49 protein-coding genes, 2 tRNA genes and 2 rRNA genes (1 of these 53 running past the window's edge) are annotated in these 57,671 nt (G+C 71.1%); 41 read left to right on the forward strand and 12 right to left on the reverse strand.

From position 1 onward, the window contains the following. The 8 genes from P3T35_RS03255 to P3T35_RS03290 form a co-directional block, all read left to right on the forward strand. A 23S ribosomal RNA gene (locus P3T35_RS03255) occupies positions 1 to 93 on the forward strand; the annotation flags it as partial. An 81-nt stretch (positions 94 to 174) separates the two neighbouring features. Then, positions 175 to 291, forward strand: a 5S ribosomal RNA gene (rrf, locus tag P3T35_RS03260). A gap of 238 nt (positions 292 to 529) precedes the next feature. After that, a complete protein-coding gene (locus P3T35_RS03265) occupies positions 530 to 1,195 on the forward strand; it encodes an ABC transporter ATP-binding protein (protein WP_101385006.1) in 666 nt (221 codons plus the stop codon). Positions 1,196 to 1,363: 168 nt separating this feature from the next. Further along, entirely contained in the window at positions 1,364 to 1,942 is a 579-nt protein-coding gene (locus P3T35_RS03270) for a hypothetical protein (RefSeq protein WP_101380333.1), read from the forward strand. 235 nt (positions 1,943 to 2,177) lie between these two features. Further along, positions 2,178 to 4,829, forward strand: a complete 2,652-nt coding sequence (locus tag P3T35_RS03275) for a sensor histidine kinase KdpD (protein WP_101380332.1) — start codon at positions 2,178 to 2,180, stop codon at positions 4,827 to 4,829. After that, entirely contained in the window at positions 4,826 to 5,506 is a 681-nt protein-coding gene (locus P3T35_RS03280) for a response regulator (protein ID WP_101380331.1), read from the forward strand. Before P3T35_RS03275 ends, P3T35_RS03280 begins: the two co-directional genes overlap by 4 nt. A 78-nt stretch (positions 5,507 to 5,584) precedes the next feature. Continuing rightward, the gene (locus tag P3T35_RS03285) at positions 5,585 to 5,992 is read left to right on the forward strand and encodes an OB-fold nucleic acid binding domain-containing protein (RefSeq protein ID WP_101380330.1); all 408 of its coding nucleotides are present in this window, start codon (positions 5,585 to 5,587) and stop codon (positions 5,990 to 5,992) included. Beyond that, complete coding sequence (locus tag P3T35_RS03290) at positions 5,989 to 6,717, forward strand: DUF3159 domain-containing protein (protein ID WP_280704133.1); 729 nt, start codon at positions 5,989 to 5,991, stop codon at positions 6,715 to 6,717. The genes P3T35_RS03285 and P3T35_RS03290 overlap by 4 nt, the downstream gene beginning before the upstream one ends. Positions 6,718 to 6,776: 59 nt before the next feature. Here the strand turns inward: P3T35_RS03290 and P3T35_RS03295 are convergent, their stop codons facing one another. Beyond that, complete coding sequence (locus P3T35_RS03295) at positions 6,777 to 7,442, reverse strand: TrkA family potassium uptake protein (RefSeq protein WP_101380329.1); 666 nt, start codon at positions 7,440 to 7,442, stop codon at positions 6,777 to 6,779. After that, positions 7,442 to 8,107, reverse strand: coding sequence for a TrkA family potassium uptake protein (locus tag P3T35_RS03300; RefSeq protein WP_101380328.1), 666 nt, complete (start codon positions 8,105 to 8,107; stop codon positions 7,442 to 7,444). Before P3T35_RS03300 ends, P3T35_RS03295 begins: the two co-directional genes overlap by 1 nt. Before the next feature lie 241 nt (positions 8,108 to 8,348). Between P3T35_RS03300 and P3T35_RS03305 the strand changes: the two genes are divergently transcribed. The 7 genes from P3T35_RS03305 to P3T35_RS03335 all read left to right on the forward strand — a co-directional run bounded on the left by P3T35_RS03305 (position 8,349) and on the right by P3T35_RS03335 (position 15,749). Beyond that, complete coding sequence (locus P3T35_RS03305) at positions 8,349 to 10,418, forward strand: APC family permease (RefSeq protein ID WP_101380327.1); 2,070 nt, start codon at positions 8,349 to 8,351, stop codon at positions 10,416 to 10,418. Positions 10,419 to 10,750: 332 nt separating this feature from the next. After that, positions 10,751 to 12,085: a TRAM domain-containing protein gene (locus P3T35_RS03310; protein ID WP_101385004.1), complete on the forward strand. Its 1,335-nt coding sequence runs from the start codon at positions 10,751 to 10,753 to the stop codon at positions 12,083 to 12,085. Between the two features lie 124 nt (positions 12,086 to 12,209). After that, positions 12,210 to 12,455, forward strand: coding sequence for a toxin-antitoxin system HicB family antitoxin (locus P3T35_RS03315; protein ID WP_101385003.1), 246 nt, complete (start codon positions 12,210 to 12,212; stop codon positions 12,453 to 12,455). Continuing rightward, positions 12,452 to 12,883, forward strand: coding sequence for a fic family toxin-antitoxin system, toxin component (locus tag P3T35_RS03320; protein WP_101380326.1), 432 nt, complete (start codon positions 12,452 to 12,454; stop codon positions 12,881 to 12,883). Before P3T35_RS03315 ends, P3T35_RS03320 begins: the two co-directional genes overlap by 4 nt. A gap of 27 nt (positions 12,884 to 12,910) precedes the next feature. After that, positions 12,911 to 13,780: a putative RNA methyltransferase gene (locus tag P3T35_RS03325; protein ID WP_101380325.1), complete on the forward strand. Its 870-nt coding sequence runs from the start codon at positions 12,911 to 12,913 to the stop codon at positions 13,778 to 13,780. A gap of 89 nt (positions 13,781 to 13,869) precedes the next feature. Then, the gene (locus P3T35_RS03330) at positions 13,870 to 15,189 is read left to right on the forward strand and encodes a biotin transporter BioY (RefSeq protein ID WP_101380324.1); all 1,320 of its coding nucleotides are present in this window, start codon (positions 13,870 to 13,872) and stop codon (positions 15,187 to 15,189) included. A 236-nt stretch (positions 15,190 to 15,425) separates the two neighbouring features. Then, positions 15,426 to 15,749 (forward strand): nucleotide pyrophosphohydrolase, encoded by a 324-nt coding sequence (locus tag P3T35_RS03335; RefSeq protein ID WP_101385002.1) that lies wholly within the window; start codon positions 15,426 to 15,428, stop codon positions 15,747 to 15,749. Between the two features lie 898 nt (positions 15,750 to 16,647). On the opposite strand, the gene P3T35_RS03340 is transcribed toward P3T35_RS03335, so the two are convergent. Both P3T35_RS03340 and dapD read right to left on the reverse strand, forming a co-directional pair. Further along, a complete protein-coding gene (locus tag P3T35_RS03340; RefSeq protein ID WP_101380323.1) occupies positions 16,648 to 16,860 on the reverse strand; it encodes a hypothetical protein in 213 nt (70 codons plus the stop codon). A gap of 232 nt (positions 16,861 to 17,092) precedes the next feature. Further along, entirely contained in the window at positions 17,093 to 18,115 is a 1,023-nt protein-coding gene (gene dapD / locus P3T35_RS03345) for a 2,3,4,5-tetrahydropyridine-2,6-dicarboxylate N-succinyltransferase (RefSeq protein WP_101385001.1), read from the reverse strand. A gap of 123 nt (positions 18,116 to 18,238) precedes the next feature. Between dapD and P3T35_RS03350 the strand changes: the two genes are divergently transcribed. From P3T35_RS03350 to argF, 3 genes are all read left to right on the forward strand, one after another. Next, positions 18,239 to 19,909, forward strand: a complete 1,671-nt coding sequence (locus tag P3T35_RS03350) for a 3' terminal RNA ribose 2'-O-methyltransferase Hen1 (RefSeq protein WP_101380322.1) — start codon at positions 18,239 to 18,241, stop codon at positions 19,907 to 19,909. Continuing rightward, positions 19,906 to 22,584 carry a polynucleotide kinase-phosphatase gene (locus P3T35_RS03355; protein WP_101380321.1) on the forward strand — a complete coding sequence of 893 codons (2,679 nt, stop codon included), beginning with the start codon at positions 19,906 to 19,908 and terminating at the stop codon, positions 22,582 to 22,584. The genes P3T35_RS03350 and P3T35_RS03355 overlap by 4 nt, the downstream gene beginning before the upstream one ends. Before the next feature lie 201 nt (positions 22,585 to 22,785). Beyond that, positions 22,786 to 23,787 carry an ornithine carbamoyltransferase gene (gene argF, locus P3T35_RS03360; RefSeq protein ID WP_101380320.1) on the forward strand — a complete coding sequence of 334 codons (1,002 nt, stop codon included), beginning with the start codon at positions 22,786 to 22,788 and terminating at the stop codon, positions 23,785 to 23,787. Positions 23,788 to 23,888: 101 nt separating this feature from the next. On the opposite strand, the gene P3T35_RS03365 is transcribed toward argF, so the two are convergent. Next, positions 23,889 to 24,341, reverse strand: a complete 453-nt coding sequence (locus P3T35_RS03365; protein ID WP_101380319.1) for a hypothetical protein — start codon at positions 24,339 to 24,341, stop codon at positions 23,889 to 23,891. A gap of 168 nt (positions 24,342 to 24,509) precedes the next feature. Further along, positions 24,510 to 24,725, reverse strand: coding sequence for a sigma factor-like helix-turn-helix DNA-binding protein (locus P3T35_RS03370; protein WP_280704143.1), 216 nt, complete (start codon positions 24,723 to 24,725; stop codon positions 24,510 to 24,512). A gap of 252 nt (positions 24,726 to 24,977) precedes the next feature. On the opposite strand from P3T35_RS03370, the gene acnA reads away from it, so the two are divergent. The 5 genes from acnA (at position 24,978) to P3T35_RS03395 (ending at position 32,181) form a co-directional block, all read left to right on the forward strand. Continuing rightward, a complete protein-coding gene (gene acnA, locus P3T35_RS03375; RefSeq protein WP_101380318.1) occupies positions 24,978 to 27,623 on the forward strand; it encodes an aconitate hydratase AcnA in 2,646 nt (881 codons plus the stop codon). Positions 27,624 to 27,696: 73 nt separating this feature from the next. After that, positions 27,697 to 28,392 (forward strand): maleylpyruvate isomerase family mycothiol-dependent enzyme, encoded by a 696-nt coding sequence (locus P3T35_RS03380; protein WP_101380317.1) that lies wholly within the window; start codon positions 27,697 to 27,699, stop codon positions 28,390 to 28,392. Positions 28,393 to 28,762: 370 nt separating this feature from the next. Then, entirely contained in the window at positions 28,763 to 30,160 is a 1,398-nt protein-coding gene (gene ngcE, locus P3T35_RS03385) for an N-acetylglucosamine/diacetylchitobiose ABC transporter substrate-binding protein (protein WP_101380316.1), read from the forward strand. A 126-nt stretch (positions 30,161 to 30,286) separates the two neighbouring features. Continuing rightward, positions 30,287 to 31,219: a sugar ABC transporter permease gene (locus P3T35_RS03390; RefSeq protein WP_101380315.1), complete on the forward strand. Its 933-nt coding sequence runs from the start codon at positions 30,287 to 30,289 to the stop codon at positions 31,217 to 31,219. 14 nt (positions 31,220 to 31,233) lie between these two features. Further along, positions 31,234 to 32,181, forward strand: a complete 948-nt coding sequence (locus tag P3T35_RS03395; RefSeq protein ID WP_101380314.1) for a carbohydrate ABC transporter permease — start codon at positions 31,234 to 31,236, stop codon at positions 32,179 to 32,181. 69 nt (positions 32,182 to 32,250) lie between these two features. On the opposite strand, the gene pepN is transcribed toward P3T35_RS03395, so the two are convergent. Both pepN and P3T35_RS03405 read right to left on the reverse strand, forming a co-directional pair. Continuing rightward, positions 32,251 to 34,821, reverse strand: coding sequence for an aminopeptidase N (gene pepN, locus P3T35_RS03400; protein ID WP_101380313.1), 2,571 nt, complete (start codon positions 34,819 to 34,821; stop codon positions 32,251 to 32,253). A gap of 79 nt (positions 34,822 to 34,900) precedes the next feature. After that, a complete protein-coding gene (locus tag P3T35_RS03405; protein WP_101380312.1) occupies positions 34,901 to 36,292 on the reverse strand; it encodes an amino acid permease in 1,392 nt (463 codons plus the stop codon). Positions 36,293 to 36,544: 252 nt separating this feature from the next. On the opposite strand from P3T35_RS03405, the gene P3T35_RS03410 reads away from it, so the two are divergent. Both P3T35_RS03410 and P3T35_RS03415 read left to right on the forward strand, forming a co-directional pair. After that, positions 36,545 to 37,147: a biotin transporter BioY gene (locus P3T35_RS03410; protein WP_101380311.1), complete on the forward strand. Its 603-nt coding sequence runs from the start codon at positions 36,545 to 36,547 to the stop codon at positions 37,145 to 37,147. 60 nt (positions 37,148 to 37,207) lie between these two features. After that, complete coding sequence (locus tag P3T35_RS03415) at positions 37,208 to 37,696, forward strand: ribose-5-phosphate isomerase (protein ID WP_101385000.1); 489 nt, start codon at positions 37,208 to 37,210, stop codon at positions 37,694 to 37,696. 48 nt (positions 37,697 to 37,744) lie between these two features. On the opposite strand, the gene P3T35_RS03420 is transcribed toward P3T35_RS03415, so the two are convergent. Next, positions 37,745 to 39,019, reverse strand: coding sequence for a GNAT family N-acetyltransferase (locus P3T35_RS03420; RefSeq protein WP_101380310.1), 1,275 nt, complete (start codon positions 39,017 to 39,019; stop codon positions 37,745 to 37,747). Positions 39,020 to 39,254: 235 nt separating this feature from the next. Here P3T35_RS03420 and P3T35_RS03425 point away from each other — a divergent pair, with 235 nt between their 5' ends. Beyond that, positions 39,255 to 40,478: a PP2C family protein-serine/threonine phosphatase gene (locus P3T35_RS03425; RefSeq protein WP_101380309.1), complete on the forward strand. Its 1,224-nt coding sequence runs from the start codon at positions 39,255 to 39,257 to the stop codon at positions 40,476 to 40,478. A gap of 388 nt (positions 40,479 to 40,866) precedes the next feature. After that, positions 40,867 to 41,064: a hypothetical protein gene (locus tag P3T35_RS03430; RefSeq protein WP_101380308.1), complete on the forward strand. Its 198-nt coding sequence runs from the start codon at positions 40,867 to 40,869 to the stop codon at positions 41,062 to 41,064. Positions 41,065 to 41,081: 17 nt separating this feature from the next. On the opposite strand, the gene P3T35_RS03435 is transcribed toward P3T35_RS03430, so the two are convergent. Further along, the gene (locus tag P3T35_RS03435; protein ID WP_101380307.1) at positions 41,082 to 41,891 is read right to left on the reverse strand and encodes a DUF6348 family protein; all 810 of its coding nucleotides are present in this window, start codon (positions 41,889 to 41,891) and stop codon (positions 41,082 to 41,084) included. A 148-nt stretch (positions 41,892 to 42,039) separates the two neighbouring features. Then, a tRNA-Gly gene (locus P3T35_RS03440) sits at positions 42,040 to 42,110 on the reverse strand. A gap of 99 nt (positions 42,111 to 42,209) precedes the next feature. On the opposite strand from P3T35_RS03440, the gene P3T35_RS03445 reads away from it, so the two are divergent. The 5 genes from P3T35_RS03445 to clpX all read left to right on the forward strand — a co-directional run bounded on the left by P3T35_RS03445 (position 42,210) and on the right by clpX (position 47,003). After that, positions 42,210 to 42,286: transfer RNA gene (locus P3T35_RS03445), tRNA-Pro, on the forward strand. A gap of 237 nt (positions 42,287 to 42,523) precedes the next feature. Continuing rightward, the gene (gene tig, locus P3T35_RS03450) at positions 42,524 to 43,924 is read left to right on the forward strand and encodes a trigger factor (protein WP_101380306.1); all 1,401 of its coding nucleotides are present in this window, start codon (positions 42,524 to 42,526) and stop codon (positions 43,922 to 43,924) included. A gap of 193 nt (positions 43,925 to 44,117) precedes the next feature. After that, positions 44,118 to 44,735, forward strand: coding sequence for an ATP-dependent Clp protease proteolytic subunit (locus P3T35_RS03455; RefSeq protein WP_280704447.1), 618 nt, complete (start codon positions 44,118 to 44,120; stop codon positions 44,733 to 44,735). 56 nt (positions 44,736 to 44,791) lie between these two features. Continuing rightward, positions 44,792 to 45,448 carry an ATP-dependent Clp protease proteolytic subunit gene (locus P3T35_RS03460; protein ID WP_101380305.1) on the forward strand — a complete coding sequence of 219 codons (657 nt, stop codon included), beginning with the start codon at positions 44,792 to 44,794 and terminating at the stop codon, positions 45,446 to 45,448. A 268-nt stretch (positions 45,449 to 45,716) separates the two neighbouring features. Beyond that, positions 45,717 to 47,003 (forward strand): ATP-dependent Clp protease ATP-binding subunit ClpX, encoded by a 1,287-nt coding sequence (gene clpX / locus P3T35_RS03465; protein ID WP_101380304.1) that lies wholly within the window; start codon positions 45,717 to 45,719, stop codon positions 47,001 to 47,003. Positions 47,004 to 47,070: 67 nt separating this feature from the next. On the opposite strand, the gene P3T35_RS03470 is transcribed toward clpX, so the two are convergent. Beyond that, positions 47,071 to 47,910 carry a hypothetical protein gene (locus P3T35_RS03470; protein WP_101380303.1) on the reverse strand — a complete coding sequence of 280 codons (840 nt, stop codon included), beginning with the start codon at positions 47,908 to 47,910 and terminating at the stop codon, positions 47,071 to 47,073. A gap of 153 nt (positions 47,911 to 48,063) precedes the next feature. On the opposite strand from P3T35_RS03470, the gene P3T35_RS03475 reads away from it, so the two are divergent. The 9 genes from P3T35_RS03475 to mrdA all read left to right on the forward strand — a co-directional run. Continuing rightward, a complete protein-coding gene (locus tag P3T35_RS03475) occupies positions 48,064 to 50,745 on the forward strand; it encodes a valine--tRNA ligase (protein WP_101380302.1) in 2,682 nt (893 codons plus the stop codon). Positions 50,746 to 51,006: 261 nt separating this feature from the next. Further along, positions 51,007 to 51,513, forward strand: coding sequence for a hypothetical protein (locus P3T35_RS03480; protein ID WP_143676797.1), 507 nt, complete (start codon positions 51,007 to 51,009; stop codon positions 51,511 to 51,513). 146 nt (positions 51,514 to 51,659) lie between these two features. Further along, positions 51,660 to 53,027, forward strand: a complete 1,368-nt coding sequence (locus P3T35_RS03485) for a folylpolyglutamate synthase/dihydrofolate synthase family protein (RefSeq protein ID WP_280704451.1) — start codon at positions 51,660 to 51,662, stop codon at positions 53,025 to 53,027. 1 nt (position 53,028) lies between these two features. Next, complete coding sequence (locus tag P3T35_RS03490; protein WP_101380299.1) at positions 53,029 to 53,385, forward strand: DUF4233 domain-containing protein; 357 nt, start codon at positions 53,029 to 53,031, stop codon at positions 53,383 to 53,385. A 94-nt stretch (positions 53,386 to 53,479) separates the two neighbouring features. After that, positions 53,480 to 53,893 (forward strand): nucleoside-diphosphate kinase, encoded by a 414-nt coding sequence (gene ndk, locus P3T35_RS03495; protein WP_101380298.1) that lies wholly within the window; start codon positions 53,480 to 53,482, stop codon positions 53,891 to 53,893. A gap of 355 nt (positions 53,894 to 54,248) precedes the next feature. Next, a complete protein-coding gene (locus P3T35_RS03500) occupies positions 54,249 to 55,274 on the forward strand; it encodes a rod shape-determining protein (RefSeq protein ID WP_101384998.1) in 1,026 nt (341 codons plus the stop codon). A 47-nt stretch (positions 55,275 to 55,321) separates the two neighbouring features. Beyond that, positions 55,322 to 56,299, forward strand: a complete 978-nt coding sequence (mreC, locus tag P3T35_RS03505) for a rod shape-determining protein MreC (protein WP_101380297.1) — start codon at positions 55,322 to 55,324, stop codon at positions 56,297 to 56,299. Between the two features lie 3 nt (positions 56,300 to 56,302). Further along, positions 56,303 to 56,923, forward strand: coding sequence for a rod shape-determining protein MreD (mreD, locus tag P3T35_RS03510; protein ID WP_101380296.1), 621 nt, complete (start codon positions 56,303 to 56,305; stop codon positions 56,921 to 56,923). A gap of 37 nt (positions 56,924 to 56,960) precedes the next feature. Further along, positions 56,961 to 57,671, forward strand: the 5' end (the start) of a protein-coding gene (gene mrdA / locus P3T35_RS03515) for a penicillin-binding protein 2 (RefSeq protein ID WP_101380295.1). 1,524 nt of this gene lie beyond the right edge of the window; only the first 711 of its 2,235 coding nucleotides appear in the window; it begins with the start codon at positions 56,961 to 56,963; its stop codon lies off the right edge, out of view.

Here is a 57,671-nt window from a genome sequence, read left to right on the forward strand (position 1 = left end):
GGCTCCCAGTAGACGACTGGGTTGATAGGCCGGATGTGGAAGCCCTGTGAGGGGTGGAGCTGACCGGTACTAATAGGCCGAGGGCTTGTCCTCAGTTGCTCGCGTCCACTGTGTTGTTCTGAAACAACGACCCCATCGCATGAGGCGGTGGTGCGGTCGACAGTTTCATAGTGTTTCGGTGGTCATAGCGTGAGGGAAACGCCCGGTTACATTCCGAACCCGGAAGCTAAGCCTTACAGCGCCGATGGTACTGCAGGGGGGACCCTGTGGGAGAGTAGGACGCCGCCGAACAATTCTTCAGAAGAAGCCCCCACCGGGGCTGTGTTTAATCAAACACAGCGGTGGGGGCTTCTTTGCGTTGTGCTTTCGTGTCTTCCACGACCCTGTCCTCCACCGACACACCGGGGTTACCGTACTGGTCACACATGACGCGCCGGCCGCCACGTGGGCCTGGTGGGGCGTCAGGAGGGGGGACTGAGGAGTGACCCAGCAGGAGGGTGCGGCCGCTGCCGCCACCACGCTCGCACCGATGGTCGAGGTCCAGGACGTCTGGCGAAGCTTCGGCGCCGGTGCCACCGCCGTGCACGCGCTGCGCGGCGTCTCGTTCACCGCCCGGCGCGGCGAACTGACCGCGCTGCGCGGCCGATCGGGTTCCGGCAAGACCACATTGCTCAACCTGGTCGGCGGTCTGGACGCGCCGACCTCGGGCCGGATCATGCTGGACGGCACCGATCTGGCCGGCCTGGACGAGGCCGGCCGACTGACGATGCGCCGCGACCGGATCGGTTTCGTCTTCCAGTCCTTCGGCCTGATCCCGATCCTCAGCGCGGCGGAGAACGTCGGGGTGCCGATGCGGCTGCGCAAGGTGCCGGCCGCCCAGCGCGAGGAACGGGTGCAGACGCTGCTGGCCCTGGTGGGCCTGGCCGACCACGCCGAGCAGCGCCCCACCGAGCTGTCCGGCGGCCAGCAGCAGCGGGTGGCGATCGCCCGGGCGCTGGCCAACGAGCCGGCGCTGATCATCGCGGACGAGCCCACCGGTCAGCTGGACTCGGAGACCGGCCGCTCGGTGATGCAGTTGCTGCGCGCGGTGGTGCGCAGCGAGGGTGTGACGGTGCTGGTCGCCACCCACGACCCGCAGCTGATGGAACTCTCCGACCGGGTGGTCGAGCTGCGGGACGGTCAGATCGTGGACTGACGGTCCGTCGCAGGCTGACGATCGATCACGGTTAGGCCACTGTTCGGTGAAGCCCTGTCGGTCTGGCCGGTACTGGCTTTCGGCTGACGCTCCGCCACCGATAGGGTCGCGGCTTCGGCCGCGTTCGACGGCCGGCCCAGTTGACCGCACCTCGTTCGGGGGAATCGCTTGTCCACTCCGCCGCCACCCCAGGGGCAGTACCCGCCGCCGCAGGGCGGTGGGTACGGCCCGCCGCAGGGCGCCTACGGCGCTCCGCAGCCGCAGCCGGGCTACGGCAACCCGGCTCAGCAGGGCTATGCCCAGCCGCAGCCCGGTTATGCGCAGCCGCAGCAGCAGCCGTACGGCCAGCCCGCCCAGGGCTACGCCCAGCCGGGCTACGGGTACAACGTCCAGCCCACCCCGCCGCGCAAGGGCCGCAAGGTGCTGGTCGGCGTCTTCGTGGTGATCGTCCTCGCGGTGATCGCCGGGCTCGCCGCCTACGGCATGAAGACCGACCCGAAGTACGCCGCCGTCGGTGACTGCGTGCACAACAAGAACGGGAACGTGTCGGCCGGCGCGACCGACGACCACCCGGACGTCGTGACGATCGCCTGCACCGACCCCAGCGCCGACGCGAAGATCGTCGGCAAGGAGCCCGGCGCCTCCGACCCGGAGACCACCTGCAAGAAGTACCCGGACTCGGACGGCTACTACACGCAGAAGCAGGGCTCCGACGACTTCACGCTCTGCCTGAAGTTCCTGAAGTAGGCGCACCCGCGGGAGCGTCCACCGCTCAGCACCCGCTGCCGGGCCGTCCGATCGAGGCGGCCCGGCAGTCGTGTTTCCGCCTCCCCGGGGCGCGCCACAACCTGTCAAGATGCCGCTAAATCTGCCCTCTCACCAGCCTGATCGAAGGCGAACGGCGCCTCACCCCGTAGTCTCGGCAGCGCGAACAGATGTCCGGGGCTGGTCCCCGGGCGGGGCTCGATCAAGAATGGGACGCATGGCGCGCGGAAGGCTGCGGATCTACCTCGGGGCGGCCCCCGGGGTGGGGAAGACGTACGCGATGCTCTGCGAGGCCCATCGGCGGGCGTCCCGCGGCACCGATGTGGTGGTCGGGTTCGTCGAGACCCACGGCCGCACCAGGACCGCCGAGTTGCTGCACGGCCTGGAGGCGGTGCCCCGCCGGGTGATGGAGCACCGCGGCGCGGAGTTCACCGAGCTGGACCTGGACGCGCTGCTGGCCCGCCGCCCGCAGGTGGCCCTGGTCGACGAGCTGGCCCACACCAATGTGCCGGGCTGCCGCCACGGCAAGCGCTGGCAGGACGTCGAGGAGTTGCTGGCGGCCGGCATCGACGTGATCTCCACCGTCAACATCCAGCACCTGGAGTCGCTGGGCGACGTGGTGGAGGGCATCACCGGTGTGCGCCAGCGCGAGACGGTGCCGGACGAGGTGGTGCGCCGGGCCGACCAGATCGAGCTGGTCGACATGTCCCCGCAGGCGTTGCGGCGCCGGCTGGCGCACGGCAACGTCTACGCGCCGGAGAAGATCGACGCGGCGCTGTCCAACTACTTCCGTCCCGGGAACCTGACCGCGCTGCGCGAGCTGGCGCTGCTGTGGACCGCCGACCGGGTGGACGAGTACCTCCAGCGGTACCGGGCCGAGCAGGGCATAGACAGCACCTGGCAGGCCCGGGAGCGGATCGTGGTCGGCCTGACCGGCGGCCCGGAGGGCGCCACGCTGATCCGCCGCGCCGCCCGGATCGCCGCCAAGGGCTCCGGCAGCGAGCTGCTGGCGGTGCACATCTCGCGCTCCGACGGACTGGTCACGGGCGGCTCGCCGCAGGCCCTGATCGAGCAGCGGGCCCTGGTGGAGAGCCTGGGCGGCACCTTCCACGCGGTGCTGGGCGACGACCCGGCGGCCGCCCTGCTGGAGTTCGCCCGCGGCGTCAACGCCACCCAGATCGTGCTGGGCTCCAGCCGCCGCAAGCGCTGGCAGTACATCTACGGCCCCGGCGTGGGCTCCACGGTGGCCCGCGACTCGGGCGACATCGACGTGCACATCGTCACCCATGAGCACGCCGCACACGGGCGGGGCCGGATCCCGATCCGCAAGGTGACCGACCTGGGCCGGCCGCGGGCGGTGGCCGGCTGGCTGATCGGCGTGGTCGGGCCACCGCTGCTGGCGCTGCTGCTCACCCAGCTGAACGACACCGCGCTGCCCACCGACATGCTGCTGTTCTTCTCGGTGACCATCTGCGCGGCGCTGATCGGCGGGCTGTTCCCGGCGATCGCCTCGGCGCTGGTCAGCTCCACCGCGCTGAACTACTACTTCACGCCGCCGATCCACCGGTTGACCATCTCCGACCCGCAGAACATCCTGGCGGTCGCGATCTTCGCCGCGGTCAGCATCGCGGTGGCCACGGTCGTGGACATGGGCGCCCGGCGCACCCATGAGGCGGCCCGTGCCCAGGCCGAGGCGCAGACCTTGAGCACGCTGGCCGGCACGGTGCTGCGCGGCGGCTCGCCCACCGGGGACGGGTTGCTCAAGGCGCTGCTGGACCAGGTGCGGGAGACGTTCCAGGTGGACTCGGTCGCGCTGCTGGAACGACGCCATGAGTTCGATCCCTGGCACGCCGTCGCGGCGACCGGCCCGAAGCCGCCCGAGCACCCCGAGGACGGCGAGGTGGACGTCCCGGCGGGCAAGACCTTGACGCTGGTGCTCTGCGGCCGGGTGCTGCCGGCCTCGGACCGTCGGCTGCTCGGTGCGTTCGCCGCCCAGGCCGCAGTGCTCGCAGAACGGGAGCAACTGGCCCGGGAGGCCGCCGCCGCCCGCCGCCAGGCCGAGGGCAACCGGATCCGGACCGCCCTGCTGGCCGCCGTCTCGCACGATCTGCGCACCCCGCTGGCCGGGATCAAGGCCGCCGTCTCCTCGCTGCGCGCCGAGGACGTCGAGTGGAGCGAGGACGACGAGGCCGAGCTGCTGGCCGGGATAGAGGCAGGCGCCGACCGGCTGGACCACCTGATCAACAACCTGCTGGACATGAGCCGCCTGCAGACCGGCACGGTCACCCCGCTGATCCAGGAGGTGGACCTGGACGAGGTGGTGCCCTTCGCGCTCGGCGGGGTGCCGCCGGAGTCGGTGCAGTTGGAGGTGCCGGAGACGCTCCCGATGGTCTCGGCGGACGCCGGCCTGCTGGAGCGGGCGCTGGCCAATCTGATCGAGAACGCCGTGAAGTACAGCCCGCCGGACGTCAAGGTGCTGGTCCGGGCGGACGCCCTGGAGCCTGCCCGGACCACCGGCGGGACGGTCGAGCTGCGGGTGGTCGACCAAGGGCCCGGGGTGCCCGAGGAGGCCAAGGAGAAGATCTTCGCGCCGTTCCAGCGCTACGGGGACGCGCCGCGCGGTGCCGGGGTGGGCCTCGGGCTGGCGGTGGCCCGTGGCTTCGTCGAGTCGATGGGAGGCAGCATCACCGCCGAGGACACCCCCGGCGGCGGGCTCACCATGGTGGTCTCGCTGCCCGCCGTGGAGCGGCCGCCCGAGCCTCCCGCCCGTCGCCCGACCACCACCCCTGACGGAGCCGCTCCGCGGCGCACCTCTGGCGGCCCTGAACCCCTGACCTCCCTGGCCCCCCGAAAGGCGGAGCACGCATGACCCGGGTCCTCGTCGTGGACGACGAACCGCAGATCGTCCGCGCCCTGGTGATCAACCTGAAGGCCCGCAAGTACGAGGTCGACGCCGCCCACGACGGTGCCGGCGCGCTGGAGCTGGCGGCCGCCCGGCACCCCGACGTGGTGGTGCTCGACCTCGGCCTGCCGGACATGGACGGCGTCGAGGTGATCAAGGGCCTGCGCGGCTGGACCCGGGTGCCGATCATCGTGCTGTCGGCCCGGCACGCCTCCGACGAGAAGGTCGAGGCACTGGACGCGGGCGCCGACGACTACGTCACCAAGCCGTTCGGCATGGACGAGCTGCTGGCCCGGATGCGGGCCGCGGTGCGCCGCGCCGAGCCGGTCGCCGGCGAGGACGACTCGCTGGTCACCACCGAGGCCTTCACGGTCGACCTGGCCGCCAAGAAGGTGAACAAGGGGGGCACGGACATCCGGCTCACTCCCACCGAGTGGCACCTGCTGGAGGTGCTGGTGCGCAACGCCGGCCGACTGGTCAGCCAGACCCAGCTGCTCCAGGAGGTCTGGGGTCCGGCGTACCGCACCGAGACCAACTACCTGCGGGTCTACCTCGCCCAGCTGCGCCGCAAGCTGGAGGCCGACCCCTCGCACCCGCGCCACTTCATCACCGAGGCGGGCATGGGGTACCGGTTCGAACCCTGAGTTCCGAGCCGCTTCCGGGTGGTAGAAGGGGCCGTTCGACCGGTCCGTTCGAGGGGTTGTAGCCGGTACCCTTCCGGCATGACTGGTAACAGCGGCGACCAGCCGCGGGGCCGACTGCGCCGGATGTTCTCCCGGCTCACCACCAGCCCGGAGGAGCTCCAGGCCGAGGAGCTGCGCCAGGACGTGGCGGTGGCCGGCTGCACGCCGATCGCCGAGGTGGGCGACCGCGAGGTGGTCACCGTCTCCGGCACCCTGCGCACCGTCACGCTGCGCCCCCGGGCCGGCGTGCCCGCACTGGAGGCCGAGCTCTTCGACGGCACCGACGCGCTGGACGTGGTCTGGCTCGGACGTCGCTCGATCGCGGGGATAGAGCCGGGCCGTCGGCTCACCGCCAGCGGCCGGATCAGTCATGCACGCGGGCGCCGCGTGCTCTTCAACCCTCGCTACGAGCTTCGTCCGGTGGGACAGGGGAGCGAACACCAGTGACCAATCCGCCCGGCGGCGACCACGCCGCCTCGCCCGCCTTGATCGCTGAACAGCCGCAGGAGACCCCGGAGCAGATCGCCGCGCGCGAGCAGGCGCAGGCCAAGGAGGCGGCCGACACGGTCATCCAGGCCTTCGGCGGCGTCCGCGGCATGATCGACATGACCCTGCCGGGCCTGGCCTTCATCGTCACGTTCAACCTCACCCACCAGGTGGGCAACGCCGCCTACGCCGCGCTCGGCCTGAGCGCGGTCTTCGTGGTGGTCCGGCTGCTGCGCCGGGAGACCATCCAGCACGCCTTCAGCGGTGTCTTCGGGGTGGCCATCGGCGCCTGGATCGCGACCCACACCGGCAAGGCGCAGGACTTCTACCTGCCGGGGCTGCTCTGGAACGTCGCCTACTGCGCCGGCCTGGCGGTCTCGGCGCTGGTCCGCTGGCCGCTGATCGGGCTGACCCTGGGCCCGGTGACCGGTGAGATGTTCACCTGGCGGACCCAGAACCCGGGCCGGTTGAAGGCCTACACGAAGGCCACCTGGGCCTGGGTGGTGATCATGGGCCTCAAGCCGGTGATCCTCTTCCCGCTGTACTTCACCGGGGACGTCAACCTGCTCGGCTGGCTCAAGGTGGCGCTGGGCATCCCGCCGATGCTGCTGGCGATGTACGTCACCTGGCGGATCCTGCTGACCGCACCGCCGCCGATCAAGGCCGAGGTCCCGGACGAGGACTGAGCACGGCGGTGGGCCCGCCCCCTCACGAGGGGGCGGGCCCACCGCCGTTCCGGGAAGGACTACTGCGCGCCTGCCGAGAGCAGCCGACCCAGCTCGTCCTCGCGCTCCTGCGCGGCCACGAAGAGCAGCTCGTCGCCGCCCTCCAGGGTGTCGTCGCGGCCCGGCACCAGCACCCGGCCCTCCCGGATGATGGTCACCAGCGCGGTGTCGACCGGCCAGGAGACGTCACCCACCCGGGTGCCGACCAGTCCGGTGTCCTCCGCGAGGGTGAGTTCCACCAGGTTGGCGTTGCCCTGGCTGAACCGCATCAGCCGGACCAGGTCGCCGACGCTCACGGCCTCCTCGACCAGCGCCGACATCAGCCGCGGGGTGGAGACCGCGACGTCCACGCCCCAGGCCTCGTTGAAGAGCCACTCGTTCTTGGGGTTGTTGACCCGGGCGACCACCCGCGGCACCCCGTACTCGGTCTTCGCCAGCAGCGAGACCACCAGGTTGACCTTGTCGTCACCGGTGGCCGCGATCACCACGTTGCAGCGCTGCAGGGCCGCCTCGTCCAGCGAGGTGATCTCGCAGGCGTCGGCGAGCAGCCACTCCGCCGTCGGGACCCGCTCCACCGAGATGGCGTTCGGGTTCTTGTCCACGAGCAGCACCTCGTGGCCGTTCTCCAGCAGCTCGCCGGCGATCGAGCGACCGACCGCGCCGGCTCCCGCTATCGCTACCCGCATCACTGACCCTCCTTCGGGCCGCCCGCGAACACGGCCTCTACCGCGGCCAGTTCGGACTTGCGCACCATCACCTGCACCAGGTCGCCATCCTGCAGCACCATCTGCGGGGTGGGCAGCACGCCCTCGCCGAGCCGGGTGACGAACGCCACCCGGGCGCCGGCGGCCTCCTCCAGGGCGGTGACCTTCTGGCCGATCCAGGACTGCGCGAACGCCACCTCGGCCAGCTGCACGCTGCCGCTCGGGTCCTGCCAGAGCGGCTCGGCGCCGCTCGGCAGCAGCCGGCGCAGCATCTGGTCGGCGGTCCAGCGCACGGTGGCCACGGTCGGGATGCCGAGGCGCTGGTAGACCTCGGCCCGGCGGGGGTCGTAGATCCGGGCCGCGACGTGCTCCACGCCGAAGTTCTCCCGGGCCACCCGGGCGGCGATGATGTTGGAGTTGTCGCCGCTGCTGACCGCGGCGAAGGCACCGGCCTCCTCGATGCCGGCCTCCCGCAGGGTGTCCTGGTCGAAGCCGACGCCGGTGACCCGGCGGCCGTGGAACCCGGCACCCAGCCGGCGGAACGCGGTCGGGTCCTGGTCGACCACGGCGACCGAGTGGCCCTGCCGTTCGAGTGCTCTGGCGAGGGCCGACCCCACCCGTCCGCAGCCCATGATCACGATGTGCACGGCTCTTACCTCACCAGGCTCGTTGGGGTCTTGACCTGCGCAAACACCGTTCGATCTTCCTTCCGTACCCGGCTGGCGCGGGCGCCGTCCGGGCTGCTTTCCATATCTGACGGGCGGCTTGGCAACCGGAGTGTTGCCCGCGAGCTCGCCTTTCGACACTAGCCGGTCTGTAGAACAAGGTCTCGACGAGCCTACGCAGTGGTGGTAGCCGGGAAAGCAAGAGCCCTTACGATTCCTTAACGTGCCAAACCTGACCGACGTCCCCAAACGGATCCTGATCGGCCGCGCGCTGCGCAGCGACAAGCTGGGCGAGACGCTGCTACCCAAGCGGATCGCGCTGCCCGTCTTCGCCTCGGACGCCCTGTCCTCGGTGGCGTACGCGCCCGAGGAGATCCTGCTGACCCTGTCCCTCGCCGGTGTCTCGGCGATCCACTTCTCCTGGCAGATCGGCGTGGTCGTCGCCGTCGTGATGCTCGCGGTGGTCGCCTCGTACCGCCAGAACGTGCACGCCTACCCGAGCGGCGGCGGTGACTACGAGGTCGCCACCGTCAACCACGGGCCCAACTCGGGCCTGGTGGTGGCCAGCGCGCTGATGGTCGACTACGTGCTCACCGTGGCGGTCTCCACCACATCCGGTGTGGCCAACGTGGTCTCTGCCGTGCCGGCCCTGCACGGCCACGAGATGGCACTCAGCATCACCCTGGTGGTGCTGCTGATGGGCATGAACCTGCGCGGGGTGCGGGAGTCCGGCACGGCGTTCGCGATCCCCACCTACGCCTTCATGGCCGGTGTGATCGGCATGGTCGGCTACGGCCTGGCCCGCCACCTGCTGCTCGGCGACGCCATGCGGGCCGAGAGCGCCGGCTTCCACCTGGAGGCGACCCCGGGCAACGGCGCGCTGACCGGCTTCGCCCTGGTCTTCCTGCTGCTCCGGGCGTTCTCCTCGGGCTGCGCCGCGCTCACCGGCGTCGAGGCGATCAGCAACGGCGTGCCCGCCTTCCGCAAGCCCAAGAGCCGCAACGCCGCCACCACCCTGCTGATGATGGCCTGCATCGCGGTCACCATGTTCATGGGCATCATCTACCTGGCCCACCTCACCGGCACCCAGATGGCCGAGAACCCGGCGCAGCAGCTCGGCGGCACCCCGGCCGACTACCACCAGAAGACCGCGTTGGCCCAGATCAGCGCGGCGGTCTTCTCCAACTTCACCCCCGGCTTCTACTTCATCGCCGGAGTCACCGGGCTGATCCTGGTGCTCGCCGCCAACACCGCCTTCAACGGCTTCCCGGTGCTCGGCTCGATCCTGGCCCAGGACCGCTACCTGCCCCGCCAGCTGCACACCCGCGGCGACCGGCTGGCCTTCTCCAACGGCATCATCCTGCTGGCCGCCGTCGCGGTGGTCTTCATCGCCGCCTTCGACGCCGACCCCAACCGGCTGATCCAGCTCTACATCGTCGGCGTCTTCGTCTCCTTCAACATGAGCCAGTCCGGCATGATCCGGCACTGGACCCGGCTGCTGCGCACCGAGACCGATCCCAAGGAGCGGCGCCGGATGCAGCGCTCCCGGCTGATCAACGGCTTCGGCCTGGTGATGACGGCCGCGGTGCTGATCGTGGTGCTGGTCACCAAGATCGGCCACGCCTGGATCGCGATCGCCACCATGGTGACCCTGTTCGTGATGATGAAGGCGATCCGCAGGCACTACGACCGGGTGGCCACCGAGCTGACCCCGGCCGAGGACGACGAGCAGCCGGTGCTGCCCACCCGGATCCATGCCATCGTGCTGGTCTCCAAGCTGCACAAGCCGGCCCTGCGCGCGCTCGCCTACGCCGAGCTGGCCCGGCCGCACACCCTGGAGGCGGTCACCGTCAACGTCGACCCGGCGGACACCGACGAGCTGCGCGCCCAGTGGGCTGAGCAGCACATCCAGGTGCCGCTGAAGGCGCTGGACTCGCCGTACCGCGAGATAACCGCTCCGGTGCTGGACTACGTGCGCACGCTGCGCAGCTCCTCGCCGCGCGACGTGGTCAGCGTCTACATCCCCGAGTACGTGGTGGGGCACTGGTACGAGCACCTGCTGCACAACCAGAGCGCGCTGCGGCTCAAGGGACGGCTGCTGTTCAAGCCCGGGGTGATGGTCACCTCGGTCCCGTGGCAGCTGGAGTCCTCGGAGCGGCGCCGCACGGTGCGCAGCTACTCGGCGCCCGGCGACGTCCGGCGCGGCGAACCGCGGCGGCGCACGGTACCGTCGGGGGCTGCGGTGGAAATCCCCGCCGCCCCGGCCAGCCCCGACAAGGATCCCGTTACGTGAGTCGTCACACCCCCCGCTCCGCCTCCTCCGGCCAGCCCCGCAAGGGGGCCAAGGCCGCCCGGGTCGGGCAGGTCGCCCGGCCGCGCTGGTCGGCCAAGCCGGCCCGGCCGGCCGCCACCGACCGGGAGGGGCTGACGGCGCAGACCGCGCCGCTGGCGCCCGGGGAGCGGCGGCCGGAACCGGCCGCGCCGGTCGAGAAGCCGGCCGCCGCGCGCAAGAAGCCGGCCGCTGCCGCCGAGCGCAAGAAGTCGGCCGAGCGAAAGCAGCCCGCCGAGCGGAAGCAGCCCCGGGCGCAGCGCCCGGCCAAGCCGGCCCGGGCCCGCAAGCCCGAGGTGCCCAGCGGCGAGTCGCTGGTCGGCGAGCGCTACGAGCTGGAGGTCGGCCCGGTCGCGCACGGCGGCGGGCACTGCGTGGCCCGGCACGAGGGGCGGGTGCTCTTCGTCCGGCACACGCTGCCCGGCGAGCGGGTGGTGGCCGAGGTGACCGAGGGCACCACCACCTCGCGGTTCCTGCGGGCCGACGCGGTCGAGGTGCTGACCGCGGCCAAGGACCGGATCGAGGCGCCGTGCCAGTTCGCCGGCCCCGGCAAGTGCGGCGGCTGCGACTGGCAGCACGTCAGCCCGGGCGGGCAGCGCAAGCTCAAGGTTGCGGTGCTCACCGAGCAGCTCGCCAAGCTGGCCGGCCTGACCCCGGAGCAGGCGGGCTGGGACGGCAGCGTCGAGCCGGTCGGCGGCAAGGTGCCGGCCGGGCAGGTGCCGGCCTGGCGCACCCGGGTGCAGTACCGGGTCGACCAGGAGACCGGGCGGGTGGGCCTGCGCAAGCACCGCTCGCACGAGGTGCAGCTGATCGACCGCTGCCTGATCGCCGCCGAGGGCGTCACCGAGCTGGGTGTCGAGTCGCGGGACTGGACCGGCCTGGAGTCGGTGGAGGCGATCGCCGCCACCGGGTCGTCGGACCGCCAGCTGATCATGCGTCCGCTGCCGGGCGAGCAGCTGCCGCTGGTCGAGCTGGACAAGCCGGTCTCGCTGGGCCGGGTCGACGAGCAGGAGCTGTTCCACAAGGTGCACGGGCGCTCCTTCGTGCGGGAGCGGGCGGGCGAGCGCACCTGGCGGGTGAGCAACGGCGGCTTCTGGCAGATCCACCCCGAGGCGCCGGACACCCTGGTCGCCGCAGTGCTGGACGGACTGGACCCGCAGTGGGGCGAGAACGCGCTCGACCTGTACTGCGGGGTGGGCCTGTTCGCCGGCGCGCTGGCCGACCGGGTCGGCGAGGACGGCGCGGTGCTGGGCATCGAGTCGGGCAAGCAGGCGGTGGCCGACGCCCGGCACAACCTGGCCGCGCTGGAGCAGGTGCGGATCGAGTGCGACAAGGTGGAGACCCTGCTGCCGCGCACCGGGATCACCGCCACCGACCTGATCGTGCTGGACCCGCCGCGAGCGGGGGCCGGCCGGGCGACCGTGGCGCACCTGGCCTCGCTGGGCGCCCGCCGGATCGCCTACGTGGCCTGCGACCCGGCGGCGCTCGCCCGCGACCTGGCGTTCTTCGCCGAGGGCGGCTACCGGCCGGTCTCGCTGCGGGCCTTCGACCTGTTCCCGATGACCCATCACTTCGAGTGCGTGGCCATCCTCGAACCGACCGGCCCGGAGCCGGACGAGCGGCGTTCCTGACCGCAGGGCTTACCGCGCTGCGTAACCGCTAGGCGTACTGAAGCCGACAAGGGCGTGAACGAAAGCCTTCGTGCTTTCGTTCACGCCCTTGTCGTGCTAGCGGATGAGCGCTAGCTTCGAGGGCATGGGTAAGAAGCAGCTCAACGTGCGGGTGGACGCCACCACCGCTGAGATGGCCCGCGAGCGGGCGGAACAGCAGGGGATCAGCATGAACCAGTACATCGAGCGGCTCGTCCTGCAGGACATGGGCGAGACCGGGCTGCGCTTCGTGGACGCCGCCGCGCAGTTCATGAAGGAGTACGAGAGCGAGTTCCTCGCGGAGTTCGGCGACCCAGTCGCGCCCGGCGACCGGCAGGGCGGACGTCGTTGAACCTGGAGGTCGACCTCTCCTGGCTGCTCATGACCGCCGAGCAGTACACCCCGTCCGACCCGCAGGTCACCGACTACGGTTCGCTGCTCGCGGCGATCACCCGGCACCAGGCGTCGATCTTCGACATCGCGGTCTACCCCGAGCCGCAGGACCGCGCCGCCGCCCTGATGCACCAGCTGATCCGGGTGCCGGCGCTGGAACGGTCCAACGAGCTCTACGCCACCGCCGTCGCGTACGCCTACCTGGTGGCCAGCGGCTGCCACGTCGCCACCACCGCCCGCGAGGTGCGCAGCCTGGCCCGGGCGATCCGGGAGGGGCGGCTCGGGGTGGACGGCGTCGCCGAGCGGCTGCAGGGCTGGATCGTCGACGAGGCCGAGGGGGAGGGCGTGCCGGGGGAGGACGGGCCGGAGGACTCCGACACGGACTGACGGTCCGCGCTGCCATAAGGTTGGTCGGTGCTCCGCGACATCGAGCAGTACCTGACCTGCCCACACTGTGCGCTCGGCCTGGCCCTCGACCAGGCCGGGCGGACGCTGCGCTGCCCCGCCGGGCACAGCTTCGACGTCGCCCGGCAGGGCTATGTCAGCCTGCTGCCGGCCGGCGCGCACACCGGCACCGGCGACACCGCCGAAATGGTGGCCGCGCGGTCGGACTTCCTCGCGGCCGGGTACTACGAGCCGATCGCGGCCGCGCTCGCCGAGGCTGCGGTTGCACCGGGTACGCCGGGTGAGCCGGGTACACCGGCCGGTCTGGTGGCCGACCTGGGCGCCGGCACCGGCTACTACCTGGCCCGGGTGCTGGACGCCCTGCCCCGAGCGGCCGGCGCCGCCCTGGACATCTCCAAGTTCGCGCTGCGCCGGGCGGCCAAGGCCCACCCCCGGGCCGGCGCGGTGGTCTGCGACGCCTGGCGCCCGCTGCCGCTCGCCGACGGCTGCGCGGACCTGGTGCTCAATGTCTTCGCCCCGCGCAACGGCCCCGAGATCCAGCGGGTGCTGCGGCCCGGCGGGCGGCTGCTGGTGGTCTCCCCGACCACCCGGCACCTCCAGGAACTGGTGGGCGCGTTGGGGCTGCTGGCAGTGGACGAGGAGAAGGAGCGGCGGATCGCGGAGAAGCTCGGGCCGTGGCTGCGGCCCCTGGCGCAGCACCGGGTGGAGTTCGAACTGCGGCTCAGCCACCGGGATGCGGCTGCCGTCGTCGGCATGGGACCGAACGCCTGGCACACCGACCCGGCCGCGCTGGCCGCGGCGCTCATCGCGCTGCCGGAGCCGATCACGGTGACCGGATCCGTGCGCCTCGACATCTACCAGCGGTCAACCGACAGTTGACGAGGATGGCCGCTCTTTGGGATGAACTCCGTTGTGCCGTCACGTTTCTGCGGACCGCCGGGTGACGGGCTGTCAGTAGCGTCACCTCGGTGACCAGCCAAGTCGACCTGCGCCCTGACCCCATCGCCCCGCTTGCCGCAGCGGCGCCGCCCGAGCCCCGTCCGGCCGTCCGGCCCACCGTGGAGGAGCTGCGGCTCACCTCGTTCAAGTCCTACCGGCGCGCCACCTTGCCACTCGGCCCGCTCACCGTGCTGCACGGCCCATCCGGGGTCGGCAAGTCCAATGCGCTGGACGCCCTGGCGGTGCTGTCCCGGCTGGCCCTCGGCGAGGAGATCGGGCCCTCGCTGGACGGCATCGGCGGCAGCGGCGGACCGCTGGCCACCCCAGTGCGCGGCGGGCTGCTCGGGTGCGTGCCGCACGGGCGCAACGCGATCATCCTGGGCTGCTCCGTCCGCTCCTGCGCCGGACCGATCCGACTGGAGCTGGTGATCCGCACCGACGGCCGGGTCCGGGTGGCCCGCGAGTGGCTGGCACTCGACGGGCAGACCCTGGTGGAGACCGGGGAGCAGGACGTCGCCGGCGGCCGGATCAACGTCAGCTGGCACAACGACAGCCGGCAGGGCGACATCCGCGCGCCGTTCCCCAGCTCCGCCCTGATCACCACCCAGATCCCGCTGCGGGTGGCCGGCTCCTCGGCCGGGGAGCGCAAGGTGCTGGCCGCCGCCGAGCAACTGCTCACCGCGCTGCGCGAGGTCTTTCCGGTGCACCCGGTGCCCGCGTTGATGCGCGGCTGGGTGCCGGCCGATCCGCAGACCCGGCTGCTGTCCAACGCGGCCAACACCTCGGCGTTGCTGGCCCGGCTGCAGGGCGAGTGCTCGCGCCGCTACGGCCGGCTGCTCAAGGAGGTGCAGGCGGCCGCCCCGCATCCGCTGCTCGGGCTGGACGTGGACCGGCGCGGCATCGGGGCCCAGGAGCGGGTGCTCGCCGTCTTCGACGAAGGCGTGCTCGGGCGGACCCGGGCCGACCAGGCGTCCGACGGAATGCTGCGGCTGCTCGCCTTCGCGGCGGTGCTGCTCACCGGAGCCGGTGTGCTGAACGTCGACCCGGCCGCCGAAGTGCCATGGGCACGGCGGCAGTTGACGGTGCTGGCGGAGGACCTGGGGGCGGGCCTCGCGGCCGAGCAGACCACCGCACTGCTGCGGCTGGCCCAGGAGATGTGCGCGACGGAACACGTCCGGCTGCTCGCGGCGCTGCAGGATCCGGGCCCCGCACGGCAGTTGCCGGGCGTCGCGCTGGTGTCCTGCCGGCGCGATCCGATGAGCGGGCACAGCGTACTGGACAGCAGGGCGGACGGGGCGGCAGAGCCGAGAGTCCCGGAGCAGGGGACTGGTGATGCGGTAGATCTTTAGCAGTGAGGAATGCAGCGAGGGGTGCAGTGATTAGCACGGTGAGTAGCACGGTGAGTGACGTCTTGAGCGATGGCGGTGCTTTGAACGACGGCGACGGCAGTGGCAGCGGCAGCGGCAGCGGCTTGGGCGGTGGCAATGGCTTGGGCAATGGCAGCGGCTTGGGCAGTGGCAATGGCTTGGGCGCTGGCGGTGCCTTGAGCGACGGCGATGCTGTGGGCGGCGCGGGCAAGCAGGCGCTGAGCCTCGACGAGCTGACCCAGCGGCTGGCCCGGTTCGCCGCCGCCCGCCGCTGGCAGCCGTTCCACACGCCGAAGAACCTGGCGGCGGCGCTGACCGTGGAAGCCGGCGAGCTGCTGGAGATCTTCCAGTGGCTGACCCCGGACCAGGCCGCGGCGGTGATGGCCGACCCGGAGCAGGCGCACCGGGTGCGGGACGAAGTGGCCGATGTGCTGGCCTATTTGCTGCAGTTCTGTGCTGCGGTGCAGGTGGATCCGCTGGTGGCGCTGGCGGACAAGATCGACCGCAATGAGTTGCGGTTCCCGCCGGCGCCGCAGGAGTAGGTGCCGTAGGAGTAGGTAGCGGGCGGAGGAGTGGCGGGCCGGGCGGGCTCGGCGGCCTGCCTCAGGCGGTCGGCCTCAGGCCGGTCTGCCAGGGGTGGTCCGCCGAGGCGGGTCGACTCAGGCTGGCCTGCTGTGGTTGGCCTGCTGTGGTTGGTCTGCGGCGGTTCGTCTGCGTCGGTTGGGCGGCATCGGTTGGGCGGCCTCGGCCTGTGCGGAGTTGTCCACAGGCCCGGGGTTGTCCACAGGTTCGGCGATGGTGTTCGCGGTGCGGCGCCTGAGGGGCGCACGCTCGGTTTTGACGGTTCGGCAGACCGGCCGACCCGCAACCGAGCGACAGGAACCCGGACATGGACGCGGTGCGACTGATCAAGAACGCCCGGCGGGCACTCGCCGAGGCCCGGTCCCATGACCAGGCGCTGACCGAGGCCTGGCAGGCTGCCCGGCTCACCGAGGCGGTGGGTGGGCGGCTGAGCGACGATCAGGACGGCGAGCTGGCCGCCCTCGGTGAACTGCTGGCTGCGGCAGGCGGGCACGCCCGGTCCCGACTGGGGGCGGCGGTGGAGCCGGCGGCCTCGCAGGGGGCGCTGCCCGGCCGCGCGGACCGACTGACCGGCCTCGGTGAGCCGGTGGCGGCCCTGGAGGAGCTGTGCCGGCTGCTCGCCGAGGTCTCGCAGGTGCTGATCGCGGTCAGCCACGCCTCGCCCGGCCAGTGCGCCTACTGGGCGGCGGTGGACGGGGTGGACGCCGGCGACGAATGCCGGGAGCTGGTGGTCGAGCTGCTCCGGGTGTTGCGCCGGGCCGCCCGCGAGGTCGAGGGGGCGCCGCCGGAGGAGGCCGACCGGGAGCCGGCCCGGGGCCGGTCGCGGCGGTCTGCCGACGGCGCCGCGGTGATACCGCGCTACCGAGTGCCGGCGCTCTCCGCGGCCGGGTCGTCGGCGGGCTCGTCCACCGCGCGGGCACCGGCGGCCTCCAGATCCGAGCCCAGATCGGCCAGATCGGCGTTGACCGAGGCAAGCATGTCCTGCAACTGCTCCAGGAGGCTCTTGGCGGCGCCGGGTGTCTTGCCGTCGGGGGCGGGGCGCTGCGGGGTCTGGGGCCTGGGATCGGACATGCGCGGTGCCTTCCGGCTCGTGAGCGCGCGGCTGCGCTCGGGCGGCGGCGTCGCCTGTCCGGCCGACACCGCAGGGCGGTGGCCCCGCCGATCCAACGAACCCCGGTGGGTGCTGGTCACCGGTTCGGCGGCGGGCTCAGTCCACCGAGTGATGTCGCGTCATCGCAGGCCGCGAGCCCCGGCACGGGTGAACGTGGCCGGGGCTCGCGGGTGGTCGTCAGGTGGTGGATCGTCAGTTGTGCGCGTGCAGATCCGCGTTCAAGCCGCCCCAGGAGCCGGAGCGGACGATCACCTCGACGGCGCCGGACTGCGAGTTGCGGCGGAACAGCAGGTTGTCCTGCCCGGAGAGCTCCAGGGCCTTGGCCACCGTGCCGTCCGGGGCGGTGACCCGGGTACCGGCGGTGACGTACAGGCCGGCCTCGACCACGCAGTCGTTGCCCAGCGAGATGCCGATGCCCGCGTTGGCGCCGAGCAGGCAGCGCTCGCCCACCGAGACGACCTGCTTGCCGCCACCCGACAGGGTGCCCATGATCGAGGCGCCGCCGCCGACGTCGCTGTGGTCGCCGACCACCACACCGGCGCTGATCCGGCCCTCGACCATGGAGGTGCCCAGCGTGCCCGCGTTGAAGTTGACGAAGCCCTCGTGCATCACGGTGGTGCCGGCGGCCAGGTGCGCGCCGAGCCGGACTCGGTCCGCGTGCGCGATCCGCACACCGCTCGGGGCGACGTAGTCGGTCATCCGCGGGAACTTGTCGATCCCGTAGACGGCAAGCGCGCCGCCCTCGGCACGGACCGCCAGGCGGGCCTGCTCGACCAGGTCCACCGGCACCGGGCCGATGCTGGTCCAGGCCACGTTGGCCAGCAGCCCGAAGATGCCGTCCAGGTTCTGCCCGTGCGGCTGGACCAGCCGGTGGCTCAGCAGGTGCAGGCGCAGGTAGACGTCGTGCGCGTCCAGCGGCTTCTCGTCCAGCGAGGCGATGGTGGTGCGCACGGCGACCACCTCGACGCCGCGGCGGGCGTCGGTGCGCAGCGCCTGGGCGGCGCCGGCGCCGAGCTCGGCCGCGGCCTGCTCGGCGGTCAGTCGGACGGTGCCGGCCGGGCCTGGGGGCACCTCCCGGCCGCCAGGCTGGGGGCGCTCGGCGGACAGCACGGGGGCGGGGAACCAGGTGTCGAGCACGGTGCCATCGGCGGCGATGGTCGCCAGGCCGGCGGCCACCGCGCCGCGGGGAGCGGAGGAGGTCGTTTCAGCAGTCACATCGTGCACCGTAACCAATTCCGGTCCGGGCTGCCGAAACGGCTCGGGCGGTGGACCGGTGCGGCCGGGCCGCCGGGCAAATTCGGGTGCCGGGCCACCGGGCCGCCCGGGATACTCCGGTGGGTGTTCATCTCGATCTCCACCACAGGTACCGATGCCCAGCCCGCCACCGACCTGGGCTACCTGCTGCACAAACACCCGGAGAAGGTGCAGCAGTTCAGCACCGCGCAGGGCGAGGCGACGGTGTTCTACCCCGAAGTGGGCGCGCAGCGCTGCACCGCCGCACTGCTGCTGGAGGTGGACCCGATCGCCCTGGTCCGCCGGTCGCGCGGCCGGGCACCGACCAGCCGCTCCGGGTCGACCGGGGCGGCGGCACTGGCCCAGTACGTCAACGACCGCACGTACGCCGCCTCCTCGCTGCTCGCCGTCGCGCTGCGCACGGTCTTCCGCAGCGCGATGAAGGGCGCCTGCGCGCAGCGACCCGGCCTGGCCGACCAGCCGCGCCCGCTGACGGTGCTGCTGCCGGCGGTCGCGGCCCAGGGCGAGTCGTTCCGGCCCGATGAGCCGTCGCTGGTGGAGCGGCTCTTCGCTCCGCTGGGCTGGCAGGTCGACGCCGCGCCGATACCGCTGGACGAGTCCTTCCCGGAGTGGGGGTCCTCGCGCTATCTGCGCCTGGAGCTGACCGGCACGCTGCGGCTGGCCGACGCACTGCAGCACCTCTATGTGCTGCTGCCGGTGCTGGACGGCGCCAAGCACTACTGGGTCGCCCCGGACGAGGTGGACAAGCTGCTGGCCGCTGGTGCCGGCTGGCTCGCCGACCACCCCGAGCGCACCCTGATCGCCCGTCGGTATCTGCAGCGGCGCTGGTCGCTGGCGAACGAGGCACTGCGCCGACTGGAGCTGGTCCGGCTGGCCGAGGCCGAGGAGCGGGAGCCGGAGGAGCTGGACGACGCGGTCGCACTGACCGAGGGCGACGCCGCCGACGAGACCGGCATCGACTTCGACGCCGACGCGGGTACTCGTGCCGACACCGGCAGTGGCGTGGACGCGGATCGCGTCGGCACCGCGGACTCCGCCGGGGATACCGCTGCCGCCGAGCCTCCGCTGCCGCTGGCCTGGCAGCGTCGCGCGGCGATCCTCGACCTGCTGCGAGCCGAGGGCGCCGCTCGGGTGCTCGATCTCGGTTGCGGCCAGGGCGAGTTGGTCGGTGAGCTGCTGAAGGATCGGCAGTTCAGCGAGATCCTCGGGGTCGATGTCTCAGCCGGCGCGCTGGCGGTCGCCGCCCGGCGGCTGCGGCTGCACCGGCTGCCGGAGCGCCAGGCCGCCCGGGTCCGGCTGGTCCAGGGTGCGTTGACGTACACCGACGCGCGGCTGCGCGGGTATGACGCGGCCGTGCTCTGCGAGGTGATCGAGCACCTGGACGAGGACCGGCTGCTGGCCCTGGAGTATGCGGTTTTCGGTGCGGCCCACCCGGCCACCGTGCTGGTGACCACGCCGAACGCCGAGTACAACGTGCGCTGGGAGAGCCTGCCGGCCGGCCGGTTCCGGCACGGCGACCACCGCTTCGAGTGGGACCGGGCCACCTTCCGGGCCTGGGCCGAGCGGGTCGCGGCCCAGTACGGCTACCGCGTCTCCTTCCAGCCCGTCGGCCCCGACGACCCGGAGGTCGGCTCGCCCAGCCAGCTGGCCGCCTTCCGGCCGGCCGAGCAGACCGCCGCCGACCACCCCGTCACCCCTCCCACCACCCACCCCGCCGACAACCCGTCGCGAGCCGCCGAAGGGAGCGACCGATGACCGAGTCCACCGACCCCACCAGCACCGACCCGACCAGCACCGACCTCACCAGCACCGACCCCAGCACCGACTCCGAGCCCACCGCGTCCGCCCCGGCGGCGCCTCGCCGGCTGCCGGTCACCGACCTCGCCCTGGTGGTGCTGGTCGGCACCAGTGGCGCGGGCAAGTCCAGCTTCGCCCGAAGGCACTTCGCGGCCACCCAGGTGATCTCCTCCGACTTCTGCCGCGGGCTGGTCTCGGACGACGAGAACGACCAGTCCGCCTCGGCCGACGCCTTCGAGCTGCTGCACTACATCGTCGGCAAGCGGCTGGCGGCCGGCCGGCTCACCGTGGTGGACGCCACCAATGTGCAACCCGCGGCGCGCAAGCAGCTGATCGCACTGGCCCGGGAGCACGATGTGCTGCCGATCGCCATCGTGCTCGACGTGCCGCCCGGCGTCTGCATCGCACGCAACCGCACCCGGCCGGACCGGGACTTCGGGCCGCAGGTGGTCCAGCGCCAGCACCGCGAGCTGCGCCGCTCGCTGAACGGCCTGGAACGCGAGGGCTTCCGCCGGGTGCACCACCTGCGTGGCGAGGCCGAGGTGGCGGCCGCCGAGATCGTCGTCGAGCGGCGCTGGAACGATCTGCGGGAGCGCACCGGCCCGTTCGACATCGTCGGCGACATCCACGGCTGCCGTGCCGAGTTGGAGACCCTGCTCGACAAGCTCGGCTACCGGCTGGTCCGCGACGCGCAGGGCCGCCCGGTGGACGCGGTGCCGCCCGCCGGCCGCACCGCGGTCTTCGTCGGCGACCTGGTGGACCGCGGCCCGGACACCCCCGGGGTGCTGCGCCTGGTGATGGGCATGGTGGGCGCCGGCCACGCGCTCTGCGTGCCCGGCAACCACGAGAACAAGCTCGGCCGGGCGCTGAGCGGGCGGCAGGTGACCGTCTCGCACGGCCTGCAGGAGTCGCTCGACCAGCTCGCCGCCGAGCCGCCGGAGTTCGTTGCCGAGGTGCGGGCCTTCATCCGGGACCTGGTCAGTCACTACCTGCTGGACGAGGGCCGGTTGGTGGTCTGCCACGCCGGCCTGCCGGAGAAGTACCACGGCCGTACCTCCGGCCGGGTCCGCTCGCACGCGCTGTACGGCGACACCACGGGGGAGACCGACGAGTACGGCCTGCCGGTCCGCTACCCCTGGGCCGAGGAGTACCGGGGCAAGGCGCTGGTGGTGTACGGGCACACCCCGGTGCCGGTGCCGAGCTACCTCAACAACACCATCTGCCTGGACACCGGCGCCGTCTTCGGCGGCAGCCTGACCGCGCTGCGCTATCCGGAGCGCGAGCTGGTCAGCGTGCCCGCCGAGCAGGAGTGGTACGCCCCGGTCCGGCCGCTGGTGTCCGAGACGCCGGGAGGTCGGGAGGGGAGGCCGCTCGACCTGGCGGATGTGGCCGGGCGCCGGGTGGTGGAGACCGCCCTGCACGGCCGGATCGCCGTCCGGGAGGAGAACGCCGCCGCCGCGCTGGAGGTGATGAGCCGGTTCGCCCTGGATCCGCGGCTGCTCGCCTATCTGCCGCCGACCATGGCCCCGAGCCCCACCTCGCGGCGCGAGGGGTATCTGGAGCACCCCGAGGAGGCGTTCGGCGCCTATCTGGCGGCCGGCGTCCGGCAGGTGGTCTGCGAGGAGAAGCACATGGGCTCGCGGGCCGTGCTGCTGGTCGCGCGGGATGCGGTGGCGCTGGAGCAGCGGTTCGGCGTGACCGGTCCCGGGGCGATCTGGACAAGGACGGGCCGGGCGTTCCTGGACGACCGGGAGCTGACCGAGGCGGTGCTCGACCGGGTCCGGGCGGCCGCCGAATCGGCAGGCCTGTTCGACGAGTTGGCCACCGGCTGGCTGCTGCTCGACGCCGAGCTGCTGCCCTGGTCGCTCAAGGCGGTCGAGCTGCTGCGCCGGCAGTACGCCGCGGTCGGGGCGGCGGCCGGTGCGGTGCTGCCGGAGGTGCTCGACGCGCTGCGGCTCGCCACCGAACGGGGCATGGGCGGGCTGGCCGAGCTGACCGAGCGTCAGCGCCGCCGGGCCGCCGATGCCACCGCCTTCACCGCGGCCTACCGGCGCTACTGCTGGCCGACCGAGGGGCTGACCGGGATCCGGCTGGCGCCGTTCCAGGTGCTGGCCGCCGAGGGCGCCAACCTGGCGGCGCGGCCGCACGACCGGCACCTGGAGTGGTTGGACCGCCTGGTGGCGGCCGATGCGGCGGCGCATCCGGCCGAGCCGCTGCTGCGGAGCACCGGCCGGCGGCTGGTCGACACCGCTGACGAGGCGTCGATCGCGGCCGCCACTGCCTGGTGGGAGGAGCTCACCGCGGCGGGCGGCGAGGGCATGGTGGTCAAGCCGCTGGCCTCGGTGGTGCGCGGGGCGGCAGGCGAAGGGCGGCCCGGCAGGCTCATCCAGCCGGGGCTGAAGGTGCGCGGGCGGGAGTATCTGCGGATCATCTACGGTCCGGACTACACCGAGCACCTGGGGGTGCTGCGCGGGCGGGTACTGGGCCACAAGCAGTCGCTGGCGCTGCGTGAGTTCGCGCTGGGCATGGAGGCACTGGACCGGCTGGCGAGCGGTGAGCCGCTCTGGCGGGTCCACGAGCCGGTCTTCGCGGTCCTTGCCCTGGAGTCGGAGCCGGTGGACCCGCGGCTCTGAACGCCGGCCCGGCACCGGGGTGCCGCCGCCCGACGGCGGCACCCCGGTGCCGGGCCCGGGCCCGAGTCACCTCGGGCCCGGGCCCGGCCCCGGCCGCCCCGGCTACGCCGCCGACCGGCCCACCACGTGATCATCAATGCATAGTAATTCGGGTATTCGTATACTGTTGCCACGTTGATCCCGTCACCCCAGGAGCCCGGCATGGCCTTGAACCTCAGGAACCGGCATTTCCTCAAGGAGCTCGACTTCACGGCCGAGGAGTTCCGCTTCCTGCTGGAGCTTGCCGCCCAGCTCAAGGCCGCCAAGTACGCCGGCACCGAGCAGCCGCGGCTGCGGGGCAAGAACATCGCGCTGGTCTTCGAGAAGACCTCCACCCGCACCAGGTGCGCCTTCGAGGTGGCCGCGCACGACCAGGGCGCGGGCACCACCTATCTTGACCCGTCGGCGTCGCAGATCGGGCACAAGGAGTCGGTGAAGGACACCGCCCGGGTGCTCGGCCGGATGTACGACGGCATCCAGTACCGCGGCCACGGCCAGTCGGTGATCGAGGAGCTGGCCGAGCACGCCGGGGTGCCGGTGTGGAACGGGCTCACCGACGAGTGGCACCCCACCCAGATGCTCGCCGACATGCTGACCGTCCAGGAGCACAGCGACAAGCCGCTGTCCGAGGTCACCTTGGCCTATCTCGGCGATGCCCGGTACAACATGGGCAACTCGCTGCTGATCACCGGCGCCCTGCTGGGCCTGGACCTGCGGATCGTCGCACCCGCCCCGTACTGGCCCGCCGCGGAGATCCGCACCCGCGCCGAGCAGCTGGCGCAGGCCAGCGGCGCGCGGATCACCCTGACCGAGGACGTCGCCGCGGGCGTGGCCGGCGCCGACTTCCTCTACACCGACGTCTGGGTCTCGATGGGCGAGCCCAAGGAGGTCTGGGCCGAGCGGATCGCCGAGCTCAAGCCCTACCAGGTCTCCATGGACACCATCCGGGCCACCGGCAACCCCGGGGCGAAGTTCCTGCACTGCCTGCCGGCCTTCCACGACCTGGGCACCACGGTGGCCCGGCAGCTCTACGAGGCCACCGGGATGGCCGAGTTGGAGTGCACCGACGAGCTCTTCGAGTCCGAGCACTCGATCGTCTTCGAGCAGGCCGAGAACCGCTTGCACACCATCAAGGCAATCCTGGTCGCGACCCTCGGCGGCTGAGCCCGCGGCCGGGCGGAACAAGCGGGACGGGGGATCCGCACCTCCGTGTGTGCGGATCCCCCGATCGTCATCTGGTCACGACCTCCCCGATTGTCACCAGGTCAGTTGAGCCCACCGGAGGTGACGTTGGTGAACGACTGGAACGTCGTCGCGGCCCGGGCCGCGAAGTCCGGGGCCACCCATGCCTGTACTTCGGGGCTGCGAGCCGCCGCCGTCAGCTGGTCGGCGGTCAGTGTCGGGGCCTCGACCATGGGGTCGAGAGAGCTGGAATGGTGGATGAACCGCTCGGCGGCCACGGAGACGACCGTTCCGTCCGCCCGCTGACCGCTCCCGCCGGCCAGTTGCACCGCGCCGACGCCCACGGTCAGGGCCAGCACGGCCGCGACCGCGCCCGCTGCCCCGGCCCGCCGTCGCCGCAGCGAACGCCCCTGTGCCGCCGCGGCGGCGACCATCGGGCCGAGATCCGGTTCCACTCCGCCCACGGCCCGGTTGAGCGCCTCGGAGAGCCGCTCGCCGTCCCGCTCCCGTCCGTCTTCCACGTCCCATTCGTGCATGACTGCCCCTTCTCAGTGCATCACGATTCAACGAAATGTCAGTTGGAACCCCTGCGAACCCGCACATCCGGGTTCAGGTCAGCAGTAGGTCGGCCTGCGGCCCGAGCACCTTGCGCAGTCGCCCGAGCGCCCGCAGGCACTGGCTGCGCACCACACCCGGGCTGGTGCTCAGAGCGCGGCGGTCTCCTCGACGCTGCGGTCCTCCCAGTACCGCAGCACCAGTACCGCCCGGTCCCGGGGCGACAGCTTGCCCAGTGCCGCGAGCAGTGTGACCCGCAACGCGGCGCCGGCCTCGGCGTCGGGGGCCACCTCCTCCGGCAGTTCGCCGAAGGACGGCCGTTCGGCGGTGCGCTTCAGCCGCCGGTGGGACAGATAGCTGTGCACCAGCACCTCCCGGGCGTAGGCGGGGAGCGGTCGCGTTAGGGGTGGCTTCACAGACTTCGCCGAGGCGCGCCGGGGGGTGCCCGACGTCACTCTCAGTCGGTGCATGCACTATGGTTTATCTCGACATCGAGATAACTTGAGGCTATGATTTATCTCGACATCAAGATACTTGCCGAGAGGCGATCCCCGGGCTTCCTCGTGTGGTCCCCCGGACCCCCACGTGCTGCACGAAGTACCTAGAAGGAGTCAGTCGTGTCCGCGAACAGCTTCGACGCCCGCAGCTCGCTGCAGGTGGGCGACGAGTCATACGAGATCTTCAAGCTCTCCGCCGTCGAGGGTTCCGAGCGGCTGCCGTACAGCCTCAAGGTGCTGCTGGAGAACCTGCTCCGCACCGAGGACGGCGCCAACATCACCGCCGACCACATCCGGGCTCTCGGCGGCTGGGACCCGAACGCCGCGCCGAGCCAGGAGATCCAGTTCACGCCGGCCCGCGTGATCATGCAGGACTTCACCGGCGTGCCCTGCGTGGTGGACCTCGCCACCATGCGTGAGGCGGTCAAGGAGCTGGGCGGCGACCCGGCCAAGATCAACCCGCTGGCCCCGGCCGAGCTGGTCATCGACCACTCGGTGATCGCCGACAAGTTCGGCACCAAGGACGCGTTCACCCAGAACGTCGAGATCGAGTACGGCCGCAACAAGGAGCGCTACCAGTTCCTGCGCTGGGGCCAGACCGCCTTCGACGAGTTCAAGGTGGTCCCGCCCGGCACCGGCATCGTGCACCAGGTGAACATCGAGCACCTGGCCCGCACCATCATGGTCCGCGGCGGCCAGGCCTACCCCGACACCTGCGTCGGCACCGACTCGCACACCACCATGGTCAACGGCCTCGGTGTGCTCGGCTGGGGCGTCGGCGGCATCGAGGCCGAGGCCGCGATGCTCGGCCAGCCGGTATCGATGCTGATCCCGCGCGTGGTCGGCTTCAAGCTGAACGGCCAGCTGCCGGCCGGTGCCACCGCCACCGACCTGGTGCTCACCATCACCGAGATGCTCCGCGAGCACGGTGTGGTCGGCAAGTTCGTCGAGTTCTACGGTGCCGGCGTCAGCGCCATCCCGCTGGCCAACCGCGCCACCATCGGCAACATGTCGCCGGAGTTCGGCTCGACCTGCGCGATCTTCCCGATCGACAACGAGACCATCAACTACCTGAAGCTCACCGGCCGTGACGAGCAGCAGCTCGCCCTGGTCGAGGCGTACGCCAAGGAGCAGGGTCTCTGGCACGACGCGGCCAAGGAGCCGGTCTACTCCGAGTACCTGGAGCTGGACCTGGCCACCGTGGTCCCGTCGATCGCCGGCCCGAAGCGTCCGCAGGACCGCGTCGTGCTGGCCGAGGCCGCCGCCAAGTTCACCGAGGCGCTGCCGACCTACTCCGCCGAGGCCTCCAAGCCGACCACCGTCACCGCCCCCGACGGTTCGTCGTACCAGATCGACAACGGCGCCGTGGTGATCGCCTCGATCACCTCCTGCACCAACACCTCCAACCCCTCCGTCATGCTGGGCGCCGCCCTGCTGGCGAAGAAGGCCGTGGAGAAGGGCCTGCAGGTCAAGCCGTGGGTCAAGACCACCCTGGCCCCCGGGTCCAAGGTCGTCATGGGCTACTACGAGAAGGCCGGCCTGCTCCCGTACATGGAGAAGCTGGGCTTCAACCTGGTCGGCTACGGCTGCGTGACCTGCATCGGCAACTCGGGCCCGCTGCCCGAGGAGGTCTCCGCCGCGGTCAACGAGGCCGACCTCGCCGTGGTGTCGGTGCTCTCCGGCAACCGCAACTTCGAGGGCCGGATCAACCCGGACGTCAAGATGAACTACCTGGCCTCCCCGCCGCTGGTGGTCGCCTACGCCCTGGCCGGCAACATGAACGTCGACATCACCCGCGACGCGCTGGGCCAGGACGCCGACGGCAACGACGTCTTCCTCGCCGACATCTGGCCGACGGAGCAGGAGGTGGCCGAGGTGGTCGCCACCTCCATCGACCAGGACATGTTCACCCGGGACTACGCGGACGTCTTCGCCGGCGACCAGCGCTGGCAGTCGCTGCCGATCCCGACCGGCAACACCTTCGAGTGGGACGCCGAGTCCACCTACGTCCGCAAGCCCCCGTACTTCGAGGGCATGGCCAAGACCCCGAGCCCGGTGCAGGACATCGCCGGCGCCCGGGTGCTGGCCAAGCTGGGCGACTCGGTCACCACCGACCACATCTCCCCGGCGGGCAACATCAAGGCCGGCACCCCGGCCGCGCAGTACCTGACCGAGCACGGTGTGGAGAAGCGCGACTTCAACTCGTACGGCTCGCGCCGTGGCAACCACGAGGTGATGATCCGCGGCACCTTCGCCAACATCCGCCTGCGCAACCAGATCGCGCCGGGCACCGAGGGCGGCTACACCCGCGACTTCACCCAGACCGAGGGCCCGGTGTCGTTCATCTACGACGCCTCGCAGAACTACCAGGCCGCCGGCATCCCGCTGGTCGTCCTGGCCGGCAAGGAGTACGGCTCCGGCTCGTCCCGTGACTGGGCGGCCAAGGGCACCGCGCTGCTCGGCGTCAAGGCCGTCATCGCCGAGTCCTACGAGCGCATCCACCGCTCCAACCTGATCGGCATGGGCGTGCTGCCGCTGCAGTTCCCCGAGGGCCAGACCGCCGACAGCCTGGGCCTGACCGGCGAGGAGACCTTCTCCATCACCGGCGTGACCGAGCTGAACGAGGGGCGCACCCCGAAGACCGTCAAGGTCAAGGCGGGCGATGTCGAGTTCGACGCGGTGGTCCGCATCGACACCCCCGGTGAGGCGGATTACTACCGCAACGGCGGCATCCTGCAGTACGTGCTGCGCAGCCTGATCGGCTGAGCAGGCACCCCGTAGTACCCGCGGACCGCGCTCTCCCCAGGTGGGGGAGCGCGGTCTGTGCTATTCCGGACATATGGACGCCAGTTCCGAGGACCTCTGGCCGGTGATCCACGCCGAGCGGCGCGCGCTGCTCGAGGACGTGCGGCAGCTGGCCCCCGCGCAGTGGACGGTGATGTCGCTCTGCGCGGGCCGCACGGTGCGCGACGTGCTGGCACACCTGGCGGCCACCGCCCGGCTGACGCAGGCCGATTTCGTGCGCAAGGCGGTCAAGGCGCGGTTCAACTTCCAGCGGATGACCGACCGGGACATCCATGAGTTCACCCGAGGCCGGCCGTCCGCCACGGTGAAGGCGTTCGAGATGCTGGTCGACTCGGTGGAGCACCCGCGCGGACCGGACGCAACCTGGCTCGGCGAGACGGTGGTGCACGCCGAGGACATCCGGCGCCCGCTGGGCATCGTCCATGAGTACCCGATGGCGGCGCTGACCACCTGCGCCGACTTCTACCGCCGCTCCAACTTCCTGATCGGCGGCAAGAAGCGGGTGGCAGGCCTGAAGCTGACGGCGACCGACACCGACTGGTCGGCGGGCGAGGGGCCCGAGGTGCGCGGACCGATGCTGGACCTGCTGCTGGTGATCACCGGGCGTCCGGCCGGGCTGGCCGCGCTCAGCGGCGACGGGGTGGAGATCGTCACCGAGCGGATGCCCTCCCAGGAAGTCGCAGGTGACCGCCCGCACCGCCGGGGTATGTCCAAAGGCATCCAGGTCTGAGCGACCTTCGTCGTTGTCTGCACGAAACTGCGCATTTCTATGTTCGTTCAAGCAGTACCGCGCTAATCTCCCTCTCCGCGGGCATGATTCAGCTGGCCGGCTGAAATATGCAGGCTTCCTGAACATTGCACATGCTGCACCGCCGGCAACGCTTTGAGTGCCAGAAGGTGCTGCCGGTGGGGAGACTATTGCCGCCGGATGAACACTGGACTATACCTTTGCCCATCGACCGCACCCCCTCTGACCGGCGCCGTTGGCGATGGCCAACATGTCGATGAGGGGCGGGAGTTGATTGGCCATCAGATAACGGTTTCGGGGCGGACACCGGTTCACCTCCGCATCACCAGGACACTGAGGGGTTAGGGCACCCATGGGCTCTGCAACTGAGTACAACCGCCGCGACATCTTCAAGCGCGCGGCCGCGGTCACCGTCCTTGCGGCCGGCAGCAGTCCGCTGCTCGCCGCGTGTGCTGCCGGGGGTGGCGGCAGCAGCGACAACAAGGGCGCCGCGCCGAGCGGCAGTGGCAGCGCGACCAACCCGTTCGGGGTCAAGTCGAGCGACCCGCTGGACGTCGTGATCTTCAAGGGCGGCTACGGCGACGACTACGCCAGGGCCTTCGAGGACATGTACAAGAAGAGCTACAGCGGCGCCAGCGTCAGCCACCTGGGTACCCAGGACATCAGCCCCAAGCTGCAGCCCCGGTTCAACGCGGGCAACCCGCCGGACGTGGTCGACGACTCGGGCGCCCAGGCGATGCGGCTCGACGTGCTGGAGAAGGCCGGCCAGCTGACCGACCTGACCGTGCTGCTGGACGCGCCGTACCTGGACAACCCGAGCCAGAAGATCCGCGATGTGCTGCTGCCCGGCACCATCGACCAGGGCACCATCGACGGCAAGATGTACTCGCTCAACTACGTCTACACGGTCTACGGCCTCTGGTACTCCAACAAGCTGTTCAAGGACAAGGGCTGGACCCCGCCCAAGACCTGGGACGACTTCCTCACGCTCTGCGCCACCATCAAGGCGGCCGGCATCGCGCCCTTCTGCCACCAGGGCAAGTACCCGTACTACGCCAACTACCTGATCATGGACCTGGTCGCCAAGCAGGCCGGCCCGGACCTGGTGAAGCGGATCGACGCGCTGGACCCGACCGCGTTCGACGACCCGGCGGTGCTGGCCGGCGTCTCCGCGTTCTTCCAGATCATGCAGAAGGACTACCTGCTCCCGGGCACCAACGGGATGACCCACACGGAGTCGCAGACCGCCTGGTGCCAGGGCAAGGCCGCGTTCATCCCGTGCGGCTCCTGGCTGGAGAACGAGATGATCAAGGTCACCCCGGCCGACTTCGACATGGCGTTCCTGCCGGTCCCCTCGCTCGCGGGCGACAAGATGCCGCAGAACGCCGTGCGGGCCGGTGCCGGTGAGCCGTTCATCGTGCCGGCGAAGGCGAAGAACCAGGCCGGCGGCCTGGAGTTCCTGCGGCTCATGCTGACCAAGGAGGGCTCCGGCAAGTTCGCCGCCGCGGCCAACTCGCTGACCGTGCTGAAGGACGGCATCGGTCCCGACGTGGTGCTCAAGCCCGGCACCAAGTCCTCCGCACAGGCGGTCAGCGCGGCCGGCAGCAACACCTTCAACTACACCTACGCGGACCTGCAGACGGCGTTCGAGACCGAGATGGAGAACGCCACCACCGACCTGGTCAACAGCCGGATCACCCCGCAGCAGTGGGTGGCCCGATGCAAGGCCGCCACGTCCAAGAAGGTCTGACCGCAGTCGAGTTGAAGGCAGGCGGGACACCGGGACCGGCCGCACGGCCCCGGTGCCTGGCCGCGAACCGGTTGCCACGCCCTACCGAGCCTGTCTGGCACAGGCCGTGGCGGACAGGAGCAGTTGATGCGTCACCGGAAGTACCCCTTCATCGTGGGGTTCCTCATCGTCCCCGTCGCGCTCTACGTACTACTGGTCATCTGGCCGTATCTGCAGACCTTCGGGTACTCCCTGACCGACTGGTCCGGGGCCTCGCAGCAGATGAACTTCATCGGGCTGCGCAACTACGCCACGCTGTTCAGCGACAACGTGTTCGTCCTGGCACTGGAGCACAACCTGCTGCTGCTGGTGGTGCTGCCGCTCGCCACCATCCTGCTGGCGCTGTTCTTCGCCTTCATGCTCAACGTCGGCGGCCGGGGCGGCACCGGGGGCGTGCAGGGGGTGCGCGGGGCCGGCTTCTACAAGGTGGTCTTCTTCTTCCCGCAGGTGCTGTCGGTCGCCATCCTCTCGGTGCTCTTCCAGGGCGTCTACCGCACCGACCAGGGCGGCCTGTTGAACGGCGTGCTGGTCAAGCTGGGCGTGGAGGACCCGAACAAGCCCTGGCAGTGGCTCTCCGACCCCAACCTCGGCCTGTGGTGCGTGGTCGGGGTGCTGATCTGGTCCGGCGTCGGCTTCTATCTGGTGCTGTTCTCCGCCGCCATGCAGTCGGTGCCCAAGGACATCTACGAGGCCGCGCTGCTGGACGGCGCCAAGCGCGGGCAGACCTTCTTCAAGATCACCCTGCCGCTGCTCTGGGAGACCGTCCAGACCGCCTGGGTGTACCTGGCGATCGCGGCCATGGACTGCTTCGCGCTGGTCTCCACCATGACCCCGGGCAAGTTCTACGGCGGCGGCCCGGACTACCACAGCGAGGTCCTGTCGACCCTGCTGATGCGCAACTTCATCACCTACGGCAAGGCGGGCTACGCCTGTGCCATGGGTGTGGTGATCTTCTTCCTCACCCTCATCCTGTCCGTCGTCGCGCTCCGGGTGACCCGGCGCGAGAAGATCGAGTTCTGAGCGGGGCACGGCACATGACCATCCACTCCGAGGCGACCGGCACCGTTCCGGCCCAGCGCGGCACCGACCAGCCGCGCCGACCGAGCCAGGCGCAGCGCTTCGCGGACGGCGGCGGCGTCCTCAACGTCTTCTCGCACGGCTTCCTGGCCATCTGGGCGCTGATGATCATCGGTCCGCTGGTCTGGATCGTGCTCGGCTCCTTCAAGACCAACGCCCAGATCGGCGGCAGCGCCTGGACCTGGCCCAGCAGCTGGCACTTCGACGCGTTCGCCCGGGCCTGGGACAAGGGCATCGGCGGCTTCTTCGCCAACACCGTGATCGTGCTGGTCGGTTCGCTCACCCTGACGATGCTGCTCGGCGCGATGGCGGCCTATGTGCTGGCCCGCTACGAGTTCCCCGGCAACCGCGTCATCTACTACTTCTTCGTGGCCGGCGCGATGTTCCCGGTCTACCTCGCGCTGGTGCCGCTGTTCTTCATGGTGAAGAACCTCGGCCAGATCAGCCCGCTGCTCGGCCTCAACAGCTACCTCGGCCTGATCCTGGTCTACACGGCCTACTCGCTGCCGTTCACCGTGTTCTTCCTCTACGCCTTCTTCCGCTCGCTGCCGACCGCGGTGCACGAGGCGGCGATGATCGACGGCTGCTCGCACACCCGGGCGTTCTTCCAGGTGATGGTGCCGATGGCCAAGTCCGGTCTGATCAGCGTCTTCATCTTCAATGTGCTCGGGCAGTGGAACCAGTACCTGCTGCCGGTCACCCTGATGCAGCAGCAGAACAGCTCCGACCCGGACCACTCGATGCTCGCCCAGGGCCTGATGAACCTGGCCCTGCAGAGCGGCTACGCCAGCGACTTCCCCGGCCTGTTCGCCGGCATGACCATCGCCATGCTGCCGGTGCTGGTGGTCTACCTGTCCTTCCAGCGGCAGGTGCAGGCGGGGCTCACCTCGGCCACGCTCAAATAGCCCGGGCACCGGCAGACGCCGAAGCGCCTCCACCCGCGGCGGGTGGAGGCGCTTCGCGCTTGCGGAGGATCAGCCGCGGTCGGCCGCCTGCGCCCGCAGCGCCCGGGCCAGCTCGTCCCGGCACTCCAGCACCAGGCGGCGCAGCGCCGGCGCGGCCTGCTGGTGCTCCGTCAGCCATGCGTCGGTCGCGGCCAGCGTGGCCTCGTCGGTCTGCAGCCGCGGGAAGAACCCGCCGACGAACCGGATCGCGATCTCGATGCTGCGCTCGGCCCAGATGGACTCCAGCAGCTCGAAGTAGCGCGCGGTGTAGGGCGCGGTCAGCTCGCGCTGTCCGGCCTGCTGGAAGCCGGCGGTCTGCGCGCCGACCATGGCGTTGGGCAGCTGGTCCGAGTCGGCCACCGCCGACCAGGCCGCCGCCTTGGCCGCCGCGGTCGGCCGGGCGGCCAGCGCCTGGGTGGCCTTCTGGCTGCCGCTGGCGGTGTGGTCCCGCTTCAGCTCGGCGTCCAACTGCTCCACGGTGGCCCGACCGGCGGTGGCCAGCGCGATCCACAGCGACCAGCGCAGGTCCTGGTCCACCTCCAGGCCGTCGATCCGGGCGCTGCCGGCGAGCAGCCCCTCCAGCAGCTGGAACTCCGCCTCGCTCTGCGCGGTGGCGGCCAGGAACCGCGCCCAGGCCAGCTGCCGGTCGCTGCCCGGGGCCGCGTCGCGCAGCTCGCGCAGCGCGCTCTCGGCCAGCAGCCGGCCGCCCTCGGCCCGGTAGCCGGGGTCGGCGAAGACCTCCAGGGCGCTCTTGGCCTGGGCGTGCAGGGTCTGCAGCACGCCGATGTCCGACTCCGAACCGGCGAACCGCACCACCAGGTCGAGGTAGTCGCGGGCTGGCAGCAGCCCGTCCCGGGTCATGTTCCAGCTGGCGGACCAGGCCAGTGCCCGGGCCAGGGGTTCGCGGATGTCGCCGAGCGAGCTGCGCAGGGTGGCCAGCGAGTCGGCGTCGAAGCGGATCTTGCAGTACGTCAGGTCGTCGTCGTTGACCAGGATCAGCGCCGGGCGCGGGCGGCCGGCCGCCTCGGCGACCGCGCTGCGGGCCCCGGTGACGTCCAGTTCGAAGCGGGCGGTGCGCACCAGGGCGCCGTCCGCCTCGCGGTCGTACAGGCCGACCGCGATCCGGTGCGGGCGCAGTACCTCGCCGCCCTGCTCGATCGCCAGCTCGGTGATCCGGCCCTCGGCGTCCACCGTGACCTGCGGGGTCAGCGAGTTGACGCCGGCGGTCTGCAGCCACGCCGCCGACCACTCGGCCATCGCCTGCTCACCGCGCCCGGAGGTGACGGCCAGCACCTCCAGCAGGTCGCCGAGCACGGTGTTGCCGAAGGCGTGCTGCTGGAAGTAGCGGCGGGCGCCCTCGAAGAAGGCGTCCCGGCCGGCGTAGGCGACCAGTTGCTTGAGCACCGCGGCGCCCTTGGCGTAGGTGATCCCGTCGAAGTTGAGCTTGGCGTCCTCGACGTCGCGGATGTCGGCGGTGATCGGGTGGGTGGTCGGGTACTGGTCCTGCCGGTACGCCCAGGCCTTGCGCTGGTTGGCGAAGGTCACCCAGGCGGCCTGGTACTTGGTGGCCTCCTGCTGCCCGAACGAGCCCATGAAGTCGGCGAACGACTCCTTGAGCCACAGGTCGTCCCACCACTTCATGGTGACCAGGTCGCCGAACCACATGTGCGCCATCTCGTGCAGGACGACGTTGGCCCGGTTCTCGTAGGCGGCCTCGGTGACCCGGGAGCGGAAGACGAAGTCCTCCTTGAAGGTCACGCAGCCCGGGTTCTCCATCGCCCCGATGTTGTACTCCGGCACGAAGCACTGGTCGTACTTGCCGAACGGGTACGGGTACTGGAACTCCTCGTGGAAGAAGTCCAGGCCCTGCTTGGTGACTTCGAAGATCTCCTCGGCGTCGAAGTGCGGCGCCAGCGACTTGCGGCAGGTGGCGGCCAGCGGGATCTCCAGCGTGGAGCCGTCCGGCAGTTCGCGGCTCCAGTGGTCCCGGGCCACGTGGTACGGGCCGGCCACCACGGCGGTCAGATAGGTGGAGATCGGCTTGGTCTCCAGGAACCGCCAGACCTTGGCGCCGTCCTGCTCGGCGACCGACTCCTCGGCCGCGTTGCTGTAGACGTCCCAGGCCGCCGGCGCGGTCACGGTGAACCGGTAGGGCGCCTTGAGGTCGGGCTGCTCGAAGTTGGCGAACACCCGGCGGGCCTCGGCCGGCTCGTAGTGGGTGTAGAGGTAGGTCTCCCCGTCGGCCGGGTCGGTGAAGCGGTGCAGGCCCTCACCGGTCCGGCTGTACGCGCAGTCGGCGTCCACCACCAGGACGTTCTCGGCCTCCAGCCCCTCCAGCGCCACCCGGGCGCCGTCGAACACGGCGGCCGGGTCGAGCCGGCGCCCGTTCAGGGTGGCGGCCCGCACGCTCGGCGCCAGCAGGTCGGCGAAGCTGCCGGCGCCCGGCGTGGTGCAGCTGAAGCGGATGGTGGTGGTGGAGCGGAAGGTCGCCGCGTCGGCGTCCGGTGCGCTGGTCACATCGAGGTGGACCTCGTAACCGTGCACACTGAGGAGGCTCGCACGCTGCTGAGCTTCGTCGCGACTGAGGTTCTTGCCCGGCACTGCGGTACTCCTTTGTCCGACTCGCACGGTGCTGTGCAGAAGGTGTGGAGGAGCAGGTCCTGCCCCCTCCCGCATCTTTTCACGCGCTCTGGGCGCGCCGCTGGCGCCAGTATCCGACCGCGCTCAGCCCGGCCACCAGCACGCCGGCGGCGTAGAGCTGGTCGCGGTTGCCGGCCGTCGTCGTCATCAGGCCGAGCAGGGTGACCACGCCGGCGATCGCCAGCCAGGTCAGGTACGGGTAGCCCCACATCTTCACGGTCAGCAGCTCGGGCACCTCGCGCTCCAGGCGGCGGCGCATCCGCAGCTGGGTGACGCCGATGAAGAGCCAGACCACCAGGATGGCCACGCCGGTGGTGTTCATCAGCCAGGTGAACACGGTGTCGGGCCACCAGTAGCCGGCCAGCACGGCGGCGAAGCCGAAGCCGCAGGAGGCCAGCACCGCCAGGCGCGGCACGCCGCCGCTCACCTTCGCCAGCGCCTTGGGGCCCTGGCCGCGGGCGACCAGCGAGAAGGCCATCCGGGAGGAGCCGTAGATGTTGGCGTTCATCGCGCTCAGCAGGGCGATCAGGACCACGGCCTTCATGACGACGGCCGCGCCGGGGACGTTCAGCAGCTGGAGGACCGTCACATACGGGCCCAGCTTGACCACGTCGGGGTTGTTCCACGGCACCAGGGTGACCACCAGGGCCATCGAGCCGATGTAGAAGAGGGCGATCCGCCAGACCGCCGTGCGCACTGCGTTGGCCACGTTGCGGCGCGGGTCGTCGGACTCCGCCGCCGCGATGGTCACGGTCTCCAGGCCGCCGTAGGCGAACACCGAGGCGAGCAGGCCGGTGATCAGGCCGCTCGCGCCGTGCGGCAGGAACCCGCCGTGCCCGGTCAGGTTGGCCGCACCCGGTGCGCCGTGGCCGATGACGCCGGTGACGCCCAGCACGCCGAGCACCAGGAAGGCGACGATCGCGGTGATCTTGACGGCCGCGAACCAGAACTCGAACTCGCCGAAGTTCTTCACCGCGGTCAGGTTGCTGGCGCAGAAGAACGTCATGAAGACCGCGACCCAGGCCCAGCCGGCCACGTCGGGGATCCAGGAGTTCATGATCGAGCCGGCCGCCGTGGCCTCCGCCGCGACGCCGCAGCAGAGCATCACCCAGTACATCCACCCGGCGGTCACGCCCGCCCAGGGGCCGATCTCACGCTCGGCGTGCACCGAGAAGGAGCCGGAGGCCGGATGGGCGGCGGACATCTCGCCCAGCATCCGCATGACCAGCATGACCAGCAGGCCGGCCGCCGTGAAGGCCAGGATGATGCCGGGGCCGGCCGCCGCGATGCCCGCGCCCGAGCCGACGAAGAGGCCGGCGCCGATGACGCCGCCGAGGGCGATCATCGAGAGGTGACGCTGCTTCAGGCCATGGCTCAGCTGTGGGGCGCCCGAGGCCGCAGGGGCCTTCGGCGGTGCGGTGACAGTGCTCATCGCGGGTATCCAGACGCTCGTATAGCGGACGACCCGTCCCAATATGCGGGAGTGTCGACGGCATCGCGAAGCTCCGCCCAGAATCCGGACCACCACACTGCGGAGCGTAGGTGGCCGTGTCTGGATAGTGAAACGGCCGGTATGAACCTCACAAGCGAAGGCGGATCGGCTTTGTCGATAGTGGTATCGAAACTCAAGATCGGGAAGCGTAAGTTCGCGAACGTTTACTGATTCAACCGTTTGGAGGCTCCGATGGCCCTTGCCGCCGCCCCGCTCACGTCCCGCCCGGTGCTGGCCGACCTGCTGCCCGCCGCCGACAGCCGGCTCGGCGCAGCTCTGCGCGAGCTGGCCCTGGTCGGCGGCGGTGCCGCGCTCACCGGCCTGGCCGCGCAGCTCTCCGTCCCCGTCCCCGGCTCGCCGGTCCCCGTCACCGGGCAGACCTTCGCCGCGCTGCTGGTCGGCACCGCCCTCGGGGCCCGCCGGGGCGCCGCCGCGCTCGCCGTCTACCTGCTGGCCGGCGTGGCGGGCCTGCCGTGGTTCGCCGAGGGCAGCTCGGGCTGGGCGATGCCCTCCTTCGGCTACGTGCTGGGCTTCGTGCTGGCCGCCGCGCTCACCGGCCTGCTGGCCCGCCGCGGCGCCGACCGCGGCCCGCTGCGCACCGCCGGCGTGATGGTGCTCGGCAACCTGGCCATCTACGCGGTCGGCGTGCCCTACCTGGCCGCCTCGCTGCACCTCTCGCCGGCCAGGGCGGCCGACCTGGGCCTGTACCCGTACCTGGTGGGCGACGCGCTGAAGACGGCGGTCGCGATGGGCGCGCTGCCGCTGGCCTGGAAGCTGCTGGGGAAGCGGGCCTGACCTGACGTGGTGCCGGGGGCTTCGGCGGCACCGGGCCCGGGGCGTGCCAGACTCATGGCCATGCGCGTTTACCTGGGTTCCGACCACGCCGGATACGAACTGAAGAACCACCTCGTCGAGTGGCTGACCAAGGCCGGCCACGAGCCGATCGACTGCGGCCCGCACATCTACGACGCCGAGGACGACTACCCGCCGTTCTGCCTGCGGGCCGCCGAGCGCACCGCGGCCGACCCGGAGGCGCTGGGCATCGTGATCGGCGGCTCGGGCAACGGCGAGCAGATCGCCGCCAACAAGGTCAAGGGCGTGCGGGCCGCCCTCGCCTGGAGCGAGCAGACCGCCGCCCTCGGCCGCGAGCACAACAACGCCAATGTGATCAGCATCGGCGGCCGGATGCACACGGTCGAGGAGGCGACCAAGTTCGTCGAGATCTTCCTCGCCACCCCGTACAGCAACGAGCCCCGGCACACCCGCCGGATCGAGATGCTCAACGCCTACGAGGCCACCGGTGAGCTGCCGCCCATCCCGGCCCACCACCCGCAGCAGGGCTGAGGCACCCGGGGCCCTGGCTGTCAGAAGTCGAGTGGCAGCCAGGGCCCGTCAGAAGTTGTGCGGCAGCCAGGGCGCCACCGGCCAGCCGAACGCCGCCGAGGCCTCGGCCAGGGCCCCCGGGCGCAGCTCCCGGACCAGCCCGGCCGCCGCCAGCGCGGCCAGTGAGACGCCGCCCAGGTACGCCGAGCCCAGCTCGCGCACCGGGAGCGCCAGGTCGGCCGGCGCCTCGGTCGGCTCGCAGGCGGCCGGCTTCTCGGGCCCGGCGGCATGCAGGTGCCAGCGCCCGGTGTTCCACGGGCAGAACTCGTCCGCCACCTCCAGCACCAGGTCCACCGGCGCCGCGTAGTGCCGGGAGCGCAGCGCGTCGCCGACCTCCACCAGCCGCACGAAGAGCGCGTCCGACAGCTGCGAGCGCAGCCGCCGCGGGTCGGAGACCAGGTGCAGCAGCGGATCGTCGACCGGCAGGTTGGCCGCCACCACCGTGTCGGTGAGGTCCAGGTCGAGCAGATAGGCCCAGAGCGCCGAGCGCGCCTCGGGGGCGGACGCCAGCACCTCGCGCACCCGCACGTCGCCGGACGGGCCGGCGTGCTCCCAGCTCATCCGGGTCGAGTAGCGGGCGAAGCCGAGCAGGGTGCCGTCCGCGCCGTCCTCGGCCAGCACGCACTGCAGCGGGGTGTGGCCCTCCCGCTCGCCCGGCGGGTCCAGCAGCGGCATCCGCTCCCAGCCGGGGGGCCGGGCCAGCATCCCCGGACGCAGCGGCACCAGCTCGCCGTAGAGCCGCTCGCAGGCCGGTGAGGCCGCCGCCGGGTCGGTCAGCCGCAGGCGGATCCGGTCGTCCTCGGGCCGCTCCACCCGGACCCGGGAGCGTTCCACCGTGACCCCGAGCTTCCAGGTGGCCAGGCCGTAGCCGTAGCGGCCGTAGATGGCCGGCTCGGAGGCGGTCAGCACCGCCAGCGACTCGCCGCGCTCGTGCACCTCGTCCAGCTGATGGCGCATCAGCGCGGTGAGCACCCCGCGCCGCCGGTGGGTGGGCAGCACCCCGACCATGGTCACCCCGGCGGCGGGCAGCAGCGCGCCGCCCGGCACCGCCATCCGGAACGAGTAGGCGCCGGCGCCGCCGACCGGCATGTCGCCGTCCCACACCCCCAGCGAGCGGTCGACCTCGGTCAGCGCCTGCCACAGGCCGCGGCGCTCCGGGCTCTCGTCGGCGCCGAAGGCCACCTCCAGCGCGTCGTACCAGGCGTCCCACTCGGCGGCCTTGAGCGTCCGCAGGGCCAGCGCGTCATGTGCTTCCGTGGAGCGGGCTTCCGAGGACTGTGTCATATGACACAGCTATCACTCGCACACGCGTGCCGCGAGCCCTTCAGGTCATGCGGCGCGCGGGCGCGGGCCCGCAACCCCCGGCGCGCCCGGGACCGTGGGCGCCCCAACTTGCCTCCCAAGGGCGCCTGGTGAGCCTTTGGCGGCCCGGTACGCCCGGCCGAAACCGTGCGCCCCGGCGGCGCTCAGGTGAACGGCCGTCGACGCGACCGGCTCCCGCTGGATAAGGTCGGGGCCCATGGCTGGCAGCACACCGGGCTCCAGGCCCCAGACGAGTGCGAACGGGGCGGCCCCCGCGGACCCCCTGACGGCCCGGTTGCGCAAGCGCCTCTACCGGGCCCGCCGCACCATGCGCCGGACCGGGGTGGACTACTTCCGCGGCGACGGCGCCGACTGGCTGGCCTTCACCGTGCTGCTGCTCCTGGTGCCGCTGCTGGTGACCCTCAACGTCTGGCTGCCGGCCTGGGTGCCGCCCACCGCGCTGGTGCTGCCGATCCTGGCCGGCGCGCTGCTGCTGCGCCCGGTCTCGCTGGTGCTGCTCTACGCCACCGCGGCGCTCGGCCTGTCCACCGAGTCGGTGATCCACACCGGTGAGCGGGCCGCCAGCGACCGCCCGGAGGCCTATGTCTTCGGGGTCACGCCCGGTGCCGCCCTGGTGGTCGGCGCGGTCGGGGTGGCCGGGCTGCTGCTCGCCCAGTTCCGCAGCCGGGTCGGGGTGCCCTGGCGCAGCGGCGGCTCGATGCTCTTCGACCTGCGCGAGCGGCTCAAGGTGCAGAGCAAGGTGCCCGACCTGCCCACCGGTTGGCACGCCGACATGTCGCTGCGCCCGGCCGGTGGCCAGTCCTTCTCCGGCGACTTCGTGGTGGCGGCCCGCACCGGGCCGGGGCGGCGGATGCTGGAAGTCGTGCTGGCCGACGTCTCGGGCAAGGGCATGGACGCCGGCTCCCGGGCGCTGCTGCTCTCCGGGGCCTTCGGCGGGCTGCTCGGCTCGCTGCCGCCGCACGACTTCCTGCCGGCGGCCAACGGCTACCTGCTGCGCCAGGACTGGGAGGAGGGCTTCGCGAGCGCTGTCCACCTGGCCCTGGACCTGGACTCGGGGGAGTACGAGCTGCTCTCGGCCGGCCATCTGCCGGGCATGCAGCGCCTCGCCGGAGCCGGGCGCTGGGAGAGCAAGGAGGCCACCGAGGGTCCGCTGCTGGGCCTCTACGACGGGGCCAAGTTCGAAGGCGTGCGCGGCCGCCTGGGCCCCGGTGACGTGCTGATGCTCTGCACCGACGGGATGGTCGAGGCGCCGGGCCGGGACCTGGCCGAGGGCATGGACCGGCTGATGGGCGAGGCCGACCGGCTGGTGGCCGGTGGCCAGTTGGGGCAGCACAGCGGCGGTGCGGCGGGCCGGCTGATCGAGACGGTGGCCAAGGACATCAACGACGACCGCGCGGTGCTGCTGCTCTGGCGCCGCTGAGGCCCGCCCGCGCCGGGCCCGTTGACGCTCAAGCGGTCGCGCAAGTGAATGTCAATGGCCAGTGGTGATCTTCGGCCAATCTCCCCAGCGGTCGCGAACCGGCGGTGGGTCTACGAACGGCCCGGTTGGGCACCCCCGGCCGACGGACCGTCAGGTTCCGTCGGCTATCGTCTCGGTCGGCGGAAACTCGTCCCACATCGCAGGACTTTTGGCACGCGTCACTGGCAAGTCCTTTACGCAGTCGGCACGGTCGACCACACTGAGTCCGGGCGGGACTGGCCGGAACTCGGGGGCGATCGGGTGTGCTTGGGGCCGACGGGTGCCGCCGCGGGGACCTTCGGGCAGGCCGTGGTCCGTTCCGCCACGACATGTGAGGAAGTGAGTCCGGGTGGCACTCTCCGTCTCTGCGCTGGTCCTGTTCGGCGTGATGATGATCATCTTCATCCGCTCCGGGTCCATCAAGTGGCCGCACGCCATCGTGGCCACGCTCTTCGGCTTCATGCTCAACCAGTCGACCCAGCTGTCGAAGCCGATCCAGGACTTCCTGACCTCGGTCGCCAACACGCTCGGCAAGATGACCAACTGACGCAGCGGCGGGGCGGCCTACTGCCCCGCCCGTCTGGCCTGCCACCAGCGGCTCAGCCGGCCGCGGCGGGCGGTCCGCGCATCGACCTCGGCCCGGACCGGCTCGGCGGTGGCGACGGGCGGCGGCTCGGCCTCGGCGGTCCGCACCGCCGCCAGGGTGTCGCCCTCGGCGGCCAGTAGCACGAACAGCCGCGCCCAGCAGAAGCGTTCGGCGCGCGGCCAGTCCAGTGCGCCCAGCGCCCGGGAGGCGGCGGGGCAGACCGTGCCGTTCACCCTGACCTCGGCCACCTCGTCGCCGTCCCGGCCGCCGAAGAAGAGCTTCACGCCGTTCAGCCGCGGGTCGGTCAGCTCCGCTGCCAGCGCCGGGGCCAGGGCGGGCAGCAGCTCGCGCTCGCCCAGCCAGCCGGTCAACCGCTCGCTCTGGAACCCGAAGACGGTGGCCGGCCCCTGCACCGCGTGCCAGCCGGGCAGTTCGGCGACGCGGCGGTGGTCGCCGTAGCGGCCCCGGTGGTCCAGCAGTTCGACCACGGCGGCCGCGGTGGTGTCGGCCCACATCCGCACCGCGCTGTCCAGCTTCTCGGTCTCGGTGGTGCCCAGCCCCGCCGCGCAGTCCCAGACCACAGGTGCGTCGGCGCTGCCCAGCCGGAGCACGAACCCGAGGTCCACATGGCCGCTGCCGCCGCCCTCCCCGGCGTGCTCGCGGATCGCCACCGCGGTGGTCCCGGGGCCGCGCACCACGGCGCCGTCGATGGCGAACTCCCGGTCGTAGCGGGCCATTTCGCGCACCACACCGCGCTGTATGACCGCCAGCCGCTGCTCGGCGTCCACCGGCCCGCCCTCCCTCACCGCAATCGAACGTCTGTCGAGGCTAGCGGGGTCGAGCCGCCATGTTCCAGTTGTGAAGGCCTGGTGGTCGACGGGCCGGAAACGCCGACGGCCCCGGCTCGCTGGGAGCCGGGGCCGTCGGTGCTGCGAGAGCGGGTGACGAGAATCGAACTCGCGTGACTAGTTTGGAAGACTAGGGCTCTACCATTGAGCTACACCCGCCGGTCCGTGTGGACGGGGAACAGCGTACCCGATCCGGTGGGCTGTCGAATATCTGCGAACCGACGATCGACGCCGTGTACGCTCTCTCTCGCGTGAATGCGGGGTGTGGCGCAGTTTGGTAGCGCGTCCGCTTTGGGAGCGGAAGGCCGTCGGTTCGAATCCGGTCACCCCGACCAGCCAGTTTCGTGGTACCCGGTAGGATGGTTCGCTGGTGGTCCCGGCCCTCGGGCCGACCGCCCAGGGTGACAGAGTCCCCAAGCAGCCCCTAGCCGGGGCCGGGTCGCTCGCCGTCCACCCCGTACGGGAGATGCCGCACCAGGTGGCTCATCACCCGTCTGCCCGGCCCGCGGCCCCGCGAGGGGACTCGGTCCGGACCAGACAAGCCGACCGCAAGCCCCATAGGAGACCTAACCGTGAAGAGCGCCGTCGAGACTCTGAACCCGACCCGGGTTCGACTCACCGTCGAGGTGCCCTTCGAGGAGCTCAAGCCCAGCCTCGACGCGGCGTACAAGAAGATCAACCAGCAGGTCACGGTTCCCGGCTTCCGGAAGGGCAAGATCCCGAACCGGGTCATCGACCAGCGGTTCGGCCGCGCTGCCGTGCTGGAGGAGACCGTCAACGACGCCCTCCCGCGCTTCTACACGCAGGCCGTCGACGACAACAAGGTCGAGGTCCTCGGTCAGCCCGACATCACGGACATCAAGGGCGTCGAGGACCTCGACGCCAACGGCCTGACCTTCACCGCCGAGGTGGACGTCCGTCCGGAGATCACCCTGCCCGACTTCGCCGAGATCTCGGTCGAGGTCGACGCCGTCGCGGTGTCCGACGAGGACATCGAGAAGTCGCTCGAGCAGCTGCGCGAGCGTTTCTCCTCGGTCAAGGACGTCGAGCGCGCCGCCGCCGCCGGTGACATCGTCGTGGTGGACCTGGAGGCCAAGGTCGACGGTGAGGTGCCGGAGGACGGCACCGCCACCGGCGTGAGCTACGAGATCGGCTCCGGCCGCCTGCTGGACGGCATCGACGAGGCCGTCATCGGCCTGTCGGCCGGCGAGGCGAAGACCTTCACCACCGAGCTCAAGGGCGGCTCCCAGGCCGGCAACAGCTCTGAGGTGACCGTCACCGTCACCGCGGTCCAGGAGAAGGAGCTGCCCGAGCTGGACGACGAGTTCGCCCAGCTGGCCAGCGAGTTCGACACCCTGGAGGAGCTGCGCGCCGACTCGGTCAAGCGACTGGGCCGGATGAAGGAGTTCGACCAGGCCACCCAGGCCCAGGAGAAGGTCCTCGACGCCCTGCTGGCGAAGATCGAGATCGAGTTCCCGGAGAAGCTCCTCAAGGACGAGGTCGAGACCCGCAAGCACAACCTGGAGCACCACCAGCTGCAGCCGATGGGCCAGACGCTGGAGAGCTACCTCGCCGCTCAGGGCAAGACCGTCGAGGAGTTCGACGCGGACACCGAGGAGCAGGCCAAGAAGGGCATCAAGACCCAGTTCGTGCTGGACGAGATCGTGGCCAAGGAGGAGGTGGGCGTCGACCAGCAGGAGCTCACCGAGCACCTGATCCGCCGCGCCGCCGGCTCCGGCCTGACCCCGGACCAGTTCGCCCAGCAGATCGTCTCCAACCAGCAGGTCCCGCTGCTGGTCGGCGAGGTCGCCCGGGGCAAGGCGCTGGCCCTGGTGGTCGAGGCCGCCACGGTGACCGACAGCAACGGTGAGGTCGTCAACTTCGACGAGGATGACGAGGCGGCCGAGGACACTGCTGCCGAGGCCACCACCGAGGCCGCCGCCGAGGAGAGCACCGAGTCGACCGAGGCCTGAGCCTGGTCGCCACGCGACGCCTGAACGGGCCCGGACGCTGCACGCGTCCGGGCCCGTTCCCGTACCACGGCACCTGCGCTGACAGCGAACAGTTCTGTGTGAGGGATTCCCGGGCTCCGGCTGAGCGTTAGGGTCGACGAAAGCAAGCTAAACCGACTGAGCAGGTGGCTAAGTGACGTTCCCGCAGATTCAGATGCCTGGCCTGATGACGCCGCGCGCGGCCGGTGGTGACGTGCTCGGCGGCCTGGGCGACCAGGTCTACAACCGGCTGCTCGGCGAGCGCATCATCTTCCTCGGCCAGCAGGTCGACGACGACATCGCCAACAAGATCACCGCCCAGCTCCTCCTCCTGGCCGCCGAGCCGGAGAAGGACATCTACCTGTACATCAACTCCCCGGGCGGCTCGATCACGGCCGGCATGGCGATCTACGACACCATGCAGTACATCAAGAACGACGTGGTCACCATCGCCATGGGCATGGCCGCCTCGATGGGCCAGTTCCTGCTGACCGCGGGCACCCCGGGCAAGCGCTTCGCGCTGCCGAACGCCGAGATCCTGATGCACCAGCCGTCGGCGGGCCTGGGCGGCTCCGCGACCGACATCCGGATCCAGGCGGAGCAGCTGCTCCGGATGAAGCGCCGGATGTCCGAGCTGATCGCGCACCACAGCGGTCAGACCTTCGACCAGATCACCAAGGACTCCGACCGCGACCGCTGGTTCACCGCCGAAGAGGCGAAGGCCTACGGTCTGATCGACGACATCATGCACAGCGCCGCGGATGTTCCCGGCGGCGGCGGCACCGGCGCCTGACCGCCCTGGCCGAGCACCCCACCACGTCGGAAACGCATCCGGAGGACCAACCCGCCATGACCTTCCCCAACACTCCCGCCGGCGAGTACCTCGGCGCTCGTGCCGAGGGCCGGTACATCGTTCCGCGCTTCGTCGAGCGCACCTCGCAGGGCATCCGCGAGTACGACCCGTACGCCAAGCTGTTCGAGGAGCGCATCATCTTCCTCGGCTCGCAGGTGGACGACGTCTCGGCCAACGACATCATGGCCCAGCTGCTCTGCCTGGAGTCGATGGACCCGGATCGCGAGATCCAGATGTACATCAACTCGCCCGGCGGCTCCTTCACCGCGCTGACCGCGATCTACGACACCATGCAGTACGTCAAGCCGGACATCCAGACCGTCTGCATGGGCCAGGCCGCCTCGGCCGCCGCCGTGCTGCTGGCGGCCGGCACCCCCGGCAAGCGGCTCGCGCTGCCGAACGCCCGGATCCTGATCCACCAGCCGTACACCGAGACCGGCCGCGGCCAGGTCTCCGACCTGGAGATCCAGGCCAAGGAGATCTTCCGGATGCGCGAGCAGCTGGAGGAGATGCTCTCCAAGCACTCCAACCAGCCGATCGAGAAGGTCCGCGACGACATCGAGCGCGACAAGATCCTCACGGCCGAGGAGGCCCTGGAGTACGGCCTGATCGACCAGATCGTCTCCACCCGCAAGGCCTCGCTCGGCGACTGAGCCGAGTGGCACCACCCGAGTTCCACCCGGGCGGGGCGTACCAGCCGGTACGCCCCGCCTGCCGGGCTCCGGCCCCGACACGACGGCATCTGTTCGGTATCAATTCGCCGAGGGCGTAGGGCAGAGCAGTCGAAGACGGCCGATTCCGTGAGTTGGCAGAGTACCGTCGGATACCGAGACCTGAGCGCCCCGGCTGGGGGTGGCCGTCGGGTCCACAGCACCAGGCCCCGGAACCCCCGCGGGGCCCCTGGCGAAGGGGAAGCACCTCGTGGCACGCATCGGAGACGGTGGCGACCTGCTCAAGTGCTCGTTCTGCGGCAAGTCGCAGAAGCAGGTGAAGAAGCTGATCGCCGGCCCAGGCGTGTACATCTGCGACGAATGCATCGATCTCTGCAACGAGATCATCGAGGAGGAGCTCGCCGAGTCCTCCGAGGTGCGTTTCGAGGAGCTCCCGAAGCCGCGCGAGATCTACGAGTTCCTCGACCAGTACGTGGTCGGCCAGGACCTCGCCAAGAAGGCCCTCTCGGTGGCCGTCTACAACCACTACAAGCGGGTGCAGGCCGGCGAGGCCGGGCGCAGCGGTGGCAACCGCGACGACGCCATCGAGCTCGCCAAGTCCAACATCCTGCTGCTCGGCCCGACCGGCTCCGGCAAGACGCTGCTGGCGCAGACCCTGGCCCGGATGCTGAACGTGCCGTTCGCGATCGCCGACGCCACCGCGCTGACCGAGGCCGGGTACGTCGGCGAGGACGTCGAGAACATCCTGCTGAAGCTGATCCAGGCGGCCGACTACGACGTCAAGAAGGCCGAGACCGGGATCATCTACATCGACGAGATCGACAAGGTGGCCCGCAAGAGCGAGAATCCGTCGATCACCCGGGACGTCTCCGGCGAGGGCGTCCAGCAGGCGCTGCTGAAGATCCTGGAGGGCACCACCGCCTCGGTGCCGCCGCAGGGCGGGCGCAAGCACCCGCACCAGGAGTTCATCCAGATCGACACCACCAATGTGCTCTTCATCGTCGGCGGTGCGTTCGCCGGTCTGGAGCGGATCATCGAGGGCCGCTCGGGTGCCAAGGGCATCGGCTTCGGCGCCACCATCCGGTCCAAGCGGGAGAGCGACGCCAGCGACCACTTCCGCCAGGTGATGCCGGAGGACTTGGTCAAGTTCGGCATGATCCCGGAGTTCGTCGGCCGCCTCCCCGTGATCACCAGCGTGCACAACCTGGACCGCGAGGCGCTGCTGCAGATCCTCACCGAGCCGAAGAACGCGCTGGTCAAGCAGTACCGCAAGCTCTTCGAGCTGGACGGCGTGGAGCTGGAGTTCAGCCGGGACGCGCTGGAGGCGATCGCCGACCAGGCGATCCTGCGCGGCACCGGCGCGCGCGGCCTGCGGGCGATCATGGAGGAGGTGCTGATGTCGGTGATGTACGAGGTGCCGTCGCGTCAGGACGTCGCCCGGGTCGTCGTCACCGGTGACGTCGTCTCCAAGCACGCCATCCCGACCCTGGTGCCGCGCGACATGATCAAGCGCGAGCGGCGCGACAAGAGCGCCTGACGCTCCGTCGGTCGCCGGATGCGAAAGGGGCCCCGCGGATCCGCGGGGCCCCTTCGTGCTGCTCGGGCTACTTCGGCACCTCGGCGACCGCGCGGAACGCGCGCAGGTCGGAGGCGGCCTTGTCGAGCGTCGGCGGGCCGCTCTTGAGGGTGGTCTGCTGCATCGCCACCAGCGAGCTGTTGTCCACCCAGATGCAGACCGCGTCGGTCTCCTTGGAGCTGGTGGTGAGGTCCTCACAGCTCATCCTGCCGCCCTTGGGGCCGGGGTCGGGGTGGGTGCGCGGGCCGGTCGTGCCGCCCTTGCCGATGGCAGCCAGCTCGAAGCTGCTCCAGAAGCTGGTCTCCTCGGCGCTCGGTGAGGAGATCTTGCCGTAGCCGCCGTAGACCACCACGGCGCGGTCCGAGAGGAGCTTGTTGTAGACGGTGGCGACCTCGCCGTCCAGGTTCTGGTTCGACTGGCCGCTGGTGAAGGCGTCCTTCAGCTTCTGGGCCAGCGGGTTGCCGTCCTCCTTGGTCAGGCCCTGGAACGACTGCGGCAGCACCACCTTCTGGGTGCCCTCCTTGGCGGCCTTGTCGGCCACCGCCGACATCAGCACCGCCGACGCCACGCCGATGGCGACGACCACGGCGGCCAGGGTGATGGCGAGGCCCTTGCGGCTCTTCTTGGGCGCCGGCGCCGGCGGGAGGTAGCCGCCCGCGGCGGGCCAGCCGGTGGCCGGCTGGGGCTGCGGCTGGGGCGGCACCGGACCGTAGGCCGGGGGCTGGCCGTAGCCGCCCGGCTGCTGGTACGCCGGCGGCTGCCCGAACCCGCCGGACTGCCCGTAGTTTGGGGCGGGGTGGCCGTAGCCGCCCTGGCCGTAGCCGGAGGCGGGCGGTGGCGGCGCACCGAACGGGTTCTGCTCGGACATCGGCGTTCCCTCCCAGAAATCACTCGCCGGTGCGGTCCGCCCGCCGGGCTGATCCGGCGACCCGGATCCCCGGTCGAGGCACGGCACGCTACCGTACGGCACCGACGTGCTCGGGGGCCCGCGCGGTTCCGTAAACTGTGTGTCGTGACCGACATGACGAACCAGCGCCCCGCCGACCACCCGTCCGGGGACAACGCAGCCACCCTTCCGACGACCTACGCCCCCGGCGAGGTAGAGGGCGAGCTGTACGAGCGCTGGGTAGCCCGCGGTTACTTCGAGGCCGACGCCAAGAGCGACAAGCCCCCGTACACCATCGTCATCCCGCCGCCGAACGTCACCGGTGCCCTGCACCTGGGCCACGCCTTCCAGCACACCCTGATGGACGCCCTGACCCGCCGTAAGCGGATGCAGGGTTACGAGGCGCTCTGGCTGCCGGGCATGGACCACGCCGGCATCGCCACCCAGAACAAGGTGGAGCAGCAGCTCGCCGAGTCCGGCCTGTCCCGGCACGACCTGGGCCGCGAGGCCTTCGTCGAGAAGGTCTGGGAGTGGAAGGAGAACTACGGCGGCAAGATCCTCGGCCAGATGCGCCGCCTCGGCGACGGCGTGGACTGGAGCCGGGAGCGCTTCACCATGGACGAGGGCCTGTCCAAGGCCGTCCAGACCATCTTCAAGAAGCTCTTCGACGACGGCCTGATCTACCGTGCCGAGCGCATCATCAACTGGTGCCCGCGCTGCCTGACCGCGCTCTCCGACATCGAGGTGGAGCACGAGGACAGCCCCGGCGAGCTGGTCTCGATCCGCTACGGCGACATCGAGGGGGCGGAGCGAAGCGACTCGGAAGAGGGTGGCGGTGGGCGACGGGGGGGCGACTCCATCGTGGTCGCCACCACCCGGGCCGAGACGATGCTGGGCGACACCGCGGTCGCCGTCCACCCGGACGACGAGCGCTACCAGCACCTGATCGGCCGCACCATCAAGCTGCCGCTGACGGACCGTGAGATCCCGGTGGTCGCCGACACCCACGTCGACCCGGAGTTCGGCACCGGCGCCGTCAAGGTGACCCCGGCGCACGACCCCAACGACTTCGCCATCGGCCAGCGCCACGACCTGCCCAGCCTGACCGTGATGGACGAGCACGGCGCGATCACCGTGCACGGCCCGTTCCTCGGCCTGGACCGGTTGGAGGCCCGCTCGGCCGTGGTCGGCGCGCTGCGCGAGCAGGGCCGGATCGTCGCCGAGAAGCGCCCCTACATGCACGCGGTGGGCCACTGCTCGCGCTGCCACACCGTCGTCGAGCCGCGCCTGTCGCTGCAGTGGTGGGTCAAGGTCGAGCCGCTGGCCCAGGCGGCCGGCGACGCGGTCCGGGACGGCCGGGTGCAGATCCACCCGAAGGAGCTGGAGCGCCGCTACTTCGACTGGGTCGACAACATGTACGACTGGTGCATCTCCCGCCAGCTCTGGTGGGGCCACCGGATCCCGGTCTTCTACGGCCCGAACGGCGAGGTCGTCTGCGTCGGACCGGACGACGCGGCGCCCACCGGCGAGGGCTGGACCCAGGACCCGGACGTCCTGGACACCTGGTTCTCCAGCGGCCTGTGGCCGTTCTCCACCCTCGGCTGGCCCGAGCAGACCCCGGACCTGGAGAAGTTCTACGCCACCGACGTGCTGCTCACCGGCCACGACATCATCTTCTTCTGGGTCGCCCGGATGATGATGTTCGGCCTGTACGCGATGGACGGCGAGGCGCCGTTCCACACCGTGGCGCTGACCGGTCTGGTCCGCGACGAGTTCGGCAAGAAGATGTCCAAGTCCAACCCGAACGCGGTCGACCCGCTGGACTGGATGGACGCCTACGGTGCCGACGCGGTCCGGTTCACCCTGGCCAGCGGTGCCAACCCGGGCGCCGACGTGCCGATCGGCGAGGACTGGGTCAAGGGCTCGCGCAACTTCTGCAACAAGATCTGGAACGCCACCCGGTTCGCGCTGATGAACGGCGCCACCCTCGAGGGACCGCTGCCGGCCCCCGAGGAGATGACCGCGGCCGACCGCTGGATCCTGTCCCGCCTCAACGAGACCGTGGCCCAGGTCGACGCGCTCTACGACGACTACCAGTTCGCCAAGCTCTCCGACGCGCTGTTCCACTTCGCCTGGGACGAGGTCTTCGACTGGTACCTCGAGCTCTCCAAGACCACCCTGGCCAAGGGCGGCCCGCAGGCCGACGCGGCCCGCCGGGTGCTCGGCGAGGTGCTGGACGTGATGCTGCGGCTGCTGCACCCGGTGGTGCCGTTCGTCACCGACGCCCTCTGGACGGCGCTGACCGGCGCCGAGTCGGTGGTGGTCGCCGCCTGGCCGAAGGACAGCGGCTACCGCGACCAGGAGGCTTCGGCCGAGATCGCCACCGTGCAGCAGGTGGTCACCGAGGTCCGCCGCTTCCGCTCCGACCAGGGCCTGAAGCCGGGCCAGAAGGTCCCGGCCGCCCTGGATCTGACGGGCACCCGGCTGGCCGCCCACGAGGAGGCGATCCGCTCGCTGCTGCGCCTCACCGAGCCGGCCGAGGGCTTCGCGCCGACCGCCTCGCTGGTGGTGGCCGGTGCCACGGTTTCGCTGGACCTGTCCGGCACCATCGACGTGGCCGCCGAGCGCAAGCGCCTCGCGAAGGACCTCGCGGCCGCCCAGAAGGAGCTGGCCCAGACCAGCGGCAAGCTCGGCAACGAGGGCTTCCTGGCCAAGGCTCCGGAGGACGTGGTGGTGAAGATCCGGGCCCGGCAGACCGCCGCCGAGGTGGACATCACCCGGATCACCGCGCAGCTCGCCGCGCTGCCCGAGGCCTGACCGGCCCCGATCGCGCGTCCCGAGGCCGCACCCGCTCCGGCGGGTGCGGCCTCGGCCGTTTCCGGAGGCTTCTCAGACCGATTAGCAGCCGAATTCCACCGACCGCCAGAAAATGATCGGATTCGCATTCTCGGGGAACAACACTCGGCCATGTTTCGGTGTTCTTGGAAGGTTCGCCGTATACGGTGAGCTGCAGTTGCGATCGGCGGTGACCGCGCTCAATGGCGGTCCCGATCAACGGCGGCGACGGGAAGACAAGGCATGACGCGAACGCAGACAATGGCCGGCGAACTCCCCGCTCAGCGGGTCGAGGAGGCCAGGGGCCGGGCCGCGACCCTGCTGCTGGCCTTCCGGCACGGCAACCAGCTCGCCTTCGACCAGGAACTGGACGAGCTGCTCGCCGAGGAGGACGAGCGCGCGGTGGTCACCCTGCTCACCTGGATCGCCGCCGAGGCGGTGCGCAAGGCCTATGCCCCCGAGGTCGGCGACCGGGTGCTGCGCGGGCTGGCCCGCCGGGCGCCGCAGGGTGAGGTCGGGGTCGCGGTGGACGAGGAGTCGGTGGACGCGGCCCGGCTGATCGAGGCGGTGCGCGGGGGCGACGCGGCCGTCGTGCGTGCGCTGGTGGCCGGCACCGCCGACACCACGTTCCTGCTCGGCGGCCTGCTGCAAGGCGTGGCGATGATGCTGCCGCTGGTGCCCGAGGCCGAGGTCGACGCCGTGGTGGACGAGCTGAGGGCGCGTCACGCCGCGGTCCCGGTCGGAGTCTGAGCCGCAGGCTTTGCCGATTCTTTGCCCATGTGTGGCCGGAGCTTGGGGGAGGGGTCCGGGTGCCGCCGCCCCGGCGCGTCGCGGCGCCGGGCGCACTCCGTAGACTGGGCCGCGTGAGCAGCAGCGCGGAGCCGAACCCGTACACCATCCGCCCCGAGGGCGCGGACCCCGCCGAGCCGGTGACCGGTCTGCGGGAGATCGAGATCGAGCTGGCCAAGCGCTGGCCTGAGAACAAGATCGAGCCCAGTCTGGACCGGATCCGGGCGCTGATGGACATTTTGGGTGAGCCCCAGCGTGCCTATCCGACCATCCACATCACCGGGACCAACGGCAAGACCTCCACCGCCCGGATGATCGAGCAGCTGCTGAACACCTTCGAGCTGCGCACCGGTCGGTACACCAGCCCGCACGTGGAGTCCGTGACCGAGCGGATCAGCCTGGACGGGCGGCCGATCAGCGAGGACAAGTTCGCCGAGACCTACCGGGACATCGAGCCCTACATCCGGATGGTCGACGAGCAGCAGCCGGTCGCGCTCTCCTTCTTCGAGGTGCTCACCGGCATGGCCTACGCCGCGTTCGCCGACGCCCCGGTCGACGTGGCCGTGATCGAGGTCGGCATGGGCGGCAGCTGGGATGCCACCAATGTGATCGACGCGGCGGTCTCGGTGATCACCCCGATCTCGCTGGACCACACCGACAAGCTCGGCAGCACCACCGGTGAGATCGCCGTGGAGAAGTCCGGGATCATCAAGCCCGGCGCCCTCGCCGTGGTCTCCCAGCAGCCGCTGGACGCAGCCCAGACGATCCTCAAGCGGGCCGTCGAGGTGGACGCCACGGTGGCCCGCGAGGGCATGGAGTTCGGCGTGCTGCACCGCGAGGTCGCGGTCGGCGGGCAGCTGCTGACGCTGCGCGGCCTGGGCGGCGCCGAGTACGAGGACATCTTCATCCCGCTGCACGGCGAGCACCAGGCGCACAACGCGGCCCTGGCGCTGGCCGCCGTGGAGGGCTTCTTCGGCGTCGGTGCGGCCCGCCAGGGCCGGTTGGACATCGACAAGGTCCGCCAGGCCTTCACCGGGGTCTCCTCGCCCGGCCGCCTGGAGGTGGTGCGGCGCAGCCCCACCATCCTGCTGGACGCCGCCCACAACCCCGAGGGCGCCCGGGTCACCGCGGCCGCGGTCAGCGAGGCCTTCGGCTTCACCCGGCTGATCGGCGTGATCGGCACCAGCGGCGACAAGGACGTGACCGGCGTGCTGGAGGCCTTCGAGCCGATCCTGGCCGAGGTGGTGGTCACCCAGAACTCCACCCACCGGGCGATGGCCGTGGACAGCCTGGCCGCCCAGGCGGTCGAGGTGTTCGGTGAGGACCGGGTGGTCGTCGAGCCGCGGTTGGACGACGCGATCGACGCCGCCGTGACGCTCGCCGAGGAGGAAGGCGACCTGGGCGGGGCCGGAGTCCTGGTCACCGGGTCTGTGATCACGGTGGGCGAGGCCCGCCTGCTGCTCGGGAAGAAGTGAGATGCGCACCCTCTGCTCCTCCACGCTGATCGGCGAGGTCTTCGTGATCCTCTTCGCGGCCTGTGTCGCGATGCGGATGACGGACGTCTCCACCGGGCTGATCTGGACCGTCAGCGGCATCGCCATGCTGCTCTGCGTGCTGCTCTGCGGGGTGATCACCCGGCCGGGCGCGGTGGCGATCGGCTGGGCGCTGCAGCTGGCCCTGATCGCCGGCGGGCTGCTGCTCCCCACCATGTACGGGCTGGGCGTGATCTTCGCCGGACTGTGGTGGTGCTCGGTGCACTACGGGCGCAAGATCGACGCCATCAAGGAACAGCGCAGCCAGGCGGCCCGGGCGGCCGCCACCGCCGACGCCTGAGTGTTCGCTCACGCAAGGTAGCCTCTGGGCGGCAGTACCCGGGTGGTACCCGCCCCCGATTTCTCGTTCCCCCGATCCTCACTGGAGCCGCACCGTGTCCCAGCGCACCCTCGTCCTGCTCAAGCCCGACGCCGTCCGCCGCGGCCTGGCCGGCGAGATCATCAGCCGGATCGAGCGCAAGGCCGGCTGGCAGCTGACCGCGATGGAGCTGCGCACCTTCGACCGGGCCACCCTGGAGGTCCACTACGCGGAGCACGTCGGCCGCCCGTTCTACGAGCCGCTGCTGGAGTTCATGACCTCCGGCCCGTCGATCGCGCTGATCGTCGAGGGCGAGAACGTGATCCCCGGCATCCGCGGCCTGGCCGGAGCCACCGACCCGCTGCAGGCCGGCCCCGGCACCATCCGCGGCGACTACGCGACCATCACCCGCGAGAACCTGATCCACGCGTCCGACTCGCCCGAGTCGGCCGAGCGCGAGATCAAGATTTTCTTCCCCGCGCACGCCTGAGCCTTTCGCAGCGCGGATGGCCCCTCGGGCTTTCCGCTGACGGCCCGTCAGAATGGCTGAGCCGGATCGAGTCAGGGCGACCCGGCTCAGCCAACAGTGGGATTCCGATCGTCATATATGGAACTGGATGTCCCGACACGGCGTCCCAATGCCGTGAGAAGCGGTTCGGCAACGGAGAATGGACACCATGCCCACCCCGCCGACGAGTTCGCCGGGCCTGGCTACGATGGAGGCGACTCGCGGTCCACGTGTCCGCCGGCGCACCTCACGCCGTTCGCCGCTGTCCGCGTGAGGCACAATCCCCTGCCCAAGACGTTTACTTCGGGAAGGCGTTCCATACCCCATGGCCAACAACCTGTCGTTCATCGGCCGTGATCTGGCGATCGACCTCGGCACTGCCAACACGCTGGTGTACGTCAGGGGCAAGGGCATCGTCCTGAACGAGCCGTCAGTCGTGGCGGTCAACACCAACACCGGTGGCATCCTCGCGGTCGGCTCCGAGGCCAAGAAGATGATCGGGCGCACGCCCGGCAACATCATCGCCATCCGCCCTCTCAAGGACGGCGTGATCGCCGACTTCGAGATCACCCAGCGGATGCTGCGCTACTTCATCCAGAAGATCCACCGCCGTCGCTACCTGGCCCGCCCGCGCGTGGTGGTCTGCGTGCCCAGCGGCATCACCGGCGTCGAGCGCCGGGCCGTGGTCGAGGCCAGCCACCTGGCCGGCGCCCGCCAGGTGCACATCATCGAGGAACCGATGGCCGCCGCCATCGGCGCCGGCCTGCCGGTCCACGAGGCCACCGGCAACATGGTGGTCGACATCGGCGGCGGCACCACCGAGGTCGCCGTGATCTCCCTCGGCGGCATCGTCACCGCCCAGTCCATCCGGGTGGCCGGCGACGAGCTGGACAACGCCATCGTCCAGCACATCAAGAAGGAGTACTCGCTGCTGCTCGGCGAGCGCAGCGCCGAGCAGATCAAGATGAGCATCGGCTCGGCCCACGGCGGCGAGGACGAGAAGGACGAGCACGCCGAGATCCGCGGCCGCGACCTGGTCAGCGGACTCCCGAAGACCGTGGTGATCTCCGCCGCCGAGGTCCGCGCGGCGATCGACGAGCCGGTCAACTCGATCATCGACGCCGTGAAGACCACCCTCGACCAGTGCCCTCCGGAGCTGGCGGGCGACGTGATGGACCGCGGCGTGGTGCTCACCGGCGGCGGCGCCCTGCTGCGCGGCCTGGACGAGCGGCTGCGCCGCGAGACCGGCATGCCGATCCACATCGCCGAGAACCCGCTGGACTCGGTGGTGCTCGGCTCCGGCCGCTGCGTCGAGGAGTTCGAGGCGCTGCAGCAGGTACTGGACGCCCAGCCGCGTCGTTAAGACCACGAACGAAGCACCTACTCAAGAAGAGGGGCAGCCCCAGCGCCGTGAGGGACACACGAGAGAGCCGACTGCTGCTCATCCTGCTGGTGGCCGTCGCCTTCGCCCTGATCACCGTCGACATCAAGGGCGGTGAGAGCTCCCCGCTGAACGGCGCCCGCAAGACCGCCGCCGGCCTGCTCGGCCCGGCGGAGCGCGGCGCGGCGGGGGCCGTCGACCCGATAGCCCGCACCATCCGGGCGATCCGAGACTCGGGCACCATGCAGCAGCGCCTCGACCAGGTCGGCAACGAGAACACCGAGCTGCGCCAGCGGCTCGCCTCCTCCGACATGGCCGCCGGCCGCACCAAGCAGCTGGACGACCTGCTGCGCACCGCCGGCACCGGCGGATACACCATCAAGGCCGCCCAGGTGATCGCCATCGGTGCCGCCCAGGGCTTCTCCTGGACCATCACCATCGACGCCGGCAGCGACGACGGCGTGCAGCGCGACATGACGGTGATCAACGGCGAGGGCCTGGTCGGCCGGGTCACCACGGTGGCCCGCACCACCGCCACCGTGCTGCTCGCCACCGACCCCGGCTTCACCGCCGGCACCCGGATGGAGGGCAGCGGCGAGATCGGCTTCGCGGCCGGCCAGGGCGCCAGCCCCATGAAGGTCGAACTGCTCAACGGCAAGGCCCAGGTCAAGCCGGGCGACCGGCTGGTCACCTTCGGCTCGCAGAGCGGCCGCCCGTTCGTGCCCGGGGTGCCGGTCGGCAAGGTGCTGCAGGTCCAGGCCACCCCCGACGCGCTCACCAAGACCGTGCTGGTCCAGCCGTTCGTCTCGTTCACCCGGCTGGACCTGGTCGGCGTGGTGGTGGTCCCGCCGCGCACCGACCCGCGTGACTCGGTGCTGCCGCCGGTGCCCAGCAACACCCCGAGCCCGGCGGCCCAGGCCCAGCCGCCGGCCTCGCCCGCCGGTTCCGCCTCGCCCGCCGGTTCAGCATCGCCCGCCCAGCCGAGCTCCGTCCCCGGGGGGAACTGACCGATGGTCATCAAGCGAACCGTGCTGGCCGCCGTCCTGCTGCTGGTCGCCCTGGTGGTCCAGGTCAGCGTGCTAGGGCGGCTGCAACTGCCCGGCGCCACCCCGGACCTGCTGCTGCTCGTGGTGGTCGGCCTGGCGCTGGTCTTCGGACCGATGGGCGGCAGCCTGACCGGCTTCTTCGGCGGCCTGCTGGCCGACCTGGCGCCGCCCTCCGACCACGCGATCGGCCGCTACGCACTGGTGCTCTGCCTGATGGGCTACGCGGCCGGCCTGCTGCGCGCCGAGCCCGGGCGGCAGCGCTCGGTGCTGGGCCCGCTGCTGGTGGTGGCCGGCTCGGCGGTGGTCTCCACCGTGCTCTACGCGCTGGTCGGCGCCCTGGTGGGGGACACCGCGGCGCGCCATGTCGGGCTCCCCGGGCTGGTGTTCAGCGCGCTGCTGTACGACGTGCTGCTGGCGCCCTTCGCGGTGCCGGCCGTGATGCTGCTGGGCCGCCGGTTCGGCGGTGTCGGGCTCGACGGCGAGGTGACCGGGCCGGGCCTGGGCACCATCGCCCGCTACCGCACCACCCGGCACGCCTCCTCGGTGGGGCCGTCCATCCGCAAGAAGCTCGGCGTCAAGTCCTGATCCGATCCGCCCGTTCGACCCTGGGGAGTCCTCAGCCGTGAGCAACATCCCGGAGACCGGCCGCACCCGCCGGCTGACGATCCGTCTGGTGGTGCTGCAGATCCTGGTGCTGTCGCTGCTCGCCACCCTGGGCGGGCGGCTCTGGTACCTGCAGATCCGCAACGGCAGCGAGTACACGGCGAAGGCCTCCAGCAACCAGATCCGCGAGGTGGTCGACCCGGCGGTGCGCGGCGAGATCCTGGACGCCAACGGCAAGGTGCTCGCGGGCAACCAGACCAAGCTGGTGGTCTCGGTCTCGCGCACCTCGCTGCTGGAGCAGAAGGACCGCGGCAAGGCGGTGCTGGGCCGGCTGGCCCAGGTGCTCGGGATGAGCACCAAGGACGTCTCCGACAAGGTGCGGCTCTGCGACTCCAAGACCCCGCAGCCCTGCTGGAACGGTTCGCCTTACCAGCCGATCCCGGTGACCGACCAGGCCACCACCCAGCAGGCGATGCAGATAATGGAGCGCCGCGAGGACTTCCCCGGGATCACCGCGCAGCCCACCGCGCTGCGCCAGTACCCGGGCCCGGACGGGGCCAATGCCGCCCAGGTGCTCGGCTACCTCTCGCCGGTCACCGACGACGAGGTCAGCAAGACCGCGGACAAGACCGGCAAGGACAAGTACCTGCCGTCCGACCAGATCGGCCGGGCCGGCCTGGAGGCGGTGTACGACAGCGATCTGCGCGGCACCACCGGCGTGGACCGGCTG

The sequence above is a fragment of the Kitasatospora sp. GP30 genome (genome assembly GCF_029892145.1).
Classification (GTDB): domain Bacteria; phylum Actinomycetota; class Actinomycetes; order Streptomycetales; family Streptomycetaceae; genus Kitasatospora; species Kitasatospora acidiphila.

Coding starts and splice junctions, on each gene's coding strand:
- P3T35_RS03265 (WP_101385006.1), top strand. CDS start 530: ATGGTCGAGGTCCAGGACGTCTGGCGAAGCTTCGGCGCCGGTGCCACC.
- P3T35_RS03275 (WP_101380332.1), top strand. CDS start 2,178: ATGGCGCGCGGAAGGCTGCGGATCTACCTCGGGGCGGCCCCCGGGGTG.
- P3T35_RS03280 (WP_101380331.1), top strand. CDS start 4,826: ATGACCCGGGTCCTCGTCGTGGACGACGAACCGCAGATCGTCCGCGCC.
- P3T35_RS03285 (WP_101380330.1), top strand. CDS start 5,585: ATGACTGGTAACAGCGGCGACCAGCCGCGGGGCCGACTGCGCCGGATG.
- P3T35_RS03295 (WP_101380329.1), bottom strand. CDS start 7,442: ATGCGGGTAGCGATAGCGGGAGCCGGCGCGGTCGGTCGCTCGATCGCC.
- P3T35_RS03315 (WP_101385003.1), top strand. CDS start 12,210: ATGGGTAAGAAGCAGCTCAACGTGCGGGTGGACGCCACCACCGCTGAG.
- P3T35_RS03340 (WP_101380323.1), bottom strand. CDS start 16,860: ATGTCCGATCCCAGGCCCCAGACCCCGCAGCGCCCCGCCCCCGACGGC.
- P3T35_RS03355 (WP_101380321.1), top strand. CDS start 19,906: ATGACCGAGTCCACCGACCCCACCAGCACCGACCCGACCAGCACCGAC.
- argF (WP_101380320.1), top strand. CDS start 22,786: ATGGCCTTGAACCTCAGGAACCGGCATTTCCTCAAGGAGCTCGACTTC.
- P3T35_RS03365 (WP_101380319.1), bottom strand. CDS start 24,341: ATGCACGAATGGGACGTGGAAGACGGACGGGAGCGGGACGGCGAGCGG.
- P3T35_RS03380 (WP_101380317.1), top strand. CDS start 27,697: ATGGACGCCAGTTCCGAGGACCTCTGGCCGGTGATCCACGCCGAGCGG.
- ngcE (WP_101380316.1), top strand. CDS start 28,763: ATGGGCTCTGCAACTGAGTACAACCGCCGCGACATCTTCAAGCGCGCG.
- P3T35_RS03390 (WP_101380315.1), top strand. CDS start 30,287: ATGCGTCACCGGAAGTACCCCTTCATCGTGGGGTTCCTCATCGTCCCC.
- P3T35_RS03395 (WP_101380314.1), top strand. CDS start 31,234: ATGACCATCCACTCCGAGGCGACCGGCACCGTTCCGGCCCAGCGCGGC.
- P3T35_RS03405 (WP_101380312.1), bottom strand. CDS start 36,292: ATGAGCACTGTCACCGCACCGCCGAAGGCCCCTGCGGCCTCGGGCGCC.
- P3T35_RS03410 (WP_101380311.1), top strand. CDS start 36,545: ATGGCCCTTGCCGCCGCCCCGCTCACGTCCCGCCCGGTGCTGGCCGAC.
- P3T35_RS03415 (WP_101385000.1), top strand. CDS start 37,208: ATGCGCGTTTACCTGGGTTCCGACCACGCCGGATACGAACTGAAGAAC.
- P3T35_RS03420 (WP_101380310.1), bottom strand. CDS start 39,019: ATGACACAGTCCTCGGAAGCCCGCTCCACGGAAGCACATGACGCGCTG.
- P3T35_RS03425 (WP_101380309.1), top strand. CDS start 39,255: ATGGCTGGCAGCACACCGGGCTCCAGGCCCCAGACGAGTGCGAACGGG.
- P3T35_RS03455 (WP_280704447.1), top strand. CDS start 44,118: ATGCCTGGCCTGATGACGCCGCGCGCGGCCGGTGGTGACGTGCTCGGC.
- P3T35_RS03460 (WP_101380305.1), top strand. CDS start 44,792: ATGACCTTCCCCAACACTCCCGCCGGCGAGTACCTCGGCGCTCGTGCC.
- P3T35_RS03470 (WP_101380303.1), bottom strand. CDS start 47,910: ATGTCCGAGCAGAACCCGTTCGGTGCGCCGCCACCGCCCGCCTCCGGC.
- P3T35_RS03475 (WP_101380302.1), top strand. CDS start 48,064: ATGACGAACCAGCGCCCCGCCGACCACCCGTCCGGGGACAACGCAGCC.
- P3T35_RS03480 (WP_143676797.1), top strand. CDS start 51,007: ATGACGCGAACGCAGACAATGGCCGGCGAACTCCCCGCTCAGCGGGTC.
- P3T35_RS03490 (WP_101380299.1), top strand. CDS start 53,029: ATGCGCACCCTCTGCTCCTCCACGCTGATCGGCGAGGTCTTCGTGATC.
- mreD (WP_101380296.1), top strand. CDS start 56,303: ATGGTCATCAAGCGAACCGTGCTGGCCGCCGTCCTGCTGCTGGTCGCC.